At 35.4% G+C, this 57,671-nt stretch carries 47 protein-coding genes, 2 tRNA genes and 3 pseudogenes (2 of these 52 cut by a window edge); 19 read left to right on the forward strand and 33 right to left on the reverse strand.

Features of this window, described 5'->3' with window-relative positions; all coding sequences use genetic code 11:
• Together P700755_RS13105 and P700755_RS13110 are read right to left on the reverse strand one after the other, a co-directional pair.
• A protein-coding gene (locus P700755_RS13105) for a DUF4372 domain-containing protein (RefSeq protein WP_083858516.1) crosses the window boundary here: on the reverse strand, nucleotides 1–126 show its start. The gene continues 315 nt to the left of window position 1, outside the view; 126 of the gene's 441 nt are visible here — the first part of the coding sequence; its start codon is at nucleotides 124–126; the stop codon falls past the left edge of the window.
• A gap of 150 nt (nucleotides 127–276) precedes the next feature.
• Nucleotides 277–732: pseudogene (locus P700755_RS13110) on the reverse strand (putative type IX sorting system protein PorV2); the annotation flags it as partial.
• Nucleotides 733–1,141: 409 nt separating this feature from the next.
• Here P700755_RS13110 and P700755_RS13115 point away from each other — a divergent pair.
• Entirely contained in the window at nucleotides 1,142–3,289 is a 2,148-nt protein-coding gene (locus P700755_RS13115) for a S9 family peptidase (protein WP_015025135.1), read from the forward strand.
• 81 nt (nucleotides 3,290–3,370) lie between these two features.
• A complete protein-coding gene (locus tag P700755_RS13120) occupies nucleotides 3,371–4,771 on the forward strand; it encodes an aminopeptidase P family protein (protein ID WP_015025136.1) in 1,401 nt (466 codons plus the stop codon).
• Between the two features lie 90 nt (nucleotides 4,772–4,861).
• Here P700755_RS13120 and sdaAA read toward each other — a convergent pair whose 3' ends face one another.
• The 5 genes from sdaAA to P700755_RS13145 form a co-directional block, all read right to left on the reverse strand.
• The gene (gene sdaAA, locus P700755_RS13125) at nucleotides 4,862–6,448 is read right to left on the reverse strand and encodes an L-serine ammonia-lyase, iron-sulfur-dependent, subunit alpha (protein ID WP_015025137.1); all 1,587 of its coding nucleotides are present in this window, start codon (nucleotides 6,446–6,448) and stop codon (nucleotides 4,862–4,864) included.
• Nucleotides 6,449–6,670: 222 nt separating this feature from the next.
• A complete protein-coding gene (locus P700755_RS13130) occupies nucleotides 6,671–7,918 on the reverse strand; it encodes an NAD(P)/FAD-dependent oxidoreductase (RefSeq protein ID WP_015025138.1) in 1,248 nt (415 codons plus the stop codon).
• A gap of 1 nt (nucleotide 7,919) precedes the next feature.
• Nucleotides 7,920–8,930, reverse strand: coding sequence for a 4-hydroxyproline epimerase (locus P700755_RS13135; protein WP_015025139.1), 1,011 nt, complete (start codon nucleotides 8,928–8,930; stop codon nucleotides 7,920–7,922).
• A gap of 28 nt (nucleotides 8,931–8,958) precedes the next feature.
• A complete protein-coding gene (locus tag P700755_RS13140; protein ID WP_015025140.1) occupies nucleotides 8,959–10,542 on the reverse strand; it encodes an aldehyde dehydrogenase (NADP(+)) in 1,584 nt (527 codons plus the stop codon).
• 237 nt (nucleotides 10,543–10,779) lie between these two features.
• Entirely contained in the window at nucleotides 10,780–11,709 is a 930-nt protein-coding gene (locus P700755_RS13145; protein ID WP_015025141.1) for a dihydrodipicolinate synthase family protein, read from the reverse strand.
• Between the two features lie 177 nt (nucleotides 11,710–11,886).
• Between P700755_RS13145 and P700755_RS13150 the strand changes: the two genes are divergently transcribed.
• The 3 genes and pseudogenes from P700755_RS13150 to P700755_RS20830 all read left to right on the forward strand — a co-directional run.
• A complete protein-coding gene (locus P700755_RS13150; RefSeq protein WP_015025142.1) occupies nucleotides 11,887–12,744 on the forward strand; it encodes an AraC family transcriptional regulator in 858 nt (285 codons plus the stop codon).
• A gap of 130 nt (nucleotides 12,745–12,874) precedes the next feature.
• Nucleotides 12,875–14,155, forward strand: coding sequence for an IS1380-like element ISPto6 family transposase (locus tag P700755_RS13155; RefSeq protein ID WP_015025143.1), 1,281 nt, complete (start codon nucleotides 12,875–12,877; stop codon nucleotides 14,153–14,155).
• 773 nt (nucleotides 14,156–14,928) lie between these two features.
• Nucleotides 14,929–15,657, forward strand: a pseudogene (locus P700755_RS20830) (IS1595 family transposase); the annotation flags it as partial.
• 396 nt (nucleotides 15,658–16,053) lie between these two features.
• Here the strand turns inward: P700755_RS20830 and P700755_RS13160 are convergent.
• Nucleotides 16,054–17,121, reverse strand: a complete 1,068-nt coding sequence (locus P700755_RS13160) for a putative type IX sorting system protein PorV2 (RefSeq protein ID WP_015025144.1) — start codon at nucleotides 17,119–17,121, stop codon at nucleotides 16,054–16,056.
• A 95-nt stretch (nucleotides 17,122–17,216) separates the two neighbouring features.
• Between P700755_RS13160 and P700755_RS13165 the strand changes: the two genes are divergently transcribed.
• Nucleotides 17,217–17,942: a CDP-alcohol phosphatidyltransferase family protein gene (locus tag P700755_RS13165; RefSeq protein WP_015025145.1), complete on the forward strand. Its 726-nt coding sequence runs from the start codon at nucleotides 17,217–17,219 to the stop codon at nucleotides 17,940–17,942.
• A 1-nt stretch (nucleotide 17,943) separates the two neighbouring features.
• Here the strand turns inward: P700755_RS13165 and lnt are convergent, their stop codons facing one another.
• The 8 genes from lnt to proS form a co-directional block, all read right to left on the reverse strand.
• On the reverse strand, nucleotides 17,944–19,521 hold the full coding sequence (gene lnt / locus P700755_RS13170; RefSeq protein ID WP_015025146.1) for an apolipoprotein N-acyltransferase: 1,578 nt from the start codon (nucleotides 19,519–19,521) through the stop codon (nucleotides 17,944–17,946).
• 209 nt (nucleotides 19,522–19,730) lie between these two features.
• Nucleotides 19,731–20,726, reverse strand: a complete 996-nt coding sequence (locus P700755_RS13175; protein ID WP_015025147.1) for an ABC transporter ATP-binding protein — start codon at nucleotides 20,724–20,726, stop codon at nucleotides 19,731–19,733.
• Nucleotides 20,692–22,347, reverse strand: coding sequence for an ABC transporter permease (locus tag P700755_RS13180; RefSeq protein ID WP_015025148.1), 1,656 nt, complete (start codon nucleotides 22,345–22,347; stop codon nucleotides 20,692–20,694). The genes P700755_RS13175 and P700755_RS13180 overlap by 35 nt, the downstream gene beginning before the upstream one ends.
• A 7-nt stretch (nucleotides 22,348–22,354) precedes the next feature.
• Nucleotides 22,355–23,383, reverse strand: coding sequence for a Fe(3+) ABC transporter substrate-binding protein (locus P700755_RS13185; RefSeq protein WP_015025149.1), 1,029 nt, complete (start codon nucleotides 23,381–23,383; stop codon nucleotides 22,355–22,357).
• A gap of 117 nt (nucleotides 23,384–23,500) precedes the next feature.
• Nucleotides 23,501–23,752 carry a 30S ribosomal protein S20 gene (gene rpsT / locus P700755_RS13190; protein ID WP_015025150.1) on the reverse strand — a complete coding sequence of 84 codons (252 nt, stop codon included), beginning with the start codon at nucleotides 23,750–23,752 and terminating at the stop codon, nucleotides 23,501–23,503.
• A 25-nt stretch (nucleotides 23,753–23,777) separates the two neighbouring features.
• A tRNA-Glu gene (locus P700755_RS13195) sits at nucleotides 23,778–23,849 on the reverse strand.
• A 31-nt stretch (nucleotides 23,850–23,880) separates the two neighbouring features.
• A tRNA-Glu gene (locus P700755_RS13200) sits at nucleotides 23,881–23,952 on the reverse strand.
• Between the two features lie 61 nt (nucleotides 23,953–24,013).
• A complete protein-coding gene (gene proS / locus P700755_RS13205; RefSeq protein ID WP_015025151.1) occupies nucleotides 24,014–25,492 on the reverse strand; it encodes a proline--tRNA ligase in 1,479 nt (492 codons plus the stop codon).
• A gap of 101 nt (nucleotides 25,493–25,593) precedes the next feature.
• On the opposite strand from proS, the gene P700755_RS13210 reads away from it, so the two are divergent.
• The 8 genes from P700755_RS13210 to pyrF all read left to right on the forward strand — a co-directional run bounded on the left by P700755_RS13210 (nucleotide 25,594) and on the right by pyrF (nucleotide 35,897).
• The gene (locus tag P700755_RS13210) at nucleotides 25,594–26,739 is read left to right on the forward strand and encodes a hypothetical protein (protein ID WP_015025152.1); all 1,146 of its coding nucleotides are present in this window, start codon (nucleotides 25,594–25,596) and stop codon (nucleotides 26,737–26,739) included.
• 24 nt (nucleotides 26,740–26,763) lie between these two features.
• Nucleotides 26,764–28,263 carry an OmpP1/FadL family transporter gene (locus P700755_RS13215; protein WP_051007969.1) on the forward strand — a complete coding sequence of 500 codons (1,500 nt, stop codon included), beginning with the start codon at nucleotides 26,764–26,766 and terminating at the stop codon, nucleotides 28,261–28,263.
• Nucleotides 28,264–28,335: 72 nt separating this feature from the next.
• Nucleotides 28,336–29,283, forward strand: a complete 948-nt coding sequence (locus P700755_RS13220; RefSeq protein WP_015025154.1) for a calcium/sodium antiporter — start codon at nucleotides 28,336–28,338, stop codon at nucleotides 29,281–29,283.
• Between the two features lie 114 nt (nucleotides 29,284–29,397).
• Nucleotides 29,398–31,584, forward strand: coding sequence for a glutamine synthetase III family protein (locus P700755_RS13225; protein WP_015025155.1), 2,187 nt, complete (start codon nucleotides 29,398–29,400; stop codon nucleotides 31,582–31,584).
• Nucleotides 31,585–31,671: 87 nt separating this feature from the next.
• Nucleotides 31,672–32,847 carry an AIR synthase related protein gene (locus tag P700755_RS13230; protein ID WP_015025156.1) on the forward strand — a complete coding sequence of 392 codons (1,176 nt, stop codon included), beginning with the start codon at nucleotides 31,672–31,674 and terminating at the stop codon, nucleotides 32,845–32,847.
• A gap of 5 nt (nucleotides 32,848–32,852) precedes the next feature.
• Nucleotides 32,853–33,911 (forward strand): DUF3078 domain-containing protein, encoded by a 1,059-nt coding sequence (locus P700755_RS13235; RefSeq protein WP_015025157.1) that lies wholly within the window; start codon nucleotides 32,853–32,855, stop codon nucleotides 33,909–33,911.
• 90 nt (nucleotides 33,912–34,001) lie between these two features.
• The gene (gene prfA / locus P700755_RS13240; RefSeq protein ID WP_015025158.1) at nucleotides 34,002–35,078 is read left to right on the forward strand and encodes a peptide chain release factor 1; all 1,077 of its coding nucleotides are present in this window, start codon (nucleotides 34,002–34,004) and stop codon (nucleotides 35,076–35,078) included.
• Nucleotides 35,079–35,084: 6 nt separating this feature from the next.
• A complete protein-coding gene (pyrF, locus tag P700755_RS13245) occupies nucleotides 35,085–35,897 on the forward strand; it encodes an orotidine-5'-phosphate decarboxylase (RefSeq protein ID WP_015025159.1) in 813 nt (270 codons plus the stop codon).
• 58 nt (nucleotides 35,898–35,955) lie between these two features.
• Here the strand turns inward: pyrF and P700755_RS13250 are convergent, their stop codons facing one another.
• From P700755_RS13250 to P700755_RS13270, 6 genes are all read right to left on the reverse strand, one after another.
• Nucleotides 35,956–36,207, reverse strand: a complete 252-nt coding sequence (locus P700755_RS13250) for a hypothetical protein (protein ID WP_015025160.1) — start codon at nucleotides 36,205–36,207, stop codon at nucleotides 35,956–35,958.
• Between the two features lie 52 nt (nucleotides 36,208–36,259).
• Entirely contained in the window at nucleotides 36,260–37,798 is a 1,539-nt protein-coding gene (locus tag P700755_RS13255) for a cryptochrome/photolyase family protein (RefSeq protein ID WP_015025161.1), read from the reverse strand.
• A 208-nt stretch (nucleotides 37,799–38,006) separates the two neighbouring features.
• Complete coding sequence (locus tag P700755_RS13260; protein WP_015025162.1) at nucleotides 38,007–39,317, reverse strand: DASH family cryptochrome; 1,311 nt, start codon at nucleotides 39,315–39,317, stop codon at nucleotides 38,007–38,009.
• A complete protein-coding gene (locus tag P700755_RS19465; RefSeq protein ID WP_015025163.1) occupies nucleotides 39,296–39,433 on the reverse strand; it encodes a DUF2256 domain-containing protein in 138 nt (45 codons plus the stop codon). Before P700755_RS19465 ends, P700755_RS13260 begins: the two co-directional genes overlap by 22 nt.
• Before the next feature lies 1 nt (nucleotide 39,434).
• Nucleotides 39,435–40,070 (reverse strand): flavin reductase family protein, encoded by a 636-nt coding sequence (locus tag P700755_RS13265; protein ID WP_015025164.1) that lies wholly within the window; start codon nucleotides 40,068–40,070, stop codon nucleotides 39,435–39,437.
• Nucleotides 40,071–40,143: 73 nt separating this feature from the next.
• Nucleotides 40,144–41,250: an alkene reductase gene (locus tag P700755_RS13270; RefSeq protein ID WP_015025165.1), complete on the reverse strand. Its 1,107-nt coding sequence runs from the start codon at nucleotides 41,248–41,250 to the stop codon at nucleotides 40,144–40,146.
• A gap of 124 nt (nucleotides 41,251–41,374) precedes the next feature.
• Here P700755_RS13270 and P700755_RS13275 point away from each other — a divergent pair, with 124 nt between their 5' ends.
• Complete coding sequence (locus P700755_RS13275) at nucleotides 41,375–41,722, forward strand: tRNA-binding protein (RefSeq protein WP_015025166.1); 348 nt, start codon at nucleotides 41,375–41,377, stop codon at nucleotides 41,720–41,722.
• On the opposite strand, the gene aat is transcribed toward P700755_RS13275, so the two are convergent.
• The 6 genes and pseudogenes from aat to P700755_RS13305 form a co-directional block, all read right to left on the reverse strand.
• Complete coding sequence (gene aat / locus P700755_RS13280) at nucleotides 41,719–42,372, reverse strand: leucyl/phenylalanyl-tRNA--protein transferase (RefSeq protein ID WP_015025167.1); 654 nt, start codon at nucleotides 42,370–42,372, stop codon at nucleotides 41,719–41,721. The two genes, P700755_RS13275 and aat, sit on opposite strands and share 4 nt — an antisense overlap.
• Before the next feature lie 124 nt (nucleotides 42,373–42,496).
• Nucleotides 42,497–42,870: pseudogene (locus P700755_RS13285) on the reverse strand (DUF3127 domain-containing protein).
• A gap of 2 nt (nucleotides 42,871–42,872) precedes the next feature.
• Nucleotides 42,873–43,745: a flavin reductase family protein gene (locus P700755_RS13290; protein WP_015025169.1), complete on the reverse strand. Its 873-nt coding sequence runs from the start codon at nucleotides 43,743–43,745 to the stop codon at nucleotides 42,873–42,875.
• Between the two features lie 79 nt (nucleotides 43,746–43,824).
• Nucleotides 43,825–44,367 carry an RsmD family RNA methyltransferase gene (locus P700755_RS13295; protein ID WP_015025170.1) on the reverse strand — a complete coding sequence of 181 codons (543 nt, stop codon included), beginning with the start codon at nucleotides 44,365–44,367 and terminating at the stop codon, nucleotides 43,825–43,827.
• Nucleotides 44,368–44,370: 3 nt separating this feature from the next.
• Nucleotides 44,371–45,168, reverse strand: coding sequence for a DUF3822 family protein (locus tag P700755_RS13300; RefSeq protein ID WP_015025171.1), 798 nt, complete (start codon nucleotides 45,166–45,168; stop codon nucleotides 44,371–44,373).
• Nucleotides 45,169–45,813 (reverse strand): hypothetical protein, encoded by a 645-nt coding sequence (locus P700755_RS13305; RefSeq protein ID WP_015025172.1) that lies wholly within the window; start codon nucleotides 45,811–45,813, stop codon nucleotides 45,169–45,171.
• A 115-nt stretch (nucleotides 45,814–45,928) separates the two neighbouring features.
• On the opposite strand from P700755_RS13305, the gene P700755_RS13310 reads away from it, so the two are divergent.
• Nucleotides 45,929–47,362 carry an ATP-dependent DNA helicase gene (locus tag P700755_RS13310; protein ID WP_015025173.1) on the forward strand — a complete coding sequence of 478 codons (1,434 nt, stop codon included), beginning with the start codon at nucleotides 45,929–45,931 and terminating at the stop codon, nucleotides 47,360–47,362.
• Nucleotides 47,363–47,384: 22 nt separating this feature from the next.
• Nucleotides 47,385–48,125: a 3-deoxy-manno-octulosonate cytidylyltransferase gene (gene kdsB, locus P700755_RS13315; protein WP_015025174.1), complete on the forward strand. Its 741-nt coding sequence runs from the start codon at nucleotides 47,385–47,387 to the stop codon at nucleotides 48,123–48,125.
• Here kdsB and P700755_RS13320 read toward each other — a convergent pair.
• The 4 genes from P700755_RS13320 to P700755_RS13335 all read right to left on the reverse strand — a co-directional run bounded on the left by P700755_RS13320 (nucleotide 48,122) and on the right by P700755_RS13335 (nucleotide 52,203).
• The gene (locus P700755_RS13320) at nucleotides 48,122–49,579 is read right to left on the reverse strand and encodes a cryptochrome/deoxyribodipyrimidine photo-lyase family protein (RefSeq protein WP_015025175.1); all 1,458 of its coding nucleotides are present in this window, start codon (nucleotides 49,577–49,579) and stop codon (nucleotides 48,122–48,124) included. The genes kdsB and P700755_RS13320 overlap by 4 nt on opposite strands.
• A 23-nt stretch (nucleotides 49,580–49,602) precedes the next feature.
• Nucleotides 49,603–50,910 (reverse strand): cryptochrome/photolyase family protein, encoded by a 1,308-nt coding sequence (locus P700755_RS13325; protein ID WP_015025176.1) that lies wholly within the window; start codon nucleotides 50,908–50,910, stop codon nucleotides 49,603–49,605.
• 118 nt (nucleotides 50,911–51,028) lie between these two features.
• Nucleotides 51,029–51,727, reverse strand: a complete 699-nt coding sequence (locus P700755_RS13330) for an SDR family NAD(P)-dependent oxidoreductase (RefSeq protein ID WP_015025177.1) — start codon at nucleotides 51,725–51,727, stop codon at nucleotides 51,029–51,031.
• Nucleotides 51,728–51,744: 17 nt separating this feature from the next.
• Nucleotides 51,745–52,203 (reverse strand): SRPBCC family protein, encoded by a 459-nt coding sequence (locus tag P700755_RS13335; RefSeq protein ID WP_015025178.1) that lies wholly within the window; start codon nucleotides 52,201–52,203, stop codon nucleotides 51,745–51,747.
• A 157-nt stretch (nucleotides 52,204–52,360) separates the two neighbouring features.
• On the opposite strand from P700755_RS13335, the gene P700755_RS13340 reads away from it, so the two are divergent.
• Nucleotides 52,361–52,834 carry a hypothetical protein gene (locus P700755_RS13340; RefSeq protein WP_041758374.1) on the forward strand — a complete coding sequence of 158 codons (474 nt, stop codon included), beginning with the start codon at nucleotides 52,361–52,363 and terminating at the stop codon, nucleotides 52,832–52,834.
• Here the strand turns inward: P700755_RS13340 and P700755_RS13345 are convergent.
• A complete protein-coding gene (locus P700755_RS13345; protein ID WP_015025180.1) occupies nucleotides 52,831–53,388 on the reverse strand; it encodes a hypothetical protein in 558 nt (185 codons plus the stop codon). The genes P700755_RS13340 and P700755_RS13345 overlap by 4 nt on opposite strands.
• Before the next feature lie 344 nt (nucleotides 53,389–53,732).
• Here P700755_RS13345 and gltB point away from each other — a divergent pair, with 344 nt between their 5' ends.
• Nucleotides 53,733–57,671: the 5' portion of a glutamate synthase large subunit gene (gene gltB / locus P700755_RS13350; protein ID WP_015025181.1), read on the forward strand. 579 nt of this gene lie beyond the right edge of the window; only the first 3,939 of its 4,518 coding nucleotides appear in the window; the start codon lies at nucleotides 53,733–53,735; its stop codon lies beyond the right edge, outside the window.

Raw genomic sequence — 57,671 nt, forward strand, 5'->3', positions numbered from 1 at the left:
ACCACATAACATTGTGATTAAGTGCTGAAATGTTGAAAACCGCTTGCAGTAATGATTCGATTTGTGAGATAAGGCCCGCGCCGTTATTTTACTTTTATTAAGCAAACCTATCATTTGACTGAACATCAGTTATCCAAAAAAATAGCAGTTTTACTCGTAGTTGAATTTTTGGTCAAATATTAATTCTTCTGTTTACGAAAAAAGCCTTAATCTTTGATGCCTTTTTTATCGGACACTAATGAAAATATTTAGGTAAGAGTTTAAGAAATTAAACTCTTACCTAAATACAGACCAATCTAGCTTTACAGAGAAAACATTGGAATACAAGGCAAGGCTTTGGTCTCCAATATCGGTAAGGGCGTAGTCAATTTGAATACCTTTATACCGAAATCCTACTCCAAAATTGGGTTGGAAACCAATGTTGGTTCCCTCACCACCAAGGGATTCAAGGTTTTGAAAATTACCGACGCCGCCTCTTAAATAGACTAATTTGATATAGTCAACTTCAAAGCCAAAAGCGGGAGTAGCACTCATAGAACCTGAGGAAATAATATCATTGGTTTCTGCAAAGCGAAAGTCCATATTTAAGGACGTAGTAAGATCAAAATCTCTGTGAATACGTGTGGTTTTAGCAATGCCAAGTTGAAGTTTTGGCAGTGTGATTTCAGTCGCCTCAGGCGTGGTTTGGTTTTGTCCATCGATAGCGCCTTGGATTGTGGCTAGCTCAGCATTTATTAAACTGTCCTAAAAGTTAGAGCTACAAATATAGGTATAAATCTAAAATTTGACTAGCTATAATGAGTATTCGCATTATTAGTGAGCTTGAAGGAATAATGTAGAGGTGTATGGTTTGTTTGTTCTTGAATAATGTAGTAAGACAACTATTTTCTTTAGTTTTGATTCCAAATAGTAGCACTATTTTCTAAAGTGCAAAATAAGCAATGCATAGGAAATTTGTAATATTATTCTATAACATGTAAGACTCTTTTAATAAAATTGGACTCATGGTATAGATTGAAAAAGAATACTATTTAGAAAATAATATAAGTTATGAAAAAAGGGGTTTTGAGAAGCTTGCTATGCTTTTTGTTTTTTTTTGGTATTGGTCAAGCTCAAAATGCATTGCCGTTACAATTAAAAGATGTTTATAAAAAAAAACATATACGAACAAAAAAGTTTTGGTCCTGTAAGGTGGATGAAAGACAACAAAGGGTATTCGACTCTTGAGACCAACAAAGAAATAGGTGGTCATGATATTGTTAAATATGATGCACGAAGTGGAACAAGGTCAGTTTTGGTATCTGCTAATCAATTAATTCCTGAGGGCAAAAATGAACCTATTACAATTTCGGATTACAAATGGTCTCTTGATAACAATAAACTCCTTCTTTTTACAAATACACGTAAAGTTTGGCGGTATCACACCCGTGGTGATTATTGGGTGTTGGATTTAAAAACCAATAAATTGGTAAGACTAGGACAATCCTTGCCCACGGCGACCCTGATGTTTGCAAAATTCTCTCCAGATGCCTCCAAAGTCGCCTATGTAAGTGAATTAAATATATATTCAGAAAATCTTGAAAGTCATAAAATAGACCAGATCACCAAAGATGGGGGTGGCAATATCATAAATGGTACTTTCGACTGGGTTTATGAAGAGGAATTAAATTGTAGAGATGGTTTTAGGTGGAGCCCTGATGGTGAAAATATTGCATATTGGCAATCGGATACCAAGGATGTGGGCACTTTTTATATAATTAATAATGTAGATTCAATTTACTCAAAACCAATTCCATTGCCTTATCCAAAGGTAGGAACAGAACTTTCTACTGTAAAAGTAGGAGTAGTTTCTGTTGATGGGGGAGCTACAAAATGGTTTAAAGTACCAGGCGACCCAAAGAATAATTATTTAGCCCGTATGGATTTTATTCCTAATTCTAAAGAGGTGATGATCCAGCAATTGAACCGCAGACAGAATACCAATAAGATCTGGGTTGGGGATATTGAGAATATGGAGCTTACCACTATTATGACAGAGAAAGATGAGGCTTTTTTAGATATTCATGATGATGTGCGCTGGTTGGAAAATGAAAAATATTTTACATGGTCTAGTGAGAGGGATGGTTGGTTACACCTTTACAAGGTTTCAAGGGATGGTAAGGTTATCCAACCTATCACCAAAGGAGATTTCGATGTTGTTGAAATTAATAGTATTGATCCAAAAGGAGGGTATGTTTACTATATTGCTTCCCCCGATAATTTTACCCAGAGATATTTGTACAGAAGTCGCATAGATGGAAAAGGAGATGCAGAAAGAATAACTCCGAGCACAAATTCGGGTCAGAGTTCTTATCAAATCTCCAATGATGCCAAATGGGGAATTCAAGTATTCCAAAATGCGGTTACCCCTCCTATATATTCTTTAATAAGCCTTCCAAATCACAAGCAAAAAAGAATTTTAGAGGATAACAAGGAGCTAAAGAATAAATTTGATGCCTTGGCATTGAATTCAAAAGAATTTGTAAAGGTTAATATTGGAGATGTCCTACTGGATGCTTATATGATAAAACCTAAAGATTTTGATGCTAGTAAAACATATCCATTATTGTTTTATGTCTATGGGGAACCAGCAGCATCTACCGTACAGGACAATTGGGCTGGTGGCAGTCTATGGGATCAATATATGGCTCAAAAAGGGTATGTTGTCATGAGCGTCGACAATCGCGGTACAAAAACACCAAGAGGTAATAAATGGCGTAAATCCATTTATGGTCAAATAGGGATCCTCGCTTCTGAAGACCAGAGTAAGGCTGCGAAAGAAATATTGAAAACCTACGATTTCTTAGACTCATCACGAGTTGGAATTTGGGGCTGGAGTGGAGGTGGTCAAATGACACTGAACTGTATGTTTAAATACCCGGAGATTTATTCTTCAGGTTTAGCCGTTTCATTCGTGTCCGACCAAAGGCTTTATGATGCTACTTATCAGGAAAGATATATGGGACTATTGGAAGACAATGCCAAGGGTTATCATGATGGATCACCAATTAACTTTGCGCAAAACTTGGAGGGAAATTTGATGATTATGCACGGAACGGCAGACGATAATGTTCATTATCAGAGTTTTGAGATGCTAGTAAATAAATTAATTAAGCACAATAAGATGTTCAATATGATGTCTTACCCAATGCGAGCGCATCGTATTAATGAACGGGAAAACACATCCTATCACCTCAGAGAAACAATGGAAGTTTTTTGGGAAAAAAATTTACCGGCAGGGGGAAGGTAAATCTGTGAAGTTAATAATAAGGCTAAAGCAGTATAACAGTAACAAAAATAGAGTCATTTATTTCTCATAAATTTTTAAAATATGTTTTCAGAAGAAGAGTACAAAACAAGAAGGAAAAAGTTAAAGGAATCGTTGGGCGAGGGATTAATTCTTTTCCTTGGGAACGATGAATGTGGCATTAATTCTAAGGACAACACCTATCCTTATAGACAGGATAGTTCCTTTATTTATTTTTTTGGACTTCAAATACCTGGATTAAATGCTCTCATTGATTTGGAAGAAGACAAAGAAATTATTTTTGGAGATAATTTAACCATAGATGATGTTGTGTTTATGGGACCAACTGAATCCTTAGAAGAACAGGCTCATAAAGTAGGGGTGACCAGTGTAAGGCCTTCTGAAAATTTGGCAAGTTATATAGAGAATTCAATAGGCAAAGGCAGACAGATTCATTATCTACCTCCCTATCGCCCTGAACATATTTTAAAATTATCGGACTTATTTAATTTCTCAGCTACAGCGGTTTCAAAAAAAGTATCTGTTGAGTTTATAAAAGCCGTGGTAAAATTACGGTCGATAAAGTCCAATGCAGAGATTGAGGAAATTGAAAAAGCGGTAAATACAACCGTTCAAATGCAATATAAGGCCATGGGGATGGCTGCGCCAGGAATGACGGAGTTAGATTTATTCGGTGCTATTCAGAATATCGCAGTTGCCAATGGCAATAACACATCATTTCCTCCCATAGTAACAATTGATGGACAAATACTTCACAATCACTTTAGGGGAAACCTCTTAAAAAAAGGGGATATGGTGCTGTGCGATTGTGGTGCTGAAAACTTTTCTGGATATGCTGGTGACCTTACAAGGACTTTTCCGATTAACAAGACCTTCAGTGTTAAACAGAAAGAAATTTATGATATCGTTTATAAATCCTATCAAGCTGCTGTGAATATGCTTAGACCCAAACAGCAATTTATAGATGTGCATCTTAGAGCTTGTAAAGAATTAGTCGTAGGTCTAATTGAATTGGGATTAATGAAAGGTGACCCTGATAAAGCAGTTGAATCAGGTGCTCATACACTATTTTTTCAGTGTGGATTGGGACATATGATGGGTCTAGATGTACATGATATGGAAAATTTAGGAGAGCAATATGTTGGATATACTACTGATTTAAAGCAAAGCAAAGACTTTGGGTTTAAATCCCTTCGGTTTGGAAGGGCTTTGGAAGAGGGGATGGTTTTTACAGTTGAACCGGGAATTTACTTTATTCCAGAGTTAATAGAGTTGAGAAAGAGTGAAAATAAATATATGGAGTTTATCAATTATGATAAATTAGAAGAATACAAAAGCTTTGGGGGCATCCGTTTAGAAGACGATTTCTTAATAACAAGTAGCGCTAGTCGATTACTAGGAGCCAAACTCCCTACAACCTCTAACGAAATTGAAGATTTTAGAACTTCTAAATCCAGTTTTTAGAGATATTTGATAAATAAACATTTTAAGCATATAAGGTTTATAAACTTTCTGTCCAATATTGTAGCAGGACCATTGGATATAGCTTTCTGTCTAACAAGACTTAAATGATTTTTTCCCAAGGGCTGATTTGTTTTCTTGAAGGTTGGCTTCAATTTTTTTGGCAGTTTTTGTTATAGCCAACCCACCTAGTCCAGTACACCTTAAGGTGTGTGGAATAGCATCTCCCACTCTTTTCATAGTTTCAATGACTTCGTCGAGCGGTATTACCTGGTCGTAATCGGATAATGCCATGTTTGCACAAGAAATAGCTGTTGAAGCAGCCATCACATTTCTGTTTAAACATGGAGCTTCAACTCTGTCGGCTACGGTATCACAAATCAGTCCCAAAGAGCTTTGCAATGCCATGGAAGCTGCCGCAAGTGACTGAGACAAACTACCGTCTTTTAATACGACTACTCCTGCAGCTGCCATTCCCGAAGCTGATCCGCACTCTCCCATACAGCCGCCTACTTCAGCCGAAAATGTGGCATGAGACGTTATGAATACCCCTATTAGGCCTGCAGCCAACATAGCCTGTATATTTTGGTTTCTAGAAAACCCTAAGGTGTTAGAAGTACCTAGTATAGTTCCTGGGAGGGCTCCACAGGAACCTGCTGTAGGTGCGGCCACTATTACGCCCAGTGAACTTTTAATTTCCATCATAGAGGAGGTATACATTATAGCATTGTTCAAAACATCGCCTGGTATAAGTTTTTTTTCCTTTATGTTTTTTTTGAAGTTAAGGGATTGGCTGCCTAAAATTCTGTCTTTGTAATGGGTGCCTTTAAGGCCTGTTTTAATAGAGTTTTCCATTATATCAACAATATGTCCCATTTTCTCTTTTACGTCTTCTTTTGTGATATTTCCTCTCTGGCTTTCGTATTCTATAGCCAGCTCCCATAATTTCAGATTTTTTCCCTGGTTGTATTCCAATAATTGTTCTACTGTAATAAAGGGGACAGAGAGGTTTTTTCTTGATTTAATGGGGAGTACTGGATTTATGACACGTATTGTTATGGGAGTATCCAAAGCAGAAACTTGCTCCAGTAGTTTCTGTTGCTCCATTTCGTTTGATTGAACAGTGATGAAATCTATTGAGCCTTTATGAAGGGATGTTTCTCCCAAATTCATTTTTGAAACTAAGTCTAAAATATATTCAGCGGAATCGCTATAAAACAATGTTATATTAAAGTCGCCCATCATTGAAGTCGGGCTTTGATCTATTTCTATAATCTCGATCATACCTCCACCTGAAGAAATACCGATAACTTGGTGAGTTTCGGTTTTATTTTTTAAAGTGATTTTATAGGTGTTTGGATGCTCAAAATCTATTGGGTGTATATCTATTTTAATAGTAATACCTGAATTTTTAATATGAAATTCATAATCTCTAAGTCTTTCATCATCAGCTTCCCAGCCCAATAGACCTCCAAAAAGTCCCATATCCGAGCCTTGTCCTGAATGGGTTGTCGCAAGAGATCCATTAGGGTCAAATTCAATATACACTTCCTCAATTATACCGTTCATTATATCCCGACAAATTCTGCCAATCCTAAGTGCCGCCGCACAATGGGAACTAGAAGCCCCCCTCATTATAGGCCCTATAACATCATTAAAAATACTTGGATATGATTTCATTGGTTTTAATTTTTAAAAGATTTTTATAAAAACTTTAATTTTATGGTTTAAGTGTTGTTTTTATATTCTTAGTTTAAAGATCTAAAATTCATAATTTGTCAGTTTCAACATTAGTAGTTTTTCTAATCTAAAAACCTAAGTAATTTAGGATTACATTTTTATATAAAAAAGTAGGTCAAGTTAAAATTTATTGATTTAATTCAAGGTTTAAAGGCTATATGGTTAAAATTTTCTATCTGGGTGATAACATGAAATATCTAATGAACTTTTCTTATCAGAAATTATTTCTGATACTAGTTTTCCTGTTGCTGGTCCTAAGCTCCACCCCATCATAGCGTGTCCTGTGGCAATGGTTAAATTTTTACATTTCGATGATTTTCCAATGTAAGGTATCCCATCAGGTGATACGGGTCTTAAACCACATTCTGCCGTTTTTTTTTCTTCTAAAGTTATTTCCAAGTTATTATAATATCGTTGAGCAGCATTTGCTATGGAATTCACTCTTTTTGGATTTATATTATGGTTTATTCCTGCAATTTCCATAGTGCCTGCAAAACGAGTAAAACCATCCATAGGCGTAACTGCCACTTTGGCCTCACATAAAATAGTTGGAATAGTAATTTTAGTTTCTTGTTCAACATTTATTCCATAGCCTTTTCCAGCTTGAACTGGAATTTTTATTCCTAATTTTTTAGTTATTAACGGACTCCAACTTCCAGCTGTTAAAATAACTTCGTCAGGAATTAATGTTCTTTTATCTGTAAGAACTTTTACTATTTTATCGTTGAAAACTTCCAATTCGTTTACTTTTTCATTCGTATAAAAAACAACCCCTTTTGATTTTAAATAAGTGGTCATGTCATTCATAAAATGATTCGGTGTCATATGCCCATCACAATCATAATAAACAGCGCCTTTTATATTTAAATTAGCTTTGGGTTCTAAGACTTTTACCTCTTTAGCCGATAAATGTTTAACGCCTAAACCTTCTTTAATACCTCGCTTACCAATTTCCCATTCTTCTTCACCAACTTTATTAGATTTATAACACATCAATAATCCTTTACGCTCGTAATGAAAATTAAAATCACCAGATCGCTTCATATCTTCATACAAATCTCTAGAAAGTAAATTGATGTTTTTTAATGCTGAAATAGACTGTTCCACTCTTTCTTTAGTAGCCGATTTCTTAAAGGCTAAAACCCATTTTAAGAAATCAGCATCTAACCTTGGTTTTACGTAAAAAGGACTCTCGGAATTAAACATCCATTTAATGCCTTTAGTAATTATTCCGGGAGCTGCCATTGAAATAAAATGACTGGGTATTATATAGCCTGCGTTTACATAGGATGCGCCGGAATCCATATTGGATTGGTCAATAACGGTTATCTTATGACCATCTTTTTGTAGATAATAGGCTGTACACAAGCCAATAATTCCGCCGCCAATTATTATAATTTCCTTTTCCATATTAAATCACTTGAAATCCATTAGCATAGGGATCATCTTCATCATCAATAGTAATGGTATTATAGCCATATACTTTTGCCCAACCTTGAATACTTGGAATAATGGCAGGTTTTCCATTTAATATAGTTTCTTCTACAATACGACCAATAAACTTAGAGCCTATAAAACTTTCGTTAATAAAATCTTCACCTTTTTTCAATTTTCCTTTAGCGTGTAATTGTGCTAATCTAGCAGAAGTCCCTGTTCCACATGGACTCCTATCAATAGCTTTATCACCATAAAAAACGGCATTTCTTCCTGATGAGGTTGGATCTATAGGAGTTCCAGTCCATAATATATGTGATACATCTCTAATGGTCTCATTTTCAGGATGAAAAAATATGTTTGGGTATTTCTCATTAATTTTTTGCCTAACGACTTGGGAATATTGAATGATCTTGCTTGCTGAAAAATCTTGTACTCCAGAGAAGTTTTTTTGTGGATCTATAATAGCGTAATAATTTCCACCGTAAGAAACATCAAAAGTGATCTTACCTAATTCAGGACAATCAACAGTTAAGTTTTCTGCAGCTAAATAACTTTTTACATTAATGAATTTTACCCAATCTACTTTTTTACCTGTTTGCTTATATTCAATATTCACTAAACCTGCGGGTGCTTCCATTTTAATTTTTCCAGGAATTTTTGGAGTAATTAAACCTTCTTCAATTGCAATGGTAATTGTACCAATTGTTCCGTGTCCGCACATTGGCAAACAACCCGAAGTTTCAATAAATAAAATGGCAAAATCGTTTTCAGGATTGTGGGGTGGAAATAGAATGGAGCCACTCATCATATCATGCCCTCGAGGCTCAAACATTAATCCTTTTCGAATCCAATCGTATTCTTTTAAAAAATGTTGACGCTTTTCACTCATATTAGCACCAACTAAATTCGGGCCCCCACCTGCAACTACTCTAACTGGATTTCCACAAGTGTGAGCATCAATGCAAAAAAAGGTTTTTCTACTCATTCGGTTTTCTTGAAATATAATTTAGTATTCAGATTTTTTCTTTGGTTAAGTTTCTATTTAAATTTCTAAAAATACCTAAAGGATTTTCATTTTTTAATTCATCTGGAAGCATATCATTTGGCCAATCTTGATAACTAAAAGGCCTTGCCCACCTCTTGATTGAATCTACACCAACAGATGTAAAACGGCTATCTGTTGACGCTGGATAAGGCCCACCATGAAGCATAGACGGACAAACCTCTACGCCTGTTGGAACGCCATTTAAAATGATACGCCCAACCCTGTTTTGTAAGACATTCACAATATTAGTATGACTTGCTATTTCATCATCATCAGATAAAATGGTTCCTGTAAGTTGGCCTTCTAGTTTTGAAATAATATCTTCTAATTGCGCCTTATTTTCACATTGTACAACTATTGAATAGGGTCCAAAAACTTCGTGATGCAATGTTGTATTATTTAAAAAAGTATTTCCTTCAACTGTAGTAACTACTTGTCTTACATAGTTTGGTTTTACTTCCGTTTCATATTCTGCCAAAACCTTTATGCCTTTTTGAGATAATGCTGTTGCTTTGTTTTTTTCATAGGCTCCAGTAATGTTTGGATGCAACATAACAGAGGGTTCTATTTTTACAATTTCTTCAGCTAAGGTTTCTACAAAATTGTTTAATCCGTCTGATTTTATTCCTAAAATTAAACCTGGATTTGTACAAAATTGTCCTGTTCCTAAAGTGATAGAACCTGAGTATGTTTTTGCGATTTCTTTGGCTCTATTTTGTAATGCTTTTGGTAAAATGACCACAGGGTTTACACTTCCCATTTCCGCAAAAACAGGGATTGGCTCTTCGCGTTTTGCAGCTAAGTCATATAAGGCTCTTCCGCCTCGATGGCTTCCTGTAAATCCAACTGCTTTTATATTAGGGTTTTGAACTAATAATTGACCAACTTCAATGCCGCTACTATTTAAATTTGAAAAAACGCCATTTGGCATACCAGTTTTTTGTGCCGCATTAATGATTGCAGAAGCCACCAAATCCCCCGTGCCAGCATGCATAGGGTGTGATTTTACTATCACGGGGCAACCTGCCGCTAAAGCTGCTGCTGTATCGCCTCCTGCAGTTGAAAATGCTAATGGAAAGTTTGATGCTCCAAAAACAACAACTGGCCCTAAAGCAATATTCATCTTTCTTAAATCTACTTTTGCAATTGGTTGACGTTCTGGTTGCGCTGTATCTATGGAAGCTTCTACCCAATTGCCTGTTTCTACATGATCTGCAAAAGCACGTAATTGTCCTAAAGTTCTTCCTCTTTCACCAACTGCTCTTCCGTTTGGTAAACCACTTTCTGCCGAAAAGACTTCTAACAACTCATCACCAAGGTTTTCAATTTCATTGGCAATTGCTCTAAGGAATTGTGCTTTCTTAGTTCCAGAAAATTTTGAATAGATTTTAAAAGATTCTGCCGCTAATGTTGCGGCATCACTAATTTCCTCTTCTGAAGCTTCTGTAATTTCCCAGTCATTTTCAACATTTAATAAAGGATTAAATGTTTTAAAGTTTTTGTTTCCTTTTGCTGAAAGTTGATTTCCTATATAGTTTTTTCCTGTAATCATTACTTAAATTTATTTAGTTACTACTTTAAAAACTAACTATTGCCTTACTTTTACAGCGTGGCAATGTTTTTTATGAAGATTTAATGTTGATCTGATTCCTAAAATATCTATTATTTTAGATATTGAGAAAGTATCCTTTTTTATGTTCTGTATTCATCTCTATGTGATGAGGCACTCTCACAAACACAAAATAAGATATAGTTGAAAACCCAATCGTTGTGATAAGATCCAAATTATTTATGCTAAAACACTTAAGTTTTTGTACTCTGGCAATGTTGGTCTTACCTTAAGTGCGTCTGTTATTACTTTTTCTATTCTTATGCGCTCTTGACCTTGCAAAACTAATCTTGGAGCTCTTACATATTCTGCACCAATTTTTGTGTGTACAGATGCTAATTTAATGTATTGCACTAATTTTGGATGAATATCTAACTCTAATAACGGCATAAACCAACGATAAATGCTGATAGCTTCTTGAATTCTGCCAGCTTTTACTAGTTCGTAAATTGCAACTGTTTCAGCTGGAAAAGCATCTACTAACCCAGCAACCCATCCATCTGCACCTAATACTAAACTTTCTAAGGCCAAGGTATCAACTCCGGTCATTATTGCTAATCTATCTCCAAAACGGTTTTTAATCCTAGTAATATTGGTAGTATTTCTGCTAGATTCTTTCACAGCTTCTATGTTTGGACATGCTTGTAATAACTCCTCAAACATATCCAAAGTGACTTCCAATATATAGTCTATTGGGTTGTTGTAGATCATAATTGGTAAGGAGGTATTGTTTGCAACCGCTTTAAAGTATTCTACAATCTCGACATCACTCGCTTTGTAACGCATTGGAGGTAGCATCATTAAACCTTTAGCGCCGTCTTCTTCGGCTGTTTTAGCTAAGGCTATTGCTGCATTAGTGGTTTGTTCAGCTATATTAATTAATACAGGAACATTTCCATCAACTAAAGCAACAGTTTCCCTAGTTAATATGCGTTTTTCTTCATCCGTTAAGGTGCTTGCTTCACCTAGTGTTCCACCTAATACAATACCATGGACTCCCGCATCTAACTGTGCTTTAATATTGATTTTGAATAAATCTAAATCCAATTTGTCGTTCATTGTAAATTGGGTTGTGACTGCAGGCATTACACCTCTCCATTGAATACTCATAAGTTTATTTTTATAATTCAAAACTACATAACACTGCCTTTACAGGATAATATAGTATTATCCATGGATAATACTATATTATCCGTTTTTTGTTATTTAAAAATATTAACGAATATTATTTACATATATTTGATACTATTTTTAGATCAATTGACTATTTAAATAAATTTAGTGCAAGTGAAAGTACTACCCTTTAAGATTCCAAAACCTCAACAAAATGCTTTTGTTTTTCAAATAGATAAAGAGCCTTCTTTTTATGATAAATTACATCAACATGAAGAAATACAGATAAGTTTAATTATTAAAGGTGAAGGGACCTTAATTGTTGGAGACACGGTAAACTCCTATAAAAAAGGAGATATTTTTGTAATTGGAAGTAATATACCGCACGTGTTTAAAAGTGATTTAAAGGTGACTAAAACCTCGCATATGTTCACCTTGTTTTTTACGGACAGGTCTTTTGGAGTCGATTTTTTTAACCTTGAAGAATTAAACGAAATAAAACCTTTTTTTAAACGCTCCAAACATGGCTTTAGAATTACTTCTGAAAAAAATATTTTAACTGAGCTGTTCTTTAAACTTGAAACGGCTTCAAAACTAAGTCAACTTATTATTTTGCTTCAACTATTAAAAATCTTTGCAAAAACTAATTACAAGAGTTTATCATCTTTTGTTTACAACAAAAAATATTCTGATAATGAAGGAAACAGAATGCGCAATGTTTTTGAATACACCATGAACAACTTTACCCAAGAAATTACTCTTGATGCAATAAGTAAAGTTGCAAACATGACGAAAAATGCCTTTTGTAAATATTTTAAAAAACGAACCAATAAAACCTATTTTCAGTTTTTAACTGAACTGCGTATTGAACATGCTTGTAAACTTTTAATCAAACAGAAAGAAACACCAATAGTGTCAATTGCAGAACAATGTGGTTACAATAATATTTCAAACTTTAATAGGCAGTTTCAAATTTATAAGCAACAATCACCAACCGCGTTTAAAAATTCATTTCATAGCAATAATCCTTAACTCCGCAAAACTTTATAGTTTTTTTTAGAAGAAAGCACTGTGTATAAAAGATTACACACAGTGTTTCAATGTAAATTTTTTCACTTATTTTAGTGATGTCAAAGTCATAAAACAGCTTAAGATATTTACAATGATAAAAGTACAAAATTATAAGAAATCTGTAAGTCCTTTTTCGGGAATTTCATTTGTTAACGAATCCTTCAACAGTATAGGTTTGTCAAGTTTAATAGATTCAGAACTAGGTGAAAGAGTTAAATACGCTGGTTATTCTTACAGCGAAATAATCAGAAGCCTAACCAATGTATTTTTAAGTGGAGGCGATGTTATTGAAGATGTTAGTTCTCATTTAGGCACACATTTAAAGGAAATTCCCAATAACAATGTTCCCAGCCCAGATACGATACAAAGAGGTCTCAAGGAATTAACCACAGAGAACATTGTTCATCAATCAAAATCTGGCTTATGTTATGATTTTAACGTCAATAAAAAGCTAAATTTACTCAACATCAAATCTTTGCTTTTAACTAAACAATTGGAATCAAATAAGGATTACGATTTTGATTACGACAATCAAATAACAGCAAATAAAAAGTATGATGCTAAACGCACATACAAGAAGAATAAAGGTTACTTCCCAGGTGTAGCAACGATTGGCGACAATATTGTTTATATTGAAAACCGAGACGGAAATGCCAATGTAAAGTTTAAGCAAGCAGAAACATTACAGAATGCCTATGGTCTATTGAAGTCGCAAGACATTACCATAAATCGTTCAAGAATGGATGCTGGTTCGTATTCAAAAGATATTATAGAGGTGGTTGCAAAAAACAGTAAACTCTTTTACATAAGAGCCAATAAAAGTGATACTGTTTTTGAACAAATACTAGAAATAAGTGACTGGATAGACATTGAATTAAACTACAAAAACTATCAAGTAGCTTCGATAAAGTTTAAGCAATTTAACGAGGATAAAAATTACCGTTTGGTAATTATGCGTGAAAAAACTTCGAACAATCAGATAGATGTATTTACTGGTGATGCTTTTAAATACCGTTCAATACTTACAAATGATTGGAAGAATACAGAAAAACAAATTATCGAATATTACAATAATAGAGGAACAAGTGAAAAGATTTTTGATGTAATGAATAATGATTTTGGCTGGAAACGAATGCCTTTTTCGTTTCTAAATCAAAATAACACCTTTATGATTGTTACAGCAATGATCAAAAATTTCTATACTTATTTTGTAGGTTTAGTATCAAAAGTGTTTGATAATATTTCACCAACAACTCGCATTAAAAGGTTTGTTTTTAGATTCATAAACGTGGCAGGCAAATGGGTTCACCAAAGTAGGGGTTGGGTTTTAAAACTCTACAGTAAATCACCTTACAAACAGCTTTTAATTTAAAAAAAACGACTTGTTTTTTTAACAAAACAGGATAATTATGCCTTGTTACAAGACTTATATAAACTCAAACAATTGATTTAAAGAATTTTAGTAAAAATGTTTTTATTTTCTGAAATTAGAGAAACCTCTAGATATCATTAGAAAAAAAAACACGATTTCCAAATCAGTAAGGCAAGTAAAATGCTATTTAATTACTCAAATCTGTCTCAAAATAAACTCAAAACACATTCTTTGATATAAATTTTGTAGATTTAAAGTGGCTTGCGGATTTAAGGATAATCAAAAAATAGCATATTAAAATATTTTTTAGTTAATTACTCAAGTTTCTCAGTCAAGCAATTTCACTTAACACCTTATACCAAATTAGACCTATAATGACGCAATAAATCGTTTTACCGAAATGAATTCGGCACAGGCTTTTTTCGCCTGCTTTTCATCAAAAATAATTACCGTAGCTAAGGCTATGCTAGTTATTTTTGATTTCAATCAATCATAAAACCTGTGCTGAGCCACGTCGTAGTATAATTCAATTTATTCATACGGCATTATAAATATAATTTGGTATTAATTATTTAATAGATGTGTATTTATTAAAAAGTCAAAATCTTCTATATTAATTATTATTCTAGTGGCAATACATCCAATACTAGCTGATTATACTATTTTTTTTATTAGTAAGGATATTGCAGCTAATATTTAGCTTGTTTTCTATGCAATCTTATAGAGGTCAGTATACAAATACTTAACTTTAGGGAAAGTAAAATTAATAAATTATGAGCACATTTAAGGGTCAAAAATCTTCTAGAGTTCTCTGATCAGTTAAAAATGAATCTCGAATGTAAGGAATATCTTGCTGGTTTAAAGAATAATTATATATGCTTGAAATGTAACCCTACCGCCTGTCAGGTCAATATGGATTTTGCTCGCCAGTGTAATATCTGCGGGCACCGAGAGTCCGCTACTGCAAACACTTTGTTCCATAAGGTTAAGTTCGGTTTGAGAAAGGCCTTTTTCATCTGTTTTGAAATGCTCACTACCACCAAGAGCCTTTCAGCCACCTAAATGGGGTTCGCTATGGTGTCAGCTAGAAAACCGTACGCCTTTTCATGCACAAAGTTAGGAAGGCGATGTCATCTAGTGTCAAATATCTAATGGCACGGTAGACGTCGACGAGTTTGTACTTGGAAGTCTAATGAGGACTGGGAAATCGGTCGTAGCTATGACGTCAAGAAAAAGAAAGCATCGATAGCTTTACAACTTACCGATCTTGGTAATGTAAAACTTTATATATGATAAGCATAATGGACTTTTCGGCAATTTCACTACACTATATCTTTGTGAATCACATCTATAGAGATGCGCTCATCACGACAGAACTTTGGAGAGGATACAGACCCATCGCCAATGCTTTCAACATCACCCAGATACCAAGCAAAAATGGGCAGAACTTCAAAGCACTGCACACCATAATCCATCAGGTAAAATCATGGATAAGAACAACATAATCATACCAATTTAGTTTTTAAATGTTGCATTAAAAATTTGAATTATTTTTTACTTAATTGAGGAAAAAAATATAAGCATAGCAACAGTTATGGTTATATTTTATGACGATTAGTAAGTGAAAAAGAAACTGATTTTATACGACATTTGAATGCTAAATTGGTATCATAGGTAAGCGAATTCAACATCAATCGGTATTTCAATCAGTTCTGTTATAAACTAAATCGCTCGCGGAGCAAGGTCGCGACTTTTAACACTCTAATAACCAAAATAGTAGATGAGTATAAAATTAATCAAATGGAATTTATGAGTTATTAACTACTGACCCCTATAATTTTTTTTAAAAAAAAACACTAACGGAGTGATGTTTTGTCTCGCGAATTACATACTAAAGTTTACCTAAATACCGACCAATCTAACTTTAAAGAAAAAACATTGGAATATAAGGCAAGGCTTTGGTCTCCAATATCAGTAAGGGCATAGTCAATTTGGATTCCTTTATACCGGAATCCTACTCCAAAATTGGGTTGGAAACCAATATTGGTTCCCTCACCACCAAGGGATTCAAGGTTTTGAAAATTACCGACGCCGCCTCTTAAGTAGACTAATTTGATATAGTCAACTTCAAAACCAAAAGCGGGAGTAGCACTCATAGAACCTGAGGAAATAATATCATTGGTTTCTGCAAAGCGAAAGTCCATATTTAAGGACGTAGTAAGATCAAAATCTCTATGAATACTGGTGGTTTTAGCAATGCCAAGTTGAAGTTTTGGCAGTGTGATTTCAGTCGCCTCAGGCGTGGTTTGGTTTTGTCCATCGATGGCGCCTTGGATTGTGGCTAGCTCAGCATCGTCGAAAGTCCAAGTGTTATACGTCGTGGTGATATCCCTAGCCATAACTCCAAAAAACCAACTCTTTCGTTGAAATTGAATCCCTGCGTCAAAACCAAACCCCCAAGCTTGAGCAAAATCACCGATAACTCTTCTTATTACTTTAGCATTTACACCATATGAAAATCCCTCCAAAGGTAAATTCCTAGCATAAGATAAGGTAAAGGCATAATCTGCAGTAGAAAATAAACTTATTCTATTGAAGTCAATATTGCCTTGATCATCAATTAGCTGTGTAGTGTTTAAGATGTCGTCCACACCAAAGCGGATGATACTAAACCCCACAGCACTTTTACTGTCGATGGGCATTGCGCCAGCTATATAGTTGTACGTAGCAATGTTTGCAAAATAATTGGCATGCATGGCCGAGACTTGGCTATCTTTTAGGTTGACCAGTCCAGCAGGATTCCAATACCCAGAATTAACGTCATTTGTGGTTGCGGTTACAGCATTTGCCATTCCAAATGAAGCCGCATCTACGCCTATGTTCAGAAATTCATTAGAATATTTTGCAGTTTGTGAAAAAACTGAACACGTCAATGCAAGAGTTAATATAAGGACAAGCCTCTTCAATGCGATAATTTTTTTAGCAAATATGCTATAATTAATAATATTAAAACTTATTTTGCTTTTTCTTATTGTATCAAATCTAGATAGTTGTTGAAAATATGATTAAAAAACAAATTCCAAACTTTATCACACTTCTCAATTTATTATCAGGGTGTATGGCGACAGTATTTGCGGTTCAAGATAATTTGGTAGTAGCAACGGTATTTGTTTGCATTGGAATTTTCTTCGACTTTTTTGATGGCTTAGCAGCCAGAGCTTTGAAAGTGAAAAGCGATTTGGGTTTACAATTAGACTCATTAGCAGATATGGTAACTAGTGGCTTAGTTCCAGGTTTAGTCATGTGTCAACTTATTTTTAAGTCCCTGAATCCCTCAGCTACTGATCTTACTTTTTTTTCCACTGAAACCAGTTGGGTTGTCTTTATAGGTTTAATTATCACCTTGGGTTCAGCATACAGACTTGCAAAGTTTAATATTGATGATCGACAAACAGACAGTTTTATAGGTTTGCCTACTCCAGCCAATGCTCTTTTGATTCTTAGTTTTGGACTCATTCTAGACTATCATCCCGATTCTTTCTTATCAGAATTAATTCAAAACACCTATTTTCTTATTGCGATATCAGTCTTGAGCGTTTTACTTTTGAATGCTGAGCTTAAGCTGTTTGCATTAAAGGTTTCCAATCTAAAGCTTTCTGAAAATTGGTATAGGTATCTAATCGTTGTCCTAAGTATTATTTTATTGATGACCCTTCAATTTGTTGCCATTCCAATTATAATTTTCGTTTATATCGTATTGTCCCTAGCATTGCAAAAAATAAGTTGATTTATTTTCTTCTTCGGGTGACTCCGAAAAGCAAAATAAATAAGGCTAAAAAGTTTGCGATACGTGGTATGTAATCCCCGTGTTTAACATAGAACGTTTGTCCTTCATAAAGGGGCAAATCGTAAGTCAGTGCTGTTTTTTCATTATAGATTGACTTTTTGATAATTTCACCGTCTTTATCTATAAATCCAGATACTCCAGTATTCGCACTTCGTGCCACAGCACGCCGCGTTTCAATGGCTCTTAATCGTGTATAACTCCAGTGTTGTTGATGACCTTGAGTTTCTCCCCACCAGGCATCATTGGTTATGATGGCTAGGGCATTGGCGCCATTTTTTACATAACCATTCACAAACTCGCCATATACAGATTCATAACAAATAATGGGAGCAACACTATAGCCCGTATTCAGTTTAAAAACACTGCGTTTGGGTTGAGTGGTTTTCATAGCCACCGTGCCTCCAAGGTCTATCATAATATTACCAAGTATAGGTTTAAGGGTAGACTGATAAGGGAAATTTTCCACGCCCACAACTAGCTTGGATTTATGATAAAATTGAGTTTCAGAACCCATTTTTTCAAAGACAGCGCTGTTGTAATCGTTAAACCAAAGACCTTTTCTTAAAAAATTGCTTTGAGGAGATAAGTCAGTTTCTTTTTTTAGCAATTCATACATGGAAATGCCAAAAACCAAATTGAGTTGATCGTTTTTATCGAGTAAGAGTTTTGAAAACCTTTTAGCTTCGGAATAGGTATAGCTTGTAATTTCTGTGCCTTCAGCAAAGACCGTTTCTGGTGCGATAAGCAGCTGTGGGTTATCATTCAATAGAGGTTGGGTCAAGTCTACTAAATCTTTAGAAATCCCCTGATCATTTGTATTATACTTTTCAGTATAAGGATTTATATTGGGTTGAAGAACAATAGTTTCGATACTGTTGTCAACACTAGTATCGGGTTTTAAAAGAAGGCTAATACCTATAGGGATACCTATAAGCAATGCAAGTCTTATTCCACTTTTCACTATAATTTTTGAATCTTTATGTTGTAAATAAAGAATAAGCCCCTTTAAGATGATGAAATTACTGGCTAAAATCCAAAGGCTACCACCAAAAGTACCTGTATACTCATACCATTGTATCAATGAGATATCATTAGCAAAGACATTTCCTAAATTCAACCAAGGCCACGAAAATTCCCAGCCCAAATGCAATTTCTCGAAACTGAGCCATAACACAATAAAAAAGGAGGAAGCCGCTGTAAAAGCAACTCGTTTTGCGACAATATGATAAATTAAAAAGACAAGAGTCATCAATAAGGAGTTAGCAAGTATTGCGAAAATACCTCCAAAGGGTGTTGAGTAGTAAAGCCAAAAGGTGGTAATACTATTCCACATGAGAAAACTTAAATACGCATGTCCAAAAACTTTGAGTTTTATTCTGTGAGTATGAGTTGTTCTAATGGTAAATTCAGCAAAAAGTAAAGGGACGAAACCAATAAAACTCAAGACACTCCATCCATTGGTTGGCCAGCTTAAGGCAAGGATTAAACCTGAGGCAACAGCTAAAAGAATAGTTTTCAATATAATTTTTTTTTCAAATTTAGTTTAAAAATTAGGGTTTCAAAAAGAATTTAATCAAAACAAGATATGATACCAATTTAGCATCCAAATGTCGGATAAAATCAGTTTCTTTTTCACTTATTAATCGTCACATCAATGGAAGACACTCCAATGTTCTTATCGGAGACATGAGTTTAATTGGTCCAAGACCAGAGCGGCCCGAGGTGGTATTATTCGTCGAAAGCTAACACGTCCTTGGAATTAAAACCAACTTTAATGGTTTTTCCCAGAACAGGCTCATTAGTGACTACCGTTAAATGCTCTCCGTTGTCTAACTTAAGGAGTAATTGAGAATGAGTGCCAAGAAAAGTTCTCTTTAAAATCTCAGCTTCAGAAACATAGTCACAATCCTTATTGACTGTAAGATTTTCATTTCTTATCGCATGGCAACAATCTTCTTTTAATGGACATTTAAAAGCAATTTGTAGCCCCTTATTAAGCTGAACGGTATTTCCAAATAGTGAAGCGACATAGATAGATTGTGGTTTTTTATACAATTCAGAAGCCTCGTCCTTTTGTACCAATTTACCATTTTGTAAAATCAAAATCTCATCGGCAACAGCTAGCGCGTCCTGAGTATCATGTGTAACGAAAATTGCAGTGACCCCTGTTTTTTTAATAATATTAAAAACCTCATTTCTTAAGCGGTACCTCATCATAGAGTCTAGATTGCTAAAGGGCTCGTCCAATATTAAAACAGAAGGCTTCGGCGCTAGGGCTCTAGCTAGGGCTACTCGCTGTTGTTGTCCTCCAGATAATTCATGTGGATAGCGCTTTTCATAGCCTTTTAGACCAACGAGTTCTAAGGTATCTAAAGCTCTTTCTTTCTTAGCTTTAGACGTTTTAATCCCATAAACAACATTTTCCAGAACTGAAAGATGTGGAAAAAGAGCATATTCCTGGAAGACCATACCTACATCTCTCTTCTCTGGAGCTATGTTTTTCTTTATCGAGGCCACCAATTTATTTTCAATATGAATTTCACCAGAATCTAATTCTTCTAATCCTGCAATTAGTCGAATTAAGGTTGTTTTTCCACTCCCACTTTCACCAACAACTGCACAGATATCTCCTTTGTTGACAAAAAAGTTGACATTGTCCAAAGCTTTCACCTTTCCTTGATCGAAGGACTTAGTGAGGTTTTTTATGGTAAGAGTTGTTTGCATTCTTCAAAAGTAATTTATTTAAAAAAATAGCGGGGACCAAAGCCGTTAATATTATTAAAAGAGATGGAAGAGCGGCAGATCTCACCATTTCATCGCTGGCATATTCAAAAGCTTTTACAGCTAGGGTATTTACATTATAAGGCTTCATTATGAGGGTTAAAGGCAGTTCTTTTAAGATATCTATAAATACTAAAATGAATGCACTGAGTAAACCCGCTCTTATAAGGGGGAATTCTATTTTAAAAAAAGTTCTAAAATTTCCTTTACCTAAAACTTTGGAAGAATCGGATAAGCTTTTATCAATTTTTAGACTTGAGGATTCTAGAGGTTGATAAGCAACAGCTAAGAATCTTACCACGTAAGCGTATACCAAGGCGATAAGAGTCGCATTCAAGACTAGTTTTGACGTAATTCCTTGCTCAATAAGCCATTTATCTAAATAAATACTTGGAATTAGGACACCGATAGCGATAATAGTTCCCGGTATGGCATACCCCATAACGCCCAGTTTCGATGTGGTTTTTAAAAAACCAATTTTATTCCATTTAGAGAAGAATAGGAGGAGGAGGGCGATCAAAACAGTCATCAAAGAAGTCAAGAAAGCGATACCGAAACTCTGTAAGGTTATTCCGATAAAATCGATACTCCATACCTTTGTAAAGGTCTGTGAAACCCAGAAAAGCAATTGTGTTACAGGAAGAAAAAAACCCATAAAAACTGGTAAAAGGCATATGAGGCTAAAGACTATTTGTTTTCTTTTTGTGGGTTTTATTCTTGAATTATGCTGTTGTTTTGAGGTTTTAGCCGAGGTGAACTTTATGTGTCGTCTTTGCCATTTTTCAAAAATGATGAGTCCAAAGACGATGACCAAAAGTATAGCTGATAAATAGATGGCTGTTTCTGGTTCTCCAAGAGAGAACCAAGATCTAAAAATACCTGTGGTAAACGTACTGACTCCATAATAGCTTGCAGCTCCATAATCATTTAAAACTTCCATTAATACTAAAACCAATCCAGCAATAATGGCAGGGCGAGCTAAGGGAAGAATTAATTTAAAAAATGATTTAAATTCAGTGATCCCCAGCATTCTTGAGGCTTCAAGTAAATTAGTTGCTTGTGCTAAGAAAAAAGTTCTGCTACTTACGTAGACATAAGGAAATAAAGATATACTTAAAACAAAGGACAAGCCATATATGTTCATGAAATCAATACTGAAGTTTTCAATACCCAATAGTTCAATTGCAGAAGAAAATAGTCCAGAATAACCAAATATTCCAGCATAAGAGTAAGCCATTATATAAGCTGGTATGGAAAGTGGTAATATTAATAGCCATTCTAATTGTTTTCTAAATGGAAATTCAAACCTAGAGACCAACCAAGCAGTTGTTACCCCAAAAACGATAACGAATACAGAGCATAAAAGGGAAAGTACAAATGAGTTTACTAGATAATCTACAAGGACATAATTTACAATATGTGCCCAGCTCTCTCCTGGTCCATCAAAAAGTTTAAAGATGACCGTTAATATGGGAATAGCTACCGCAGCAACTATCAAAACCAAGAAAAGAGACCATTTATTAAGGTCTCTTTTAAATTTATAAAATCTGTCAGTTATCTTCAAGGGCTACTTATTTCCAACCTACTTTATCAAATATAATGACAGCGTCTTTATTATTTTCTCCCAATTCATTCAATTGAAGAGTATCTTCTTTGAAACTTCCCCAGTTTTTAAGAATTTTTGCGGGTTCAACATTTCTATTGATAGGGTATTCATAATTTGATCCTGCGAATATTTTTTGAGCTTCTTCCTGTAGAAGGAACTCTATAAATTTTATTGCATTTTCTTTATGAGGAGCATACTTAGCAACACCAATACCACTTACATTAACATGAGTTCCTGATGTATCTTGGTTAGGAAAAAATATGCCTACACTATTTCCAGCCTCTAGCTCACTCTCATCTTCAGAGTTTAATAATTTTCCTATATAGTAGGTATTTACTATGGCAAGGTCTCCTTCATTATTAGCCACGGCCTTCACTTGATCTCTGTCATTCCCTTTTGGAGATCTAGCCATATTTTCAACTAAACCATTAGCCCACTCTTCAGCAAAATCTTTACTTTGGTTCGATATTAGAGAGGCTAAAAGGGATTGATTATAAATGTTAGAAGAACTTCTCACCAAAATTTTATTTTTCCACTTTTCAGATGTTAAATCTTCGTAAGTTGATAAATCATTTGGATCGACTCTGTCTTTGGAATATACTATCACTCTTGCTCTTTTGGTAAGACCAACCCATTGTTTATCTGTATCTCTCAAGTTGGCTGGGACGATAGAATCAATAAGTGAATTTGAAATAGGTTGAAGTAAACCTTCAGACTTAGCTCTGTACAATCTTCCAGCATCTACAGTAATAAGAACATCTGCAGGAGACTGTTTCCCTTCCAATTTCATTTTTTGGATAAGTTCATCTGCACTTGCGTTGACTACATTTAATTTAATGTCATTTTGCTTTTCAAAAAGTTTAAAAAGCGCTTGATCCGATTCATAATGTCTGTGTGTATAAACGGTAAGTTCTTCAACTTTCTCTTCTTTTGGTTCTGATTTACAACCTAAAACAAAAGCTACCATAATTATCGCATAAAAATAATTCTTCATATCTCTTTTTTTACAAATTTAGATATCTATATTTATTTAGACTCATTATTAATAAAAAATTTGATAAAAAAAATGGTCTCTTGGGATAGAGACCATCAAACTTTTTGACAACAATTACTACATTGCAGTAACATGTTTGGTTAACTGCGATTTTAAATTGGATGCTTTATTATTGTGAATAATATTCTTTTTAGCCAATTTGTCAATCATAGACATGATTTGTGGAAGACTTTTGGTCGCCTCAGATTTATCTTCTGTAGATTTCAATCTTTTGATAGCATTACGAGCTGTTTTGTGTTGATAGCGATTTCTTAGTCGCTTAGCGTCGTTGCTTCTTATTCTTTTTAATGCTGATTTATGATTAGCCATAATTTTAAATATAAAATTTTAATAGTAGTCCGTAGGGGAATCGAACCCCTGTTACCAGGATGAAAACCTGGCGTCCTAACCCCTAGACGAACGGACCGCGTTAATAATGATTAATGAACTTATGTTAGTAGTCCGTAGGGGAATCGAACCCCTGTTACCAGGATGAAAACCTGGCGTCCTAACCCCTAGACGAACGGACCTTAATTTAGCGAGTGCAAAAATAACTAATTATTTAAATTGAACAAATATTTTTCCTGAAAATTAATAAGCTTTTGCAAATAAAACGCGTTGCTTAGATTCTTTTCCTGAAAACACACACTTTCCAGTCTCTTTTGTTTGCTCTAGAGGGATACATCTAATGGTGGCTTTAGTTAGCCCTTTAATCTTCTCTTCGGTCTCCGAAGTCCCGTCCCAATGGGCAAAGAGGAAGCCTCCTTTGGAATTTAAAACATCTTTAAACTCTTCAAAAGTATCTACTTTAGTGATATGATCGTCTCTAAAAGCCTCAGCTTTAATAAATAAATCGTGTTGAATATCTTTCAAAAGATTTTCTATAACCACTGTTAAACCTTCCTGATTTTCAAAAGTTTTGGATAATGTATCTCTTCTGGCCAGTTCTACAGTTCCTTTTTCTAAATCTTTAGGTCCAATAGCTATTCTTAACGGAATACCTTTTAATTCATATTCAGCAAACTTCCAACCTGGTTTATGCGTCGTTCTGTTATCAAATTTCACTCGAACTCCTTTTGACTTAAGATCATTTGCTATGAGATTTGCCTTTTCGCTAACGAGTTCTAATTGCTCTTCATTTTTGAAAATAGGGACAATAACGACTTGGATAGGTGCTAAGTTGGGAGGTAACACCAGCCCGTTATCATCGGAGTGGGTCATGACCAAAGCCCCCATAAGTCGTGTTGAAACTCCCCAGCTTGTTGCCCATACATATTCTTGTTTGCCTTGATCTGAAGTGAATTTCACATTAAAAGCTTTTGCGAAATTTTCACCTAGAAAGTGAGAAGTTCCTGCTTGTAAAGCTTTTCCATCTTGCATTAAGGCTTCTATACAATACGTTTCTTCAGCACCGGCAAATTTTTCGCTTTCAGATTTTATCCCCTGTATGACTGGTATCGCCATAAATTTTTCAACAAAATTCGCGTAAAGAGTATTGATGAGTTCTGCTTCTTCAACCGCTTCTGTTTTGGTAGCATGAGCTGTATGACCTTCTTGCCATAGAAACTCTGTCGTTCTTAAAAATAGACGAGTTCTCATTTCCCATCTTACAACATTAGCCCATTGATTTATTTTTAAAGGTAAATCTCTGTAAGATTGTATCCAGCCCTTAAATGTATTCCAAATAACGGCCTCAGAAGTCGGCCTCACCACTAACTCTTCATCTAGTTTAGCTTCTGGATCTACTCTTAATTTTCCAGGACGATCTGGGTCACTTTGCAATCTATAATGGGTCACGACTGCACATTCTTTGGCAAAACCTTCAGCATTTTTTTCTTCAGCTTCAAATAAAGATTTTGGGACGAATAGAGGGAAGTATGCATTCTCGTGACCAGTATCTTTAAACTTAGAGTCCAATTCAGCTTGTATTTTTTCCCATATGGCATATCCGTATGGTTTTATCGTCATGCAACCTCTCACAGCAGAATTTTCTGCGAGATCAGCTTTTACCACCAATTCATTATACCATTTAGAATAATCTTCTTCTCTTCGTGTTAGGCTCTTTCCCATTTTATTTCATTTGGCACAAATGTTGCACCCGTGTTAATAGTTATACTAGTTAGCGCAAAACTAACTAAATTTGATAATAGTAATTACAAAAACCACAAGTTATGATACAATCAAGCAAAATTTTTAGCCCATTTTTATTAGGAATGCTATCTGTGGTTTTCTTGACTTCGTGTTCGTCTTACAGAAATGTAAATTCTACTAGTGATGGAATTTATGGACCTAGCGTCCCTTCTGAGACTAGAAGGTCAGTCTCTAACGAGAATTTACAACAAAGAAGAGTTGACCCATCAAATGTTACTCAAAAAACATCTGATACCTATTCAAAATTTTTTTCTGATCAAGGTCAGATGATATCTGAAGCGAGAAACTCCAACAATGAAGTTTTTACAGACATAGATAATTATTCCTCAGATACCATAACTTACCCTAAGGAAGAGCGATATTATGAAGAGCCTATTTATAACGAAAATAATGCAGGTTGGGGAACCAATCCTTCATCTGTAACTATAAATTACATCGACAACGGATTTAATGGAATGGGTATGGGAGGTTTTGGTTTTGGAAACCCTTTCTTCGGAGGAGGATGGGGAGGATTCGGTGGAGGATTTGGTGGATTTGGAGGAGGGTTTTACGGCCCAGGTTTTGGCTTTGGTAATCCTTTCTTTGGTGGATTCGGAGGGTTTGGAGGAGGATTTTACGGTCCAGGCTTTGGCTTTGGTAACCCTTTTTTTGGTGGTTTTGGAGGCTTTTATGGTAGAAACTATGGCTATGCCAACTCTTATAGAGGTAACTCAAGATCGCGGAACTTATCTAGAAGTGATTATGCTAACAACAGATCTAATATATCTCGAGCAAATTCAAGTAGATCGAGATCTAATGTGACTAGAGCATCGTCTAACAGGTCTAACGTAGGCAGGACTTCTAGATCTAATTCTTCTAGATATTCTAACAGAGTGAACAACCCTAGAAATGTAGGGGCTAGAAGCTCTTCCAATTATTCTAGAGTTGGAATCCGAAACTCAAATAATGTGAATGCAGGACGAAGCTCTACGTATAGGAACTCATCTTCTAGAGCTACATCGAATAGAGGTGTAAGATCCTCAGGAAATTCTTCACGAAGTTCTGGAGTAAATAGAAGCTCGGGTTCATCTAGAAGTTCTGGTATGAGAAGCTCTGGTTCATCCAGAAGTTCTGGAGGCAGAAGTAGTGGGGGCAGAAGCTCTGGTGGTCGAGGTGGAAGAAGATAATGTGAAATTCAAAAACAATTAATGATGAAATATTTTTTAGTCCCTTTTATGCTTTTGAGTTTCAGTATAATGGCTCAGGATATCACAGATGCCCTTAGATTTTCCACTCAGGAAATAAATGGAACCGCTAGATATACAGCTATGGGTGGAGCTTTTGGGGCTTTGGGAGGAGATATCTCAGCTATCAATATCAACCCTGCAAGTTCCGCTGTTTTTTTAACTAATAAATTTTCAGGGTCTGTAGATTTTACATCAATTAATAATGATTCCTTCTACGGAAATAATTCAATCCTCAGTTCTACTAGTGAGACCGATTTTGATTTAAATCAAATTGGGGCTGTATTTGTATTTGAAACCAATAATGAGAATGCAGTGTTCGATAAGTTAACCTTAGGGTTTTCATACAATAGAACCAATACTTTTGATGATGAGTTGAGATTTCAAGGGAATAATTCTGAAAGTATTTCAGATTATTTTTTGAATAGAGCACAGGGAGTCCCCTTGGATTTATTAACACCTAGATCTGGGGAGAGCGTCGCTGAACTTTATCAGTTTTTAGGCGAGGATGAAGGGTTTGGTGCCCAGCAGGCTTTTTTAGGTTATGAAGCTTTTTTAATCAATGCAGAAGATCCACTAGATTCTCAAAATACAAGTTATTTATCTAACGTTTTTGGTAATAATTTTAGTCAAAACTATTTTGAACAAACCAGAGGTAGCTCTGGTAAATATACCCTTAACGGCGGAGGTCAGATCGGTGACAGAATTCATCTAGGAGTTAACTTTAATCTTCACTTTTTGGACTACAGAAGATTAACTCGTCTCGATGAATTTAATTCAGAGCTCACAGGAATTAATGATATATTTTTTGATAATGAATTGAGAACTCGTGGGAGCGGAATTTCCCTACAAGTAGGAGGGATATTTAAAGTGACTGAGGGATGGAGATTAGGATTTACATACGACACGCCTACTTGGATGAACATTTCTGATGAGCTTTCACAAAGATTAGAAACGGTTAGCGCTAGTCAAGATGTAGCCATTGTAGATCCAAATGTGATAAATATCTATCCAGATTACAACTTTAAAACACCAGGACGTGTGTCTTTAAGTACAGCTTATGTTTTTGGAGTTTCGGGTTTGCTTAGCTTCGACTATAGCTATAAAGATTTTTCCGCTATGGAATTTACTTCCGACGGTTTTGATATTCAAAATCAAGATATTACGAACCTAATAACAGGCGCTGCTACTTATAATTTTGGTGGGGAGTATAGGATTCTTAATACTAGCCTTCGTGCGGGATACTTCCTACAAGAGAGTCCATATAATAATAAGGCACTTTTGGATGATACGGTTGGATATTCGTTTGGTTTAGGCTTTTCGTTAGGGAATACGACTTTAGATCTATCTTATCAACGTATGGAACAAGACAGACAAAACATTTTGTATCAAACTGATTTTTCTCAAGAAGCGCAGGTTCAAAGTGTTTTTAATAATTATATGCTTACGCTCACGTTTGATTTATAAATTTCATAATATCAAAACTATTTTTTCTAGAGCATATCTTACAAAATCTTATTTTCGCTAAAAATATTTTCGATGGACATTTTTTTAGTGATAATAGGATTAATCCTTTTGGTAATTGGTGGAGAGTTTTTAGTGAGGTCATCTGTTGCTTTGTCTTTTAAATTCAACATTTCAAAAATGATCATTGGACTCACTGTAGTCTCTTTTGCTACATCATCTCCAGAGTTACTAGTTAGCCTGCAAGCTGCGTTGTCCGGCTATTCTGATATCTCCCTTGGAAATGTCATTGGCTCCAATATTGCAAACATCGGTTTGGTATTGGGGTTGACGGCTATCATTTCGTCTATGGATACCGACAGTGACTTTATAAAGTTCAATTGGCCGGTCATGATGATTCTAACAGGAATGATGTATCTCTTTTTATATACTGGAAAGAATATTTCAAGATTAGAAGGAGGGGCTCTTCTTCTAGTTATTGTAGTTTTTCTAGGGGTGCTCATTAAAAAAGCCACAACAAAAGGGGCTAAATCCGAAAGTGAAGTCGATCCAAGCCTAGAACAGACCTCTGGATTTAAAATTATATTGTGGTTGCTTATTGGAGCTGCTGGGCTTTATTTTGGATCAGAATGGCTTGTAGATGGTGCAGTAGGTATAGCTCAATCTTATGAAGTGAGTGAAAGAGTCATCTCGGTAACCATGATCGCAATTGGGACAAGCGTGCCAGAGCTTGCAGCTTCCGTAATTGCTGCTTTAAAGCAGGAAAAAGGTTTATCATTAGGAAATCTAATAGGGTCCAATATCTTCAATATTGGTTCTGTTATTGGGCTTACCGCAATAATTCAGCCTATTTTTCTTCAGTCTGAAGAAGTCTTGACCAATGATATTTTTTGGATGATAGGCTTTTCACTTATTCTTGCCCCCTTGATTTTTATACCACCAAAAAAAGTTATTTCTAGATATAAAGGAGTTATATTATTCTTAGCCTACATTTTATTTATTCTACTAGCCTTTCGTTCTTAATAAAAAATGGGGGGTGCGTGATGGTTTTAATTAGTTTAAGAGATTACCCCCCTTATTTTTGATATGGTAATTGAAAATTAATTACATTTGGTGCGTAAAAATCAAAAACGTATTATGGCTATTTTAAGATTCAATGCATTAAAAGAAACACTTCATAGAACTCCTGTTAAGATTCAAGAGGACGAGAGACGTTCAGATATGTTTGGTAGAAACGTCTTTAATCAAAAGGCAATGCGTCAGTATTTAACTAAAGATGCTTATGAAAGCCTAAAAAACGCTACCGAGAATGGTCAAAAAATAGACCGGTTACTTGCAGAAAATATTTCTGCGGGTATGAAAGAGTGGGCGATTTCAAAAGGAGCTACACATTATACACACTGGTTTCAACCACTTACGGGTTCTACAGCTGAAAAGCATGATGCTTTTTTTGAAACCACAGAGGATGGTGGTGCTATGGAAAAATTTAGCGGTTCTCAATTAGTTCAACAAGAACCAGATGCTTCTAGTTTACCAAACGGAGGGATTAGAAATACTTTTGAAGCTAGAGGATATACTGCTTGGGATCCTTCATCTCCAGCATTTGTTTGGGGTCCAACTTTATGTATTCCAACAATATTCGTGTCCTACACGGGAGAAGCTTTAGATTATAAAACACCTTTATTGCGTTCGGTTTCTGCTTTAGATAAAGCAGCTACAGATGTCGTGAGGTACTTTGATAAAAAAGTCAGTAAAGTCATAACGACATTAGGCTGGGAGCAAGAGTATTTTTTAGTAGATTCTGCATTAGCTTCCACAAGACCAGATTTGATGATGTCTGGTAGAACACTTCTTGGTCACTCTCCAGCAAAGGGCCAGCAATTGGATGATCACTATTTTGGATCTATTCCGAGTCGCGTGCTCAATTATATGAGAGATTTGGAAAGAGAATGTATGCTTCTAGGGATTCCCGTAAAAACAAGGCATAACGAAGTAGCACCAAATCAATTTGAATTAGCGCCTATTTTTGAAGAAGTCAACTTAGCTGTAGACCACAACTCCTTATTGATGGACGTCATGGATAAAGTTGCAGAACGTCATTATTTTAAAGTTCTTTTCCATGAAAAACCATTTCAGGGAGTTAACGGGAGCGGAAAACATAATAACTGGTCTTTAGCAACCGATTCAGGTTCAAATTTATTGAGCCCAGGTAAAACCCCTATGAAAAACATGAGGTTTCTCACTTTTTTTATAAATACAATTAAAGCATTTTATGAAAACGAGGAACTTATAAGAGCAACAATAGCTTCAGCATCCAACGATCATAGGCTAGGAGCTAATGAAGCTCCTCCTGCTGTAATGTCGGTTTTTATAGGCTCTCAACTTACAAAAGTACTTGATGAACTGGAAAAAGTAACAAATGGTAAATTGTCGCCAGAAGAGAAAACAGAACTTAAGTTAAATGTTGTAGGAAAGATACCAGAGATACTTCTCGATAACACAGACAGAAACAGAACTTCTCCTTTTGCTTTTACAGGAAATAAATTTGAATTGAGAGCGGTGGGTTCTACAGCAAATTGTGCAGATCCAATGACAGTTCTAAACGCTATCGTCGCTAAACAATTGATAGAATTTAAAGTTGAAGTCGATGGTCTTATCTCTGATAAGAAAATGAAAAAAGACGATGCTATTTTCAATGTTCTCAGAGAGTATATTAAATCTTCTAAAAAGATTCGCTTCGAGGGGGATGGTTATGGAGATGCTTGGCAGAAAGAAGCAGAAAAAAGAGGTCTAAGTAACTATAGAACGACTCCTGAAGCCTTAAAAGCTAAAATCTCTAAAAAGGCTATTGATTTATTTGGTGGATTAAATATTATGAATGAGATCGAAGTCAAAGCTAGATATGAAATTGAAATCGAGGATTATTCAAAACACATTCAGATAGAAGGACGAGTCTTGGGAGATATTGCAAGGAACCACATTATTCCTACAGCTATAAAATATCAAAATATCCTTATCGAAAATGTAAAGGGTTTAAAAGAGATTTATGGGTCTAACTTTAAGGGTCAAGCTAAACAGCAGATGAATATTATTGAAGCTATTTCAGAACACATTGAAAAAATCAATGAAGAAGTAGACCAAATGATAAATGCAAGAAAACAAGCAAATCTTATAGAAGATCCCACTGAAAAGGCTTTTGCTTACTGTGATAATGTGAAGCCTTATTTTGATGATATCCGTTACCATTGTGATAAGTTAGAGCTAATGGTTGATGATGAAATTTGGCCATTGACAAAATATAGAGAGCTTTTATTTACAAAATAAGAGTTGATAAACTATTTTTTAAACCCAGTGTTAGATATCTAATAACACTGGGTTTATTTTTTATAAATTTGCAACAAATTTCCTAAAATGAGTGATCAAGCAAGATATGCCAAGCGTGGAGTCTCTTCTCAAAAAGAAGATGTTCACAAAGCTATAGAAAATATTGACAAAGGCCTGTTTCCAATGTCATTTTGTAAAATCATACCAGATTATCTTGCGGGAAGCCAAGACCATTGTGTCGTGATGCACGCCGATGGGGCTGGCACAAAATCATCTCTAGCCTACTTGTATTGGAAGGAAACAGGAGACCTTAAGGTTTGGAGGGGAATTGCTCAAGATGCTCTTATTATGAATGTTGATGATCTGCTATGTGTTGGAGCTACAGATAATATTTTAGTCTCTTCTACTATAGGTAGAAATAAAAATGTAATCTCTGGTGATGTTATTGCTGAAATTATCAACGGCACTGAATCTATCGTTGAAGATTTGAGAGATCATGGTATTTCTATTCATACTACAGGAGGTGAAACTGCAGATGTAGGAGATTTAGTAAGAACAATTATTGTAGATTCTACCGTAACAGCAAGGTTAAGAAGGGATGAGGTAATCGACAATGCTAATATAAAGGCGGGTAATGTTATTGTTGGGCTTTCCTCTAGCGGACAAGCCTCTTATGAAACAGAATATAATGGCGGTATGGGAAGTAATGGACTTACTTCAGCTAGGCATGACGTCTTAGCTAATTACTTATCTGAAGCTTACCCAGAGTCTTTCGATCCTAAAGTTCCAAAAGACCTGATCTACTCTGGCTCTAAAAGATTAACCGAAAAAATTTCAGAAGATCTTCCAGATGTTGGAAAAATGATTTTATCTCCTACTCGGACTTATGCACCTATTGTAAAAAAGGTGTTTGCAAAATTGGGAAGGGCTTCCATTGATGGAATGGTTCACTGTAGTGGAGGAGCACAAACAAAAATCCTTCATTTTATAGAGAACCTCCGCATTATTAAGGATAATATGTTTGAACTTCCTCCGTTATTCAAGCTCATACAAGATGAAAGTCAAACCGATTGGAAAGAAATGTACCAGGTTTTTAATATGGGGCATAGGATGGAATTTTATGTTGATGAATCCATAGCTCAGGAAATTATAGATATTTCCAAGTCCTTTAATGTAGATGCTAAAATTGTAGGGAGAGTAGAAGCTTCAGAATCAAAATCTCTTTTAATCTCTTCAGTTTATGGCCATTTTGAATACTCATAAATAAAATGAAAAGAGTTCTACTCCTTTTTTTACTCTCATTATTTATCTCGAAAAGTTTTGGGCAATCCTTTGGCGAGATCCAAAAGATCGAATCTGTTGGTAAAACTCTGGTTCCTAATGGGTTTATGCCATTAATCAATACTAGTTTCGATGTCTCGGGTAACTATGTATTTACCTATAATCAATTGATTCCTCGAAATGGTAGAACGAGTTTTTGGGAGCAAGTGAATGAATTTACTTTAGATGTAAGCGAAGTAGCTTTTGTAAATTGGAATGCAGGAGGAACAAACTCTATATCTGGAATGTACGGAATGAATACAGTAAGAACTTATAGAAATAAGGGCTTTAGATGGGATAATCAATTTCGGTTTAGATATGGAATCAACCAGCAAGAAGGTCAGGAATTAATAAAAACGGAGGATGATTTGGAACTTATTTCTTCTTTTGGTTATGAAGTTTCTAAAAATTCTAATTGGTTTTATTCAGGTAAATTTAGTTATAAAACTCAAGTTTCAAGAGGTTTTAATTATCCAGATACTGAGGTTTCCATCTCGGAATTTATGGCGCCAGGCTATATTTTTCTTGGTATTGGAGCCAAGTATGCTCAACCCGACGAGAGCTTTGAACTTTACTTATCTCCAATCACCCAAAAATCCACCTTTGTTTTAAATCAACGATTAGCCAATGATGGGGCGTTTGGTGTAAGAAGTGCAGTTAGGGATGGTGATGGAAACATTATAAGAGAGGGGAAGACCTCTAGAAATGAGTTTGGCATATTAGTAACCAATGAATTTGAGCAAAAAATTTTTGAGAGTGCGGTTGTCGTAAATAGGATAAGTCTATATTCAGATTACATCAATAATTTTGGTAATATAGATATAGATTGGGAGCTAGTTTTCAATTTTAAAATCAATAATTTTATGCGTGCTAGTATAGGTGCTCATATTAGATACGACGATGATATCAAAATTAGAGAGGAGGCTCCTGATGGCACTGTGGTTGTTGGGGGTTCTAGAATCCAGCTTAAGCAGCAGCTTGGCATAGGAATCGCTCTACAGCTTTAATTTATAGTCTCAGATTTATTGATTTTTATGACGGCTTCTGTTAAAAAAAATCCCCTCAAATACCTTAAATTTGCCATACATTAAAACCTTATGCTAGATAAACTAAACTTTATAAAACAAAGATTTGACGAGGTGAGTGATTTGATCATTCAGCCTGACATCATGTCCAATCAAAAGCGGTATATAGAACTATCAAAAGAGTATAAAGACCTCAAAGCTATTATGGATGAGCGTGAGATTTATATAGAGCTCACCGATAACCTTAAGGAAGCCAATGATATTATTTCAAACGAGTCTGATGCTGAAATGGTGGAAATGGCGAAACTTCAATATGACGAGGCCAAAGTTGAATTGCCTAATCTAGAAGAGAAGATACGCATGATGCTTATTCCTAAAGACCCAGAAGATGCAAAGAATGCTGTAGTAGAAGTAAGAGCAGGAGCAGGGGGTGATGAAGCTAGTATTTTTGCAGGAGATATTTTTAGAATGTTATCCAAATACTGCGAACATAAAGGCTGGAAAGTAGATGTTGTAGATTATAATGAAGGGACCAATGGAGGATACAAAGAAATCCAATTTGAAGTCTCTGGGGATGACGTGTATGGAACATTAAAATATGAAGCCGGTGTTCACCGAGTTCAACGTGTACCACAAACTGAAACTCAAGGTCGTGTCCACACTAGTGCTGCAACAGTAATGGTTTTTCCTGAAGCTGAAGAATTTGATATTGAGGTCAATCCAAAGGAGGTAAGAGTAGACTATTTCTGTTCTTCTGGACCAGGAGGGCAGTCTGTAAACACAACTTACTCTGCAGTAAGACTTACTCACGAACCTACTGGCATTGTAGCTCAATGTCAAGATCAAAAGTCACAACATAAAAATAAAGAGAAAGCTTTTAGGGTTTTAAGGTCGAGACTATATGAAATGGAGTTGGCCAAAAAGCAAGCTGAAGATGCTGAAAAGCGAGGCTCTATGGTGACTAGTGGTGACCGAAGTGCTAAAATTAGAACTTATAATTATTCACAAAGTCGAGTTACCGATCATAGGATAAATCTCACGCTCTATGATCTCGATAATATCATAAACGGGGACTTAGAGAAAATAATTAATGAGTTAAAACTCGTCGATAATACAGAGAAACTCAAAAATATTTCTGACGACCTATAATTAATTATGCAACTTCAAGAGCTTATTGAACAAATTCAACAGAAAAAATCCATGCTTTGCGTGGGATTGGATGTTGATTTAGAAAAAATACCTAAGCATTTATTAGAGCTTGACGATCCTATTTTTGAATTCAATAAGGCCATTATTGAAGCTACCCAAGAGTATTGTATAGCTTATAAGCCAAACATAGCGTTTTATGAAGCCTATGGACTAAAGGGATGGCAGGCACTTCAGAAAACGATTAATTATATTAACGAACATTATCCAGAGCAATTCACCATTGCAGATGCCAAGAGGGGAGATATCGGCAACACTTCAAAGATGTATGCTAAAGCTTTTTTTGAAGACTTAAATTTTGATTCTGTTACTGTAGCTCCATATATGGGAAAAGATTCTATAGAACCTTTTCTTCAATTTAAAAATAAGCATGCTATTATGCTTGGCCTTACATCTAACGAAGGAGCTAAAGATTTTCAATTTTTAGAAAACAAGGGAACTTTACTTTTTGAAAGTGTTTTAAAAACTTCTCGAACATGGGTGAATTCAAGGCAGTTGATGTATGTTGTTGGGGCCACTAAGTCCAGTTACTTAAAAAAAATAAGACAAATCTTACCAGATAGCTTTTTATTAATTCCAGGGGTAGGGGCTCAAGGGGGAAATCTAAAGGAAGTCTGTGAGCATGGCTTAAATTCTACTTATGGATTGATCATTAATTCTACAAGGGGAATTATATACGCTTCACAAGAAGAAGATTTTGCAATTCAGGCAGCTTATAACGCTAAAGCGCTACAGGAGCAAATGGAGCCTTACATAACTTAAAAAGCTTATACATTTTACTGTATAAGCTTTTTATAAAGTTTTTAGAATAAACTAAGACTTACATTTCTTCTTTAGTAGCTTCTTCCATTTCTTCAGCACCTTCTTCAGTTTCTTCAGCTGCCTCTTCCATGACCTCTTCAGTTTCTTCAGCTGCTTCTTCCATAACCTCTACAGTTTCCTCAGCTGCTTTGTCCATAGTTTCTTCAACATCGTCTGCTGTTTCTTCAGCATCGCCTTTCTGTTCTCTACAGCTTACTACACCTAAACCTAGTAAAGCAGCCATTGTGATAGATAAAATTGATTTTTTCATTTTGTTTTGATTTTTGATTAAGTTTCAAAAGTATAGATTTTTCTTAAATATATTAAAAATTACTAGGATTTTTTATTATTTCTTTTGATCGGCTGATATGGTGGTCTAAAGTTTCTTTATTCATCTTTTTTAATAGACTCATCATCATATTCATGCGATGATTATTTTTGAAATGCTCTTGTTTCTCGTGAAGAAAGTTCCAATAAAGATTATTGAACGGACAGGCGTCCTCGCCTTCTTTTTTACTAACAGAATACTGGCAGGACTTGCAGTAATTCCCCATCTTGTTGATATAACTCCCACTAGAAACATAAGGTTTTGTGGCCACAATTCCACCGTCTGCAAATTGACTCATTCCTCGGGTGTTGGTAAGTTCTACCCATTCTATGGCATCGATGTAGACCCCTAGATACCAAGCATCCACTTCATCGGGATCGGTCATAGTTAGCAAAGCAAAATTCCCTAAAATCATAAGGCGTTGGATATGATGTGCATAAGCATCGTCTAGACTTTGGTTTACCGAATGTTTCAAGCAATTCATTTTAGTATCACCAGTCCAGTAGAAGTCAGGAAGTTTGTTGGTATTTTGAAGCTCGTTCTTGGATTTATATTCTGGCATTTCTTGCCAGTAAACTCCTCTCATGAATTCTCTCCATCCGAGAATTTGTCTTATAAACCCTTCTATTTGAGAAATATCAATCTCTTCTTTGTGATCGTAGTAATAATCTAAGGTGGTTTCTATAACCTCTCTAGGAGAAAGCATTTTACTATTCATGGAAAACGATAGTCGAGAATGGAACAAAAACTTCTCATCTGTATGTAAAGCATCTTCATAATCTCCGAAGTGGACCAAAAGATGAGTACAGAAATAATCGAGTACCTCTAGGCATTCTTTTCTTGATGTTGGCCATGGAAACTTTTCTTGGTCAATTCTACCCATAGTCTTTATGCCCATGGTCTCAATTTGTTTTAAGACTCCCTCAACATTTTTATCAAAGCCTTTAAACTTTGGAATTGGTGGTTTACCAGTCCATTTTTTGCGGTTGCTTTTATCAAAATTCCATTGACCACCTTCTGGTTTCTTATCATTAAGCATCATAATTTCATGCTTTTTACGCATGTCCCGATAAAAGTATTCCATCGTCATTTCCTTCTTTCCCTTGTAGAAGTTTTGTACATCATCTCTTTTTGTAAAGAAATGTTCTGAATCTTTAGCTTGACTTGAAATACTAAGTTTGTTGCAAATTGTTTTCAGATTTATATCCAGTCTATACTCGTCTGGGTAGAGATATTCAAAATGTTCTATCTCTTCCTCCTCAATAATCTTGTTGATATTATCGGATAAACTTTGTCGATTGAATTTATCATCGATTTGAAAGTAAATTACTCGATGTCCTTGGGATTCTAGGTCTCTTTTGAAATTCCTCATCGAAAGAAAAAAGGCTACTACTTTTTGAACGTGATGCTTTACATAACCGGTTTCTTCTTGACTTTCGGTCATGAAATAAATCACATCTTCAGATTTATTTTCAAACCAAGAGTGGCTGAGGTTGAGTTGATCTCCAAGGATTAATCGTAAGGTTTTTTTCATTTCACTTTTTTTTCTGAATTTTATCTTCTTCATCTCAACTCATCGAAAAGGTCTCAAAATCTCATAGCCCTGATAGAAGCGTTATCCTTGACGGAAGTAGTGCTTTAGCAATAGTTTTATCCAAAAGCGACTGCAAAGAAGCTTCTGGATAGATATATATGGCTAGTGCTACGAGATCAAGATTAAGCGGATAGCAGGTTCTCGGCTATTAAAATAAACTATCCTGTAACCATGTTCGTTGATATTTTCCACCACTATCGTAACGGTCGGCTTGATTTTTAATATTAAATTTTCGATCTCGTGGATCATTGCCTACACCAGAATTATACATCCAGTTGCCCCAATTGCTATGCACGTCATAATCCACGAGCATAGATTCGAAATAGGCGGCTCCAATGCGCCAATCCTGTTTCCATTCTTTGGCCCAATAGCTATTTACGTTCTGGCGACCGCGGTTGCTCATAAAGCCAGTTTCCTTAATTTCTATCATATTGGCATTTACAAAATCCTCTGGGGTGTTTCCATTTATCCAGTCTCTCAGAGCCTTTTTGTTATTTCCCCAATCGTAATCCTTATTTAATACACCTCCAATTTGAAAAATTTTATTGCCGTGTTTAAGTGATATATATTTGAAATAATCACGCCAGATCAGCTCGAAAATTAGCCAATAGGTATCTTGGTTTTTCTTCACTTGCTTCTCAAATGCTCTAACCTCGTGGTAAATGGAAACGGCTGAGATAGAGCCATTGGCCAGCCAGGCTGAAAATTTTGAACTATAGTCTGTACCTAAAAGACCGTTACGAGTCTTTTTATAGTACTGTAACTTTTTGGTGTCCCAGAAATAATGTTCAATACGCTTCCAAGCTTCATTTTCTCCCCCTTTAAAAGGAAATGCCGATCGTGGATCGGTTTCAAAATTTTCCAAACCTAAATCTGATAGATTAGGTGCTTGGTTTCTTTCTTCTAATAAATGATGGGTAGGTCGGGGTTGAGGGGCTGGAACTTTTTGTCTTACTTCACTTTGCTTTTCACATTTTTTTCTGAAGTTGGTATAGACTTCCGGTATGTCTTGGAAACTTTCATAAGGCAAATCTTCTGGGTGAAATAAAAATTGATCGTAGTTTTCTATAAAATCTGCATTTGGAAGAGCTGATTTAACTTTTGCTTCAACTCTCTTCTCTTCTCGGGTCCACTCAGTTTGGTAAAAAACAGATGTAATCGCATACCGTTCAGAGAGTTCTTTAAATACTTCAGAAGGATGCTTGTGTGCTATGTGAAGACTTATGTTTAAGTCCTGAAGGTTGTCTGATAGTTGCTCAACACTTTCAATTAAGAACTTAGCTCTGTACTTTTCAGTTTTTTTAAAACCATACCGGGTCGTTTCAAAATGACTTGGATCAAAACAATAGACGCCAAGAACAGCGTTTTCACTTTGACAAGCATCGAAAAGAGACTTTTGATCTCGAGTTCGTAAATCGTTTCTAAACCAAACAATGGTTATTTTTTGTTTCTTCTGCATTTTTCGCTACAATATTTTACGTTATCCCAATTTTTCTCCCATTTCTTCCTCCAACTAAAAGGTAATCCACAAGTAAGGCAGATCTTTTCGGGCAAATTTGTTTTCTTGTGTGCCATGTTAATCTAAAGCTTTAATATTTTGACCTGGTCTTGCATAAGCAAAACGTTTTATGAGTTCTGTACTTAAATATCCATCTAATCCAATTATTCCAGCACTTTTTGCTTTAGATAAATTTAATAAGCCGTCTTTTTCTTGGATTTCACTAGGGAAAAGGAGATGTTGAATTTCTCCGATAATCAATCGACAGCCATTTTCTTCGATGAAATATTCATTGATGAACTCGCAACCCATTTTGATAACAGATTCTTTTACAAATGGGGCTTTGAAATCTTTAATATACTCTTCAGATAAACCAACTTCTTTAAATTCGGAAATCCCTTCGTCATAATTAGCTGAGGTTTGGTGAGCTTTGTCTATGAAACTTTCGTGAATATGATTTACCGTAAACTGCTTGTTGTCTTTTAGATTTTCGTAAGTATCTCTATCTACGGTTAAAGGACGTAACATAAAACTAAGCATAGGGGGGTTGCTGCCAAGGTGAATAACCGAATTGAAAATAGCTAAGTTAGTAGTTCCTTCTTTGGAAATAGTGCCTATAAGATTGCCAGATTTCACTCCTCCACAACTATTAATGAGGTGCATGCGTTCCAATTTCGGGAGTTCACTAATGTCTTTTTTGGTAAAATGTGTCATAAAAAAAGGTCGATGATTAGTCGACCTAAATTTAGATATTGTTAAACCTTTTAGTGTTAAAAATTAAACAAAATTAAGATACTTTTTCTTGATCTAATTTTGGATAATCGGTGTACCCTTTTTCACCTGGTACATAAAAGGTATCTCGATCCCAGTTTTGAAGCTCTGCATTTTTTTCGAAACGAAGGGGTAAATCTGGGTTAGAGATAAATAATCTACCATAGGCTACCATATCGGCATTGCCATCTTCAATTACTTTATTACCACTTTCTTGATCAAATCCTGCATTAATCATAAGGCTTCCTTTATAAAGAGGCCTAAAGTGCTTAGCAATATTAGTAACTAGAAAATCTTTATCACTTACATCGTTAAAAGGTTCAGATAAATGTAAATAAGCTAGATCGTAGTCATTAAGTTTTTCGACAATATATTCAAAAGTTGGAATTGTTTCTTCGTCTGCTTCGGTACCAAAAACACCGTGCAAAGAAGGATTTAATCTCACTCCAATTCTATTTTCTGGAAAAAATTCTTTTGTAGCTTCAATAATTTCAAATAGGATTCGAGCTTTATTTTCTTTCGAACCTCCATATTCATCTGTTCTGTGGTTAGATGTATTATTGAAGAACTGATGGATTAAATAACCATTTGAAGAGTGAATTTCAACACCGTCAAAACCAGCCTCTACAGCATTTTTTGCCGCTCTTCTAAAATCATTTACAGTTTCTTTCACTTCATCAGTGGTTAACGCTCTTGGCTCTACGGTGTCCATAAAGCCTTGGTAAGTGTAAGCTTTATCGTTTGGATTCACAGCACTTGGCGCTACAGGTTTATCACCATTATGAAAGTCAGGATGGGACATACGTCCAACATGCCAAACCTGTATAAATATTTTACCATCTTCTTTGTGGACAGCATCGGTTACTTTTTTCCAACCTTCTATCTGTTGCGGCGTATATATACCGGCTGTATTAATGTAACCAATTGCTTCTGGAGACACTTGTGATCCTTCACTTATAATTAGACCTGCGCTAGCTCTCTGTGTATAGTATTTGACGTGCATGTCGGTTGGAGTATTGTATTTATTGTCGGCACGACTGCGCGTCAAAGGTGCCATAATAACTCTATTTTTCAATTCTAAATCACCCATTTTTATGGGTTTTAATAAGGCTTGTTGACTCATAATTAAACTAATTTTGAGCAAACTTAAGACTTAATTAAAATTTTATAAGTTAATGCCTTTATAAATAAAAGCTACTTTTGTCTGATTCCACTATAGATAAAAACTATAGTTAAACTATATCAAGATGGATACTTTTGAACACAATTTGAGTTGGTCTGATTTTCAAAAAGTCGAAATGCGAGTGGGGACTATACTTAAGGCAGAGCCATTTAAGCAAGCGAAAAAACCTGCTATACAGTTAGAAATTGACTTTGGAGACATAGGGATTAAACGCTCATCGGCTCAAATTACAGAACTCTATGACTTAGAAGAACTTATTGGAAAGCAAGTGATCGCTGTTCTCAATTTTCCTCCAAAACAAATCGCTACGATGATGAGTGAGTGCTTAATTTTAGCAGCAGTAGATTCTGATGTAGGTACTTCACTTTTGTCCCCAGATCATAGACTTAAAAATGGAACTCGGATTTCTTAATTTTCAATTTCAGCGTGTAAGAGAGTTAAGAAGTTGTGTCTACTTACTTCCTCTGCGCCAAGACTTTCGAGGTGTTTGGTATACACCTGACAATCTATAAGGCGAATACCATTTTTCTCCATGTTTTTAACCAAAGTAATAAAGCCGTATTTGGAGGCATTATCCACTTCTGTAAACATACTTTCCCCACAGAATACGTTCTTGTCTTTCAGCAACAGGCCATAAAGTCCGCCCACAATCTTATCATCCTGCCAGACTTCTATAGATTTGGCTATACCAGCCTTATGGAGTCCAATATAGCTAGTAATCATAGCATCTGTGATCCAAGTTCCGTCTTGTTTTTCCCTATTGATGTTAGCACATTTATTAATGACATATTCAAAATTCTCATTATATGTGACCCTGAAGGCTTTTTCATTAAAAAGCTTTTTCATGGATTTAGAAACATTTAATTTATTTGGAAAGAGAATCATTCTTGGGTCTGGGCTCCACCATAAAATTGGTTGACCTTCTTCATACCAAGGGAAAATGCCATTTTCGTAAGCAACTTTTATCCGCTCTAAGCTAAGATCTCCCCCGAAGGCCAATAGGCCTTTTTCATCGGCAAATTTTGGGTGTGGAAAAATGATATCTGACGTAAGTTTATACATGATTTAAAAATAAAATATTAAAACTAATTCTAAAAATAATGTAAAGGCATTTTGCCTTGTGTATTTTAAAAGTAAAAAGCTTCAGAATTCCTCTGAAGCTTTTTACTTTTAAATTGAATTAGATTTAGAAAGGTAAATCGTCCTCATCATCATCATTCAAATCTTGAACTGGTTCAAACTGATCTGAAGGTGGAACAGGAGGGGCTCTGCCGTATTATTCTGTTCTGCATTTTCAATTCTCCAACCATTTAAAGAATTGAAGTATTTGGTTTCTCCCTGAGGGCTTACCCATTCTCTTCCTCTTAGGTTGATTCCAACTTTGACATCTTGACCAACATTATAGCTGTCTAATATGTTGGTTTTATCTTGAACAAATTCAATTAAGATGTGCTGTGGATACTGCTCTTCGGTAGTGACCACCATTTCTCTTTTTCTGAAACCGTTACTTCCAAATTCTTTTGTTTCTCCTAAGACTTTAATTTTTCCTTGTACTTCCATAATTATTGTTTTGCGAGTAAAATATGTAAAGCTTTTTCAAGCTCATTTTTTTCTATATAGCATTGAGCAGTGGCGTGAAGCTGTTCTTTCGAGTTGCTTTTAACCAAATGATCTAATTCATTTTCGTTGATATAAAATTCATTCTCTTGCTCTGTCGGTAGATATTCTAAATTCCCTAATTGACCTAAATTATTCCCAGTTAAAACAGAGCTTAATCGCACTGATTCTGGAAGTTGATCTACACCAATACCTGTTTTGGAAATAGGTTTTTCAACTTCAAACATTCCTTGATTAGCTCTAGAATACCAGTTGCCACCCATCCTGGAGACCAAATCTATTTTATGTTGATCGATATGTAAGCCCTCATCTAATAAGTCTTCTCGAATATGGATTTTAACCACTTCTGCAATGATCAAGTTTCCTGCTCCACCTTCTTGACCTAAAGCAATAGTCTCATTTACTTTACATTCAAATTGGACAGGAGATTCTTTCACCCTTGGCGGAGTAACAAGATCTGACTTCAACATGGTCAAACCAGATTTGGTAAACTCATTAATCCCTTGATCGTATTCTGTACTCGATAAAGACATTTGCTGTACCATATCCCAGTTAACGACATTTATCACAACTTCTTTGGTTTGCATTGCATTTTCCAAAGTATGTTTTATGGAATTATCTCTCACTCTTCTCACTGGAGAAAAAATCAAAATAGGGGGGTTTGCACTAAAGACATTAAAAAAGCTATAGGGTGATAAATTGGGAACTCCATTTTCATCTACTGTACTAGCAAAAGCGATGGGGCGAGGACCTATAGACCCTGACAGCATACCATATACTTTTTTGGTTTCTAATTCAGAAGGTAAAAAACTTTTCATATTTAAATTTTTTCCAAAGGTAATTAATCTCTATTGAAATTCTTTAAATAAGCACTAGGTTAGATCGTATTTCTAATATTTATTTTTCCATTTCGAAGAAACTAAAAACAGAATTACCATAGCGGCGTTGTTGTTGAAAACTCTTTATGTGGTCAAGTTTAGAATGTTTCGAGTGCTCTATAATAAGAATTCCATCTTCATTCAGGAGTTTTCTTTCTCTCACTGCCGTTTCTATAGCCTCAAAATTTTCTAGAGATAAATCGTAAGGAGGATCTGCAAAAATAAGATCTGCTTTAAGTGGTGTTTTTTGTAAATAGTCAAAAACATCACTTTTAATAACATCTAAGGCCACCTCAAGTTCATCAGCGGTTTTACTTAAAAACTTAATACAGTCGTAGTTTTTATCAATAGCAGTGATTCGTTGAGTGCCTCTCGAAGCAAATTCAAACGAAATACTTCCAATTCCTGCAAATAAATCTATAACTTCTATGTCTTGAAAGTGAATTCTATTATTCAATATATTGAAAAGCCCCTCTTTAGCCATGTCTGTTGTAGGTCTTACGGGGAGTTTTTTGGGAGCAATAATACGTCTACCCTTTAGATGTCCGGATACTATGCGCATAAGTTAGATCAAATTATAATGTTCATTAAACCCTAGTTGATTTTCAAAATGATACGGAGTTTTTTTATTTGAAAACTCCATGGTTTTAATGTAGTTCGATAAAATTTGATAAGCTTTATTATCTTCAGACTTATCAAAATTACCTGTGAAATCGAGAATGAGTTCTTTTCGGTTCAAGTTTAATTCTTCAATGGTAAACAAAGCATAATAGGCGAAATCTTCAGCAGTTTCGAAAGTAAAAGCGTTGGAAAGTATAAGTTGTTCATTTCTAAAAGCAGCAAGATAAAACATATGCTTTGTTGAATGAAGTAAAAGATACTCATTGCTAGCTTTACTATTTATAAGTCCTTTTTCTATAAGACCTGTAAAAAGATGAGTAAAGGTAAAGGTTCCAAAAATATCGAAAAGATAATTGTTGATATTAATATAGGGAATATATACTGTATTGGCCTTAGCTGAAGAAATCTCATCGAACGCAAAATCATCTCCCTCTATCAATTGACTGCTGTATTTTAGATAATGAGGTAGGTAATTTTGGTCAAAAAGGTCTTGAGGTACTATAGTAAATTGAGAATTTCCATAGATAACATCTACAGATTGGATGTGCTCTCTCTCTATAAAAGCGGTATTGATATTCGGCTTAATGAGATTAAGTAGTTCTGAAGTTGAAGACATAATCGGAATCTGAAATACGTTATACTCCAAAGGAGTTTGGTATTCATCTAGAATTAAAAAAGAAAATCCATCTTGTAAAATGAAGATGGATAAACTTTTATAGATATGTTTTGAGTGACCACTCATTTAATTGTCACCAAAGTTTTTAGGCCAGTTTCCATTTGTATTTACTTGTTTCATAGAACCAACTTGGATAAAAGCACCGTCCACACCATCTACAGATTTTATTTGTTTTTCTTGAACAACTAAATCTATATCTTGGTCTGCAAGAATAACATCCTTAGAAGCTTTCACCTCAAAAACTGGGATTTTATTTTCATTTTCCACAATATATCCAGCGCTCATCTCAAACTTTATATTATCGGTATGTGGGATATACATGATATTTTTATATCTGTCTGAACTTCCAAAAATAGAATCTTTTACGGAAGCAAAGCTGAGGGTGTCTATCACCACATCTTCTTTATATTTATCTACTCCGTAGATTTCTCTGTATTCTTCATCTAGAAACGTAGTGTCTCTTCTTTGTGTAATCACAAATTGTGCTGTGTCGACAAATTTCAATAGATCATCGAAATTATCGCCGTAATTTCCTTCGATATCTCTATGCGCTAGTTGGAGATCACGAATGTCTTTCATTCTTTCTACAACATCTATGTAGCGTCTATCTCGAATTTTGTTGAATTCAACAGGGCCATAAACAGCTTGATAAGTAAAATAACCTAATACTCCAATAACAACCCACAAAACAATTCGTATTACAATCTTCATAACTTAAAATTAAGAATTTTTGATATTAGCAAACTTACACCTTTTTTTCAATCACAAAAGTATAGCACATAAAAATCGTCCTTATATTTGAAATTTAAGTTTTACCTCAATTTATATGGATAATCAAGAGTTTTATAAAGCATTACGAGCCGATTTTGGGCATACCCCCACGTCAAAGCAAGATCTCACACTCCAACTTTTATCTAAATTTGTCTTAGAAACGTCTGTAGATCGTATTTTTTTATTGAAAGGGTATGCTGGAACTGGTAAGACAACCATTATTGGGACTCTTGTAAAGAATATCTGGAAAGTCAAAAAGAAAGTAATTCTTGCAGCGCCAACGGGTCGGGCAGCTAAAGTGATAACTAATTACAGCAAACAATATGCACAAACCATTCATCGTAAAATTTATCAGCCTAAAAGCACTTCTGGTGGAGGTGTCGAATTTGTTCCTCAGGTAAATAAACATAAAGACACCATTTTTATAGTGGATGAAGCTTCTATGATTCCAGATTTTCCAAGTGGAGATCAACTCTTTAATCGAGGTTCCGTTTTGGATGATCTTATGGAGTATGTGTACTCTGGCGATAATTGTAAATTGATTTTCATAGGAGATACAGCCCAGTTGCCACCGGTAAAATCTAATCTGAGTCCAGCTCTGGACGAAAAGACGTTGTCCACACACTACCAGATGGATGTGATTCCCGTTGAACTCGATGAAGTCGTCCGCCAGCGTTTTGAAAGTGATATTCTTTTAAATGCAACCCGTATTCGAGAAACTATCGAAACAGAAGACTTTGAGGATTTCAAATTTAAATTGACCAACAATACCGATATGGTAAGGCTCATAGATGGTCATGAAATCCTCGATGCCATCAACGAAGCCTACGGTAATCTTGGTCACGAAGAGACGGCTATTATCGTAAGGTCAAATAAACGAGCAAATCTTTATAACCAACAAATACGGAGTCGAATTTTAATGAGAGAGGATGAGATTGCGCCAGGCGATTTTTTAATGGTGGTTAAAAATAACTACTTCTGGGTCAAGCCTAAAAGTGAAGCTGGTTTTATAGCCAATGGAGATATCGTAGAAATTCTAGAAATTTTTGGATTAAAGGAATTATACGGTTTTAGATTTGCCGAAGTAAAAGTCCAACTGGTAGATTATCCCAAGATGAAACCTTTTGAGACGGTGATCATGTTAGATACGTTAAGTATGAATTCTCCATCTTTACCCTACGAAGACTCCAACAAACTCTATCAAGAAGTGATAAAAGATTACGAGGACATCACTTCAAAATATAAAAAATTCATGAAAGTGAAACAGAATAGCTTTTTTAACGCTTTACAGGTTAAGTTTAGTTATGCCATCACCTGCCATAAGTCACAAGGAGGGCAGTGGGACACGGTATTTGTTGAACAGCCTTACTTGCCAGATGGTGTTGGAAAAGATTACCTAAGATGGCTCTATACAGCCTGTACTAGAGCAAAGGAAAAACTTTACTTAATAGGATTTAAAGATGATTTTTTTGAAGACAACCAATTATAAGTTCATATAAAACCCATAAAACATGTTTAAGAACTTTAGAGCTATAGCCATGATTCCAGCCCGTTACGAGGCCTCTCGATTTCCAGGGAAACTCATGCAAGATTTAGCGGGGAAAACGGTGATTGTTAGAACATATGAAGCCGCCAAATCAACTCAACTCTTCGATGAGGTCTATGTGGTGACCGATTCTGAACTTATTTTTTCTGAAATTGAAAAAGAAGGTGGTAAAGTGATTATGAGTCAAAAAGAACACTATTGCGGGAGTGATCGCATCGCTGAAGCAGTGCGAGACATGGAAGTAGACATTGTGGTGAATGTTCAAGGGGATGAGCCTTTTATCAATGAAAAAGCTTTAAGTTTACTTTTGAAAGAATTTGAAAATGATGCTGATGGTCTTATTGATTTAGCCTCCTTAAAAGTAAAATTAACAGAGGAAGATGATATCCAAAATCCGAACAACGTCAAGGTGATTACTGACTTAAAGAATTTTGCACTTTACTTTTCTAGATCGCCAATTCCTTTTCATAGAGCAAAAGAGATAGAAGTTGATTACTTCAAGCATGTCGGTATTTATGCGTTTAGAAAAAAGGCGCTAACAGATTTTTATAATCTGCCGATGAGTCCGCTTGAGGCCGCAGAAAAAATTGAATGCATTCGCTATCTAGAGAATGGTAAAACCATAAAAATGGTAGAGACGTCAGAAGTTAGTATAGGGATTGATACTCCTGAAGATTTAGAAAAAGCGAGGCAAAAATTTAATTAACGACTCCCTCTTAAGGTGTGTCGTTTTAAGATTTTCTTTCCCTCGATTTTAGATTTTTGCGATTGAATAATTTTCCAAATTGAATCTGACGCATGTTGGCGAGTGGTAGCCATTTCTATGATAGGTCTTGGATAATCTTTTCCTAATTCAAAATTATACATGCTTTGCTCCATTGCGGTAAGTTTCCAAGGTTCATGCACAAACTCTAACGGAATCCCTTTCAGACTGGGGAGGTAAGTCAAGATAAATTCTCCATCAAGATCATGCTTATATGAATTTTTGACAGGATTGTATATTCTTAAGGTGTGAATTCCCGTAGTTCCAGCTTGCATTTGTAATTGCGGATAGTGAATACCAGGCTCAAAATCTAAAAATAGGCTTGCCAAGTGCGAAGAGGCCTCTTGCCATGTTTGCCAAAGCAAGTGTGTGAAAAAAGAGACTAAAAGGGCTCGCATTCTGAAATTTAAATAACCTGTTTGTATCAAGCACTTCATACTAGCATCTACCAACGGAAAACCGGTTTCTCCTTTTTTCCAAGCTTCTGCCAAAGCTTTGTTGTAGGGCTTTTCTAGAACATTAAAGGCACTATTGAAATTTTGAAATTCTGCGTGGTATTCCATTTCAAATTTTTGAATAAAATGAGCTTGCCACCTAAGCCTGGATTGAAATTGGGAGAGTGCTTGCTTGTGTTTAGTTTTATCTTGAATCTCTATACTAGCTTGAATGACTTCTCTCATAGACAAGACTCCCCACGCGATGTAAGGAGAGAGTCGACTACAGGATTTTCTTGCCAGTAGTGGTTTTGAAATATTTTTTTGGTAATTGGGATAGCGATCTTGCAAAAATCCTTTGAGATAGCGAAGGGCTGTAGGGCGACCCCCTTTCTGAAAGTTCAGGTTTCTTTCTGTGGATAAATCTACTGGACTGAGCTGACCCTTCAAACTATCAATTTGATTTTGATTTTCAAACTGACCTAAACTTGCAGAAAAATACAGCAGGTCTTGAGACATAAAATTTTCCCACAAATTAATCCATGTTTTTCTATTTTGTAGACCTCTAATCACGCCATTATTTACGAACTCTTTCCACTGTATGCTTAGAGACTTGAATAGGAGCTTTAAGTTTTTATCTCTTTTAAATGTGATCTGAAGACCTGTTTCTTGGTGTGAAAAGACAGATTTGATCGTAAGTTGCTGGTGTATGGTTTTAAAAACATCCTCAGCGTTCCCCTCAACAATTAAAACTTGGGTGTGATAAGCTTCCAATTGTTTTTGAATATCCCTTAGTGATTCTTTAATAAACCTAAAGTGGCGTTCGCTATAGTGAGAATCCTTGAGAAGTATAGGCTCAAAGATATAAAGTAGGAGGACAGGCTGTTTTTTTTGCAAAGCTAAATGAAGAGGCGCATGGTCTTGCAACCTCAAATCTCTTTTAAACCACACTACATTTACCATACAATCCTATTAATAAAACATATCTAAGACTTTACTGCTTCTTTGTAAGTTTCTAAACAACGTTCCCTAGCTATTTTATGATCTACCATAGGTTTAGGATACCGATCTGTGTTTAATTCTGGAATCCATTTCATGATGTATTTCTTATCTTTATCAAATCGGTCGGTTTGAGAATAAGGATTAAAAATCCTAAAATAAGGTGCGGCATCTACACCAGAGCCAGCAACCCACTGCCACCCACCCACATTGGATGACATTTCATAATCTAGAAGTTTTTCAGCAAAATAAGCCTCGCCCCACCGCCAGTCTATTAAGAGATGCTTACATAAAAAACTACCAACAACCATTCTCAAACGGTTATGCATCCACCCCGTTTCATTCAATTGCCTCATTCCAGCATCTACTATAGGATAGCCAGTCTTCCCTTTTTTCCATTTTTCAAATTCATTTTCATCATTTCGCCATTCGATGCGATCATACTTAGGTTTGAAGGCACTGTTTTGGGTTTTGGGATGATTATAGAGGATGGCTTTATAAAACTCCCGCCAAATAAGTTCATTTAAAAAAGTCTCGTTTTTGACGGATAATGCTGCTTGAATGAGTTTTCTATAGCCGATCAATCCAAATCTTAAGTAAGGGCTCAATCTTGAAGTTCCCTCTATGGATGGGATATTACGTGTATCCTCGTAATGCTCAAGTAAATCTTTTGTAATGTTATAGTCTGGAACTTGTATAGAAGATTTCACAAACCCCATATCCGATAAGGATACATCGGGCAACATAGAATTCTTATACGTGTTGTCAAGATGATCTTCAGAAGGGAAAGTTTTTAAATCAATGTTTTCAAATTCCTTCTTCCACTGTCTCATATAGGGGGTAAAGACCAGATACATTCCACCATCATTTTTCTCAACTTCAGTTTTTTCAAAGATGACTTGGTCTTTAAAATCGTGAAATTCTATCCCTTGGTTTGCTAATAAGGTATTGATTTTAGAATCTCTTTGGTGAGCGTAAGGCTCATAATCTCTATTGGTATAAACAGCTTCCACTTCAAAATCTTTAAGGAGTTCATGAAAAGCCTCTTCTGGAGTTGAATGATACGTAGCGATTGATGATCCATAATGGTCTTGCAAATGCGATCTCATTTTTTGTAATTGTTCAAAAATGAAGCTTATCCGGGCATCATCTTCTTGGAGTTCGTTAAGAATATTTTTGTCAAAAATAAAGAGTGGCACAACTGAAAAAACTCCTGATAGAGCATGATATAGCCCTACGTTATCTTCTAGTCTCATATCTCTTCTGAACCAAAATACTCTTACCTTATTTTTCATTTTGAACTGTTTTTTAAAACCTTTATATAAATTTAAAAATCTTCTTACAAGTTGAGTGACTTGCAAGAAGATTTCTTTAAAATTATTTTACATCAAATTAATTTGCTGTTGTAGGGATCTAGCTTACATTTAAACTTCCCATGCCACCGTCAACTCCAATAACTTGTCCTGTCATCCAAGTAGAGTTATCCGACAATAAGAAACTTGCCATTTTACCAATGTCTGAAGGTTCACCAACACGTTTTAAGGGGTGTCTTTCGTCCATTTTTTCTTTTTTCTTATCGTTTCCTAATAATTTATTAGCCAAAGGTGTATTCACAAGTGATGGTGCAATAACGTTTACTCTAAATAAAGGCGCATACTCTGCGGCTAAAGATCTAGCAAATCCTTCTATAGCTCCTTTAGCTGCCGCAACACTTGTATGATAAGGTAAACCTGTTTGTACAGCTACAGTACTAAAATACACAATACTAGCTTGTTTTGAATTTTTCAATTTTGAAATAACTCCATGTGTAGCCTTCATTAAACTCATAAAGTTGATTTGCATATCTTGTTCAAAAATTTCTGGCTTCATCATTTTAAAAGGTTTTAAATTGATGCTACCTGGGCAATATACAAAGCCATCTAGGGTGTCTGGTAAATCTAATTCAGAAATATCATCCGTTAATGCATCAAATATGTGATGCGTTACATCATAATCAGATAAATTTTCATCAGATCTCGAAGCAACAATAATATTGTGATCTGGACTAAGTTCTTTTACGATTTCAAGTCCAATTCCTTTTGTTCCTCCAATTAATAAAATATTCTTTCTCATCAGTTATAAATTTAAATTTAATATTGACCAAATTTTTCGACCATTTTAGCTTCGCGAGCCTTAAATATTTCGTTTAATTTAGGTTTAACTAGTATAGGATGCATCATCCTTCCTAAAATTCCAAAGGGAATCTTATAGTGCACAAGATCTTCAATTTCAACTCCTCCTTCAATTTCATGAATAAAATGTTTATGATGCCATAAAGCATAAGGCCCATACAATTGGATATCCACAAAATAATCTGGTTTCTCTACATGAGTAATTTCAGTAACCCAATTGGTCTTGAATCCTGGTAGTGGTGTCACTTTATATTGCAACAATTGACCCGTAAACATTTTACGATCTGCGCCAGATATGATTTCGAAACCCATTTCGTCTGGCATTATTTTCTTTAAATTTTTAGGATCAGATAGAAAATCCCAAGCTTCTTGCTTAGAAATAGGGAGTTTTTGTCGAGTATGAATTTCGTATATCATGGTTCAAAAATAGAGATTTTATTGTTTAATAAAATAGGTTTGAAGTTAAACAAAAGTTATTGTTAGTGCTTTGGGTTTTGTAAAACTGATAAATTATTGTTTAAACCTTCAGTGCTTAAATTAAGTATGCTTTCATTTGCATAAGAATATATTTGAAATGAGATATTTTACCCTTTTGGTTGTTATCCTTCTTGCGGCTTGCAAAAGTTCTCAAACGGATTTACCATTACTTCAAGAGTGTCCTGGTGATGGAGATTGCGAAGTTGAAGTCTTTAAGGAGTCGAGACTTATTTTAAAAGAAGACAATACTGGAATAATAGAAGTTACCTTGGAACAAGATAAAGACTTTCAAGTGGTGTTTATTAAATACAAAGATTCAACCAATAAAAACTATAGTGAAGAGGTTTATCTTCAAATACCGTTGAGGTTTAAAGAAATTCATTCAGAAAATCACAGCTTAAAAAATCAAAAAGTTGTGTTTGGGAAATTGTGTGATTGTCCAGATAAAGGTTTTGAAAAAATAAATTCTGGAGTCCTTAAGCTCATTAACTTGAATGATTATATTTCCTTGCATTTAGAGATAAAATCAAATAAATCTCAAGTTGTACAAACTATAGACTTAGATATTTAATTATCGCTGACATCTCCTGCAAATGGCGGGATTCCAGGAGAAGAGCCAGGTTTTTTGGAATTCTCTTCATCTTTGCCTAATTCTATAATGTTATAAGGAAAGTTCTTACTTCTTATCTTCTCTCTCTTTTTACAATCCAAATCTGAATAAATAACTTGATATTTTTCTTCCGAATAAGCGTCCCAAGCATACAAATACACTTCCCTAACATATCTTAAGATAAGGTCATAATTTTTGTGTTCGCCATATGATCCTAAAGCTATGATAGCCTGCTTGGGAGAGTCTGACTTAGTTTTTACACTCGAAGGGTTTGACAAAAAATCATATACCAATTCTTTAAACTGTATTTCCGAAAGGCCTTCTTTCTTTTGTCCGTTCATTAAAAGCTTCCCTTCTTGATCTATAATCAGTGTTAAAATATTATTGGATTGAGCTGAAGTATATTCCTCATTGGTTATTTCATTCTCAATTTTACAAGTAGTATCTAGCCATTGCTGTCCAAAGCTTAGATTCGATAAAAGTAAAATTAAAAAAAAAGGGAGTAAGGTTTTCATCTTAAGTGATTTAGTAAACGCAAAGTTAAGAATTTATCTGATTATTTTTTCTGAAGTTGAATTATAAATTTAAATACATTCATCTTAGGAAAAAGTTCAAATCTAACTATTAGTTGGAGTATTCTAAAACTTGAAGTGTTCATTTTTAAGATTTACAAGCATAAATTGGACATAACAAAAAGTTGCGTATTTAGATTCCTGATTTATCCTCTTAAAAAAATAAGAATTGTACAAATGTCAATTTTAACAAAATATATACTTAAGAATAGGCTATTTACTGGTTATCTTCTTCGAAATTAACTAGTTTTAATAAATTATTCTTATATAAATTTTAAATAGAGCTTATGAAGAGAGATTCGTTATACGATCCTAGTTTTGAACATGATGCTTGCGGAATCGGAACAGTTATAAATATTGACGGTAAAAAAGAGTTTAAATTAATAGATGATGCTTTAACCATGTTGGAAAATATGGAGCATCGAGGAGGAACTGGTGCAGATCCTGAAACTGGAGATGGGGCAGGGATACTGATACAAATTGATAAAGACTTTATCAACTGGATATCAAAAGAAGCTAATGTCAGTTTAGACTCAAAAAAACCTGTAGGGGTGGGGATGTTGTTTTTTCCTAAGATGCCTAGCGTCGCTGCGCAATGTGAGGACATCCTTAAAGAACACGCAGAGGATTTAGGCCTTGATATTTTGGGGTATAGAAAAGTGCCCATTGATCCTAAAGTTCCTGGAGTTGGCGCTAAACCATCAGAGCCTCTTATAAAACAAGTCATCATACAACCTAAAACTGAAATGTCTAATGACGAATTAGAGCGAAAGTTATTTGTCCTTAGAAATTCTGTGACACATTATATTGGTCACCATCTTAAAGGAAATAATAAAGCATTTTATGTTTGTAGTATGTCTACAAAAACGATGATCTATAAAGGTCAATTAAGGACTAATCAGTTAAGAGCTTACTTTGAAGATCTTAGAAATACTAATTTCAAATCGGCCTTTGCAATTATCCATTCTCGATTTTCGACCAATACTTTTCCAAATTGGAAGTTAGCGCAGCCTTTTCATTTTACAGCTCATAATGGAGAGATCAATACTATTCGAGGTAATGTGACGAAAATGAAGTCGAAAGAAGCAAACTTCAAATCTAAAGTTTTCTCAGATTCAGATTTAAAACGTTTGTTACCAGTCACAAATCCAGAACATTCAGATTCTGCTAATTTGGATGCTATGGTAGAAATGTTAGTATTAGATGGACGCCCATTGGAGCATGCAATGATGATGCTAGTCCCAGAGGCATGGCAAGACAATGTCTCTATAGATCCAGAGCGTAAAGCCTTTTACAAGTATCACGCTTCTATTATGGAACCTTGGGATGGCCCGGCAGCTCTTATTTTTACAGACGGAAAACGCGTTGGTGCTACATTAGATAGAAACGGTTTAAGGCCTTCACGATATTGCATCACCTCGACCGACAGACTTATAATTTCTTCTGAAGCTGGAGCACTTCCAGTAGATCCTAGTGAAATCATTAAAAAAGGAAGATTACAACCAGGTCGTATGGTTCTTGCAGATCTAGATCAAAATAAAGTCCTTTTTGATGATGAAATCAAACACAGGATTGTAAAAGACAAACCCTATTCACAGTGGATCAAAAATCAGAGAATTAAGCTTAGACATCAGCCAGTTCCAGAATTTGAAAGACAAATCCTCTCCAGTAAAGACCTTCTTCATTTACAGAATGCTTATGGGTACACTTCAGAAGAATTAAAAATCATTTTAGGCGATATGGCTGTAAGAGCTACAGAACCCATCGGTTCTATGGGAGCCGATACTCCACTTGCTATTTTGAGTAAACAAAGTCAACATATTGCTAATTACTTTAAGCAACTCTTTGCCCAAGTGAGTAATCCTCCTATTGATCCTATACGTGAACGTATGGTAATGTCCTTATTTACTAGGGTGGGAGAAAGTCTTAATATTTTAGATGAAACAGAATTACACACTAAACAAATACATATTTCTCAACCTGTATTGCTAAATTCTGATATCGAAAAATTTAAGTATTTAAAGGAAAAAGGTTTCGATTATGCTTTTATCAACTGTGTTTTTGAAGCGGATGGTAAGCCTGATAGTTTGGAAAAAGCCATTGATTTGGTTTGTAAAGCAGCAGAGAAAGCTGTAGAATCTGGTAAGAAAGTTCTGATACTTTCAGACAAAGCTATCGATATAGATCATGCTCCTATCCCTTCTTTACTCTCTACAGGTGCTGTTCACCATCATCTCGTAAAACTCAATTTAAGAACCAAGGTAGGAATTGTTGTTGAAGCAGGAGATGTAAGAGAAACACATCATTTTGCTACTTTAATCGGTTATGGAGCAAGTGCGGTCTATCCCTATCTAGCTATTCAATCTATAGAACATCTTCAAGAAGAGGGTAGGTTGGATACAGATATTACAAAAGAAAAGGCAGTTTCGAATTATCAAGAAGCGATTGGGTATGGCTTATTGAAAATCTTATCCAAAATGGGTATTAGTACCTTACAATCTTACCAAGGGGCTCAAATTTTTGAAGCTTTAGGCTTGCATAATACAGTGGTAGAAAAATGCTTTAAGGGTACAATTTCGAGAATTGAAGGCATCGATTTTGATGGACTTGCCAAAGAAGTTTTGGTTAGACATCACAAGGCTTATCCAGATAATAAAGGGGTGAAACAGAGTCTCGAAGTGGGCGGAGTATACCGATGGAAACTACGTGGTGAAAAGCATCTGTTTAATCCACAAACTATCCACTTGCTTCAACATTCTACAAAAACAAATAATTTTGCGCTTTATAAGAAGTTTGCTAACGAAGTCAACGATCAGCTTAAAGAGTCGTTGACACTTAGAGGTCTTTTTGAATTTAAAAAAAGAACGCCTATTCCATTATCTGAAGTAGAACCTGCCAAAGATATTATGAAACGTTTTGCAACGGGAGCGATGTCCTTTGGCTCAATTTCTCATGAAGCGCATTCTACATTGGCTATTGCTATGAATAGGATTGGTGCAAAAAGTAACAGTGGAGAAGGAGGCGAAGACGAAGTTAGATTTGATGTAAAATCCAATGGAGATTGGGAGCGATCTGCTATAAAACAAGTGGCTTCAGGGCGTTTTGGCGTCACTAGTTATTACCTCACCAATGCAGATGAGTTGCAAATTAAAATGGCACAAGGCGCTAAGCCTGGGGAAGGGGGACAGTTACCCGGCCATAAAGTGGACGAATGGATAGGAAGAGTAAGACATTCTACTCCAGGAGTGGGATTAATATCCCCTCCACCTCACCACGATATTTATTCTATAGAGGATCTAGCTCAACTTATTTTCGATTTGAAAAATGCGAATCGTGCTGCTAGGATAAACGTTAAGCTTGTATCTCAGGCAGGTGTAGGAACTGTGGCTGCAGGAGTAGCTAAAGCCAATGCCGATGTAGTTCTGATCTCTGGCGCTGATGGCGGGACAGGCGCTTCACCCTTAAGTTCTATTCGCCACGCGGGTTTACCTTGGGAATTAGGGCTATCTGAAGCACACCAAACGCTTGTCAAGAACAATTTAAGAAGTCGGATTACGGTTCAAGCAGATGGACAAATGCGAACAGGAAGGGATTTGGCTATTGCTACCCTTTTAGGAGCGGAAGAATGGGGTGTTTCCACAGCAGCTTTGATTGTAGAAGGTTGCATTATGATGAGGAAATGCCATACCAATACATGTCCAGTAGGGGTGGCAACTCAAAATCCGGAACTGCGAAAATTATTCACTGGAAAACCAGAACATGTGGTGAATTACTTCAATTTTTTAGCTGAAGACCTTAGAGAGATCATGGCTCAACTTGGTTTTAAATCTGTTAGTGATATGGTTGGCCATTCTGAAGTCATCAACATGAGAAAAGAAGTTCCCTTTTGGAAACTCAAAGATTTGGATTTAAGTCCGATTTTATATCAAGAAAAAATCTCAGAGCAAGTTGGAGTATACAAACAAATAGAGCAAGACCATGAAATTGATAAGGTGTTGGATTGGGAACTTTTAGAAAAAGCAAAACCTGCTTTGGAACATCATACTAAGGTAAAGCATGCTTTTTCTCTCAGAAATGTAAATCGTGCTACTGGTGCAATTTTATCTAATGAGATAAGTAAACTATATAAAGCTGAAGGTCTGGCGGAGGATACTATTCATTATAAATTTAACGGCTCTGCTGGGCAAAGCTTTGGTTGCTTTTTAGCGAAAGGAGTTACTTTTGAA

Source organism: Psychroflexus torquis ATCC 700755 (genome assembly GCF_000153485.2).
Taxonomy (GTDB): domain Bacteria; phylum Bacteroidota; class Bacteroidia; order Flavobacteriales; family Flavobacteriaceae; genus Psychroflexus; species Psychroflexus torquis.

Excerpts from the sequence above, each read along its gene's own strand:
- P700755_RS13135 (WP_015025139.1), bottom strand. The coding sequence starts at position 8,930 with ATGAGTAGAAAAACCTTTTTTTGCATTGATGCTCACACTTGTGGAAAT.
- P700755_RS13265 (WP_015025164.1), bottom strand. The coding sequence starts at position 40,070 with ATGACACATTTTACCAAAAAAGACATTAGTGAACTCCCGAAATTGGAA.
- P700755_RS13335 (WP_015025178.1), bottom strand. The coding sequence starts at position 52,203 with ATGATATACGAAATTCATACTCGACAAAAACTCCCTATTTCTAAGCAA.
- P700755_RS19465 (WP_015025163.1), bottom strand. The coding sequence starts at position 39,433 with ATGGCACACAAGAAAACAAATTTGCCCGAAAAGATCTGCCTTACTTGT.
- P700755_RS13215 (WP_051007969.1), top strand. The coding sequence starts at position 26,764 with ATGAAATATTTTTTAGTCCCTTTTATGCTTTTGAGTTTCAGTATAATG.
- P700755_RS13120 (WP_015025136.1), top strand. The coding sequence starts at position 3,371 with ATGTTTTCAGAAGAAGAGTACAAAACAAGAAGGAAAAAGTTAAAGGAA.
- P700755_RS13320 (WP_015025175.1), bottom strand. The coding sequence starts at position 49,579 with ATGGTAAATGTAGTGTGGTTTAAAAGAGATTTGAGGTTGCAAGACCAT.
- sdaAA (WP_015025137.1), bottom strand. The coding sequence starts at position 6,448 with ATGAAATCATATCCAAGTATTTTTAATGATGTTATAGGGCCTATAATG.
- P700755_RS13155 (WP_015025143.1), top strand. The coding sequence starts at position 12,875 with ATGATAAAAGTACAAAATTATAAGAAATCTGTAAGTCCTTTTTCGGGA.
- P700755_RS13185 (WP_015025149.1), bottom strand. The coding sequence starts at position 23,383 with ATGAAGAATTATTTTTATGCGATAATTATGGTAGCTTTTGTTTTAGGT.
- P700755_RS13115 (WP_015025135.1), top strand. The coding sequence starts at position 1,142 with ATGTTTATAAAAAAAAACATATACGAACAAAAAAGTTTTGGTCCTGTA.
- P700755_RS13300 (WP_015025171.1), bottom strand. The coding sequence starts at position 45,168 with ATGAGTGGTCACTCAAAACATATCTATAAAAGTTTATCCATCTTCATT.
- proS (WP_015025151.1), bottom strand. The coding sequence starts at position 25,492 with ATGGGAAAGAGCCTAACACGAAGAGAAGAAGATTATTCTAAATGGTAT.
- P700755_RS13310 (WP_015025173.1), top strand. The coding sequence starts at position 45,929 with ATGGATAATCAAGAGTTTTATAAAGCATTACGAGCCGATTTTGGGCAT.
- P700755_RS13175 (WP_015025147.1), bottom strand. The coding sequence starts at position 20,726 with ATGCAAACAACTCTTACCATAAAAAACCTCACTAAGTCCTTCGATCAA.
- P700755_RS13230 (WP_015025156.1), top strand. The coding sequence starts at position 31,672 with ATGAGTGATCAAGCAAGATATGCCAAGCGTGGAGTCTCTTCTCAAAAA.
- P700755_RS13295 (WP_015025170.1), bottom strand. The coding sequence starts at position 44,367 with ATGCGCATAGTATCCGGACATCTAAAGGGTAGACGTATTATTGCTCCC.
- P700755_RS13270 (WP_015025165.1), bottom strand. The coding sequence starts at position 41,250 with ATGAGTCAACAAGCCTTATTAAAACCCATAAAAATGGGTGATTTAGAA.
- P700755_RS13345 (WP_015025180.1), bottom strand. The coding sequence starts at position 53,388 with ATGAAAACCTTACTCCCTTTTTTTTTAATTTTACTTTTATCGAATCTA.
- P700755_RS13165 (WP_015025145.1), top strand. The coding sequence starts at position 17,217 with ATGATTAAAAAACAAATTCCAAACTTTATCACACTTCTCAATTTATTA.
- P700755_RS13235 (WP_015025157.1), top strand. The coding sequence starts at position 32,853 with ATGAAAAGAGTTCTACTCCTTTTTTTACTCTCATTATTTATCTCGAAA.
- P700755_RS13140 (WP_015025140.1), bottom strand. The coding sequence starts at position 10,542 with ATGATTACAGGAAAAAACTATATAGGAAATCAACTTTCAGCAAAAGGA.
- rpsT (WP_015025150.1), bottom strand. The coding sequence starts at position 23,752 with ATGGCTAATCATAAATCAGCATTAAAAAGAATAAGAAGCAACGACGCT.
- pyrF (WP_015025159.1), top strand. The coding sequence starts at position 35,085 with ATGCAACTTCAAGAGCTTATTGAACAAATTCAACAGAAAAAATCCATG.
- kdsB (WP_015025174.1), top strand. The coding sequence starts at position 47,385 with ATGTTTAAGAACTTTAGAGCTATAGCCATGATTCCAGCCCGTTACGAG.
- aat (WP_015025167.1), bottom strand. The coding sequence starts at position 42,372 with ATGTATAAACTTACGTCAGATATCATTTTTCCACACCCAAAATTTGCC.
- P700755_RS13220 (WP_015025154.1), top strand. The coding sequence starts at position 28,336 with ATGGACATTTTTTTAGTGATAATAGGATTAATCCTTTTGGTAATTGGT.
- P700755_RS13340 (WP_041758374.1), top strand. The coding sequence starts at position 52,361 with ATGAGATATTTTACCCTTTTGGTTGTTATCCTTCTTGCGGCTTGCAAA.
- P700755_RS13225 (WP_015025155.1), top strand. The coding sequence starts at position 29,398 with ATGGCTATTTTAAGATTCAATGCATTAAAAGAAACACTTCATAGAACT.
- P700755_RS13250 (WP_015025160.1), bottom strand. The coding sequence starts at position 36,207 with ATGAAAAAATCAATTTTATCTATCACAATGGCTGCTTTACTAGGTTTA.
- P700755_RS13130 (WP_015025138.1), bottom strand. The coding sequence starts at position 7,918 with ATGGAAAAGGAAATTATAATAATTGGCGGCGGAATTATTGGCTTGTGT.
- P700755_RS13210 (WP_015025152.1), top strand. The coding sequence starts at position 25,594 with ATGATACAATCAAGCAAAATTTTTAGCCCATTTTTATTAGGAATGCTA.
- P700755_RS13260 (WP_015025162.1), bottom strand. The coding sequence starts at position 39,317 with ATGCAGAAGAAACAAAAAATAACCATTGTTTGGTTTAGAAACGATTTA.
- P700755_RS13305 (WP_015025172.1), bottom strand. The coding sequence starts at position 45,813 with ATGAAGATTGTAATACGAATTGTTTTGTGGGTTGTTATTGGAGTATTA.
- P700755_RS13330 (WP_015025177.1), bottom strand. The coding sequence starts at position 51,727 with ATGAGAAAGAATATTTTATTAATTGGAGGAACAAAAGGAATTGGACTT.
- P700755_RS13325 (WP_015025176.1), bottom strand. The coding sequence starts at position 50,910 with ATGAAAAATAAGGTAAGAGTATTTTGGTTCAGAAGAGATATGAGACTA.
- P700755_RS13255 (WP_015025161.1), bottom strand. The coding sequence starts at position 37,798 with ATGAAAAAAACCTTACGATTAATCCTTGGAGATCAACTCAACCTCAGC.
- prfA (WP_015025158.1), top strand. The coding sequence starts at position 34,002 with ATGCTAGATAAACTAAACTTTATAAAACAAAGATTTGACGAGGTGAGT.
- P700755_RS13145 (WP_015025141.1), bottom strand. The coding sequence starts at position 11,709 with ATGAGTATTCAATGGAGAGGTGTAATGCCTGCAGTCACAACCCAATTT.
- P700755_RS13290 (WP_015025169.1), bottom strand. The coding sequence starts at position 43,745 with ATGAAAAGTTTTTTACCTTCTGAATTAGAAACCAAAAAAGTATATGGT.
- P700755_RS13275 (WP_015025166.1), top strand. The coding sequence starts at position 41,375 with ATGGATACTTTTGAACACAATTTGAGTTGGTCTGATTTTCAAAAAGTC.